A 53,791-nucleotide genomic window follows, 5' to 3' on the forward strand; every position below is an offset into this window, starting at 1 on the left:
TGCTGGCGCCGGTCGCTCAGTGGGCGGCGCTGCTGCCGGGCCAGGACGTCACGGCGACGGGCCTGCTGATGCCGCCGCGCGGCTCGGACCTGACCGCCGCAGTTCTGTCCGTGCGCGGCCCGCCGGGCGACCCCGGACCGGCGCCGTGGTGGCAGCGGACCGCGGCGGGGCTGCGCGCCGGACTCCACGACCTGTGCCAGGTCCTGCCGGACGAACCCGCCGGCCTGCTGCCGGGCCTGGTCCTGGGCGACACGAGCGGGTTGTCGCCGCGGGTCGAGCAGGAGTTCGTCACCGCCGGCCTCGCGCACCTGACGGCCGTCAGTGGGGGGAACCTCGCCGTGGCGTGCGGCGCGGTCTTGCTCCTGCTGCGCCTGCTTCGGGTCGGGCCGCGGACGTCGGCGGTCGCGGCCGGTGCGTGCCTGGCCGGGTTCCTCGTCCTGGTCGGCCCGGAGCCGAGCGTGCTGCGGGCGGGCGTGATGGCGGCGGTCGCGTTGCTGGCGTTGGCGCTGGGCCGGCGTGGCTCGGCACTCCCCGCGCTGGCGTTCGCGGTGTGCGTGCTGGTGGTGACGGATCCGGCGATGGCCACGGACTTCGGGTTCGCGCTGTCGGTGTTCGCCACGGCCGGGCTGGTCCTGGTCGCACCCCGCTGGGCCGCCGTGCTGGTGCGCCGCGGCATCCCGCCGGGGTTCGCCGAAGGGCTGGCGATCCCGTTGGCGGCGTTCCTGGTGACGGCGCCGGTCCTCGCGGGCATGGCGGGCACGGTGAGCCTGGTTTCGGTGCTCACCAACGTTCTCGCCGCACCCGTGGTGGCCCCGGCGACGGTGCTCGGCGTGCTGGCGACGGTGGTCGGCCCGTGGTGGCCGGGTGCCGGGAAGGTCCTGGTGCACCTGGCCGACCCGGAAGCGCGGTGGCTGATCACGGTGGCGCGGCACGGCTCCCGGGCACCCGGCGCGGTCGTCGCCTGGCCTGGCGGCTGGACGGGTGGGCTGCTGGCCGCCGCGGTGCTCGTGGTGCTGGTGCTGGCCGCCCGGCACCGACGGCTGCGGCTGGTCATGGCGATGTTGGTCGTCGGCGCGTTGCTGGTGTTCGTGCCGGTCCGGGTGCTCGCACCGGCGTGGCCCCCACGCGACTGGGCGATGGTCGAGTGCGACGTCGGCCAGGGCGACGCGGTCGTGCTGGCGACGGCTGAGCCCGGACGGGCCATCGTCGTGGACACCGGGCCCGAGCCCGGGCCGGTGGACGAGTGCCTGCACCGGCTGGCCGTCGAGCGGATCCCGTTGCTGGTGCTGAGCCACCTGCACGCGGACCACATCGGCGGGCTCTCGTCGGTCTTCGAGGGCCGGTCGGTCGGCGCGGTCGCCGTCGGCCCGGGGCGGGCGCCGGACTGGGCGTGGCGCCAAGTCGCGGCCGAGGCCGCGAAACAGGACGTGCCGTTGGTGGAGCTGAACCCGGGGGAGCGGATGAACTGGCCCGGCTTGACGCTCGACGTACTCGGCCCGCCTTATGTACCGGCCCGCGTGGCGGGCCCGCAGGACGGCACGACGATCAACAACAGTTCGGTGGTCCTGCGAGCGCAAACCCCGGCCGGGCGAGTGCTCCTGACCGGCGACGTCGAAGTGGCGGCCCAATCGGACTTGCTGGCCGACGTCGGTGATCTGAAAGCGGAGGTGTTGAAGGTGCCACACCACGGTTCGCGCTACTCGTTGCCGACTTTCCTCGCGGCGGTGGCGCCGAGGGTGGCGTTGGTCAGTGTGGGCGCGGGCAACACATACGGCCACCCCAGCAAGACCACAATGGACAGTCTGACGGCGTTGGGAGCCCTGGTGACCCGAACCGACGTGGACGGCGACACCGCGGTGGTCACCGGAACGGCGATAGTCCGCCGAGGCGAGCCACGAGCCCCGCCTCGCCGGTGAGCGGGTCACTTCACGGCGGGGTTCCGGCCGCTTTCGGCGGCCTGGCGGTCGCGTTCGAAGGTGATCCGGCGGCGAGCCCACTGTTGCCCGCCCTCGTCGGCCAGGGTCTCCACCCGTGCGACCAGCACCCGAACCGCGTCCGTGCCTTCGTACGGCGGTGCGGAATGGAGGAACAACGCGGCTTCACGCTCGATCGCGTAACCGATCTGGCTGTGCTCCACCCAGTTCTGGTGCATGCCGAAGGTGGTCCGGATCCCGGTCGCGACCAGGACGACGGCGCCGAGGGCGGCGATGACGACCGAGTCGAGGTGGGCGGCGGCGGCCACCGGGATCGCGGCGGAACCGGTGAGGGCGACGACTTCCACCACGCCGTACCTCAGCCGGTCTCGCCGGGCGCCCTTCTTGTACCACCGCCACTTCGCGACGACGGTCGTCGGCAAGGCCTGGCCGTCGCGTTCGGCGGTGACCATCCAGTGCTTGCCGAGATTCCGCATTTCCGAACCTCCTGGACCGAGCCGGCACGTGGGGTGCCGACCCTATCGGTCCGGGGAAACGCGAAAGGAGGTACTCGCCGGGGGAAGCCGCTCGGCTGCCCCCGGCGTGGACGTCAGTAGCCGAGCGCCTCGTTCACGGCCTCGGCGGACGCCGGCACGGTCGCCTTCGGGCCGATGTGGTTCTCGACCGCGTCGAGGGTCTTGAGGCCGTCGCCGGTGATCAGGAGGACCGTCTCGGCGTCCGGGTCGAGCTTGCCCGTCTCGACCAGCTTCTTCGCCGTCGCCACGGTGACCCCGCCGGCGGTCTCGGTGAAGATGCCCTCGGTGCGGGCCAGCAGCCGGATGCCTTCGACGACCTCTTCGTCGGTGACGTCCTCGATCGCGCCGCCGGTGCGGTTGACGATGTCGAGGACGTACGGGCCGTCGGCCGGGTTGCCGATCGCCAGCGAGCGGGCGATCGTGTCCGGCTTCACCGGCTGGACCACGTCCTGGCCGGCGCGGAACGCGGCCGACACCGGCGAGCAGCCGGTCGCCTGCGCGCCGAACACCTTGTACGGGCTGGCGTCCACGAGACCGAGCTGGCCCAGCTCGCGGAAACCCTTGTCCACCTTCGTCAGCTGCGAACCGGAGGCGATCGGCACGACGATCTGCGGCGGGATGCGCCAGCCGAGCTGCTCGGCGACCTCGTAGGCGAGCGTCTTCGAGCCTTCGGAGTAGTACGGCCGGACGTTCACGTTCACGAACGCCCACTTCGGGTGCTCACCGGCCAGCTCGGTGGCGAGGCGGTTGACGTCGTCGTAGTTGCCGTCGACGGCGATCAGGTCGCCGTCGTACACCGCGGTGGTGAGGATCTTGGCGCGCTCGAGGGTCTTGGGGATCAGCACGACCGACCGCCAGCCGGCGCGGGCCGCGGCGGCGGCCGTCGCGTTGGCCAGGTTGCCGGTCGACGGACACGCGAGCACCTCGAACCCGAACTCGCGGGCCGCGGCCAGCGCGACGGCGACGACGCGGTCCTTGAACGAGTGCGTCGGGTTGCCGGTGTCGTCCTTGACCCACACGCGCTTGAGGCCGAGTTCCTTGGCGAGGCGGTCGGCGCGGATCAGCCGGGTCGCGCCGGGCTCGGTGTTGGGGATCTCTTCGACGTTGGACGGAACCGGGAGGAGCTTCTTGTAGCGCCAGATGTTCTTGGGGCCGGCCTCGATGTCTTCGCGGCGGACGCGGCCGAAGTCGTAGGCGACCTCGAGCGGCGAGAAGTCCTCGGCGGAGACGAACTCCGGGGCGAGCGGCTGCCGGTGACCCTCTTCCTTCGACACCAGTTCGACGGCGGGACCGAGATCCGGGGTCTTCGTGGTGGAGGTCGTGCCGAGGGTTGCGGTCATCGCGAGGTTCCTTTCCTCATCTGCCCCGCCGAAGCGGGCCGGAATTGGCACCGTGGTCGTCAGCTACCCCGCGATCGCGGGATGACAGGCTGTACGCCGGTTGCCGGGGCTTCGTCGGGCCGTTCCCTCTGCCCCTCTGGATGAGCGGTATTCGGTTGTCGGTGCGCGCGAACGAGCGCGCCGCCTCGAGGACACCGTACGACATGGCGCTCACGCTGTGCCATGCCGGCCGCCCGACATCACCGGAGAGGGCGCACGACACCGCAAGTGAGAGGATCCTCGGGTGACCGCGCAAGCCACCGCCCCCGCCCCGCTGCACCTGGTGCTGGGCGAGGAAGAACTGCTGATCGAGCGGGCCGTCCGCGAGACGCTCGCCGCCGCCCGCGCGATCGACGCGACGGCCGAGCTGACCCGCGTCCGGGTGTCCGAACTCACAGCCCCCGAGCTGGCCGAACTCGTCAGCCCGTCGCTGTTCAGCGAGGGCCGCGTGATCGTCCTGGAGTCGGCGCAGGACATCTCGCAGGAGCTGGCCGACGCCGTCGCGTCGTACCTGAAGGACCCCGCGGACGGCATCGTGCTGGTCGTCGTGCACACCGGCGGCGGCCGCAGCAAGGCGGGCAAGTCGCTCCCCGCGGCGCTGAAGAAGGCCGGCGCCGAGGTCACGGAGTGCCCGAAGCTGACCAAGCCGGCCGAGCGCGAGCAGTTCGTGCGGCACGAGATCCGCCGCGCGGGCGGCAAGATCGACCCGGCGGGGGTCGCCGCGTTGATCGACGCGGTGGGCTCCGACCTGCGAGAACTCTCGTCGGCGGCGAGCCAGCTGGTGGCGGACACGGGCGGCACGGTCGACGCCGACGCGGTCCGCCGCTACCACCGTGGCCGCGCCGACGTGACGGGCTTCGCGGTCGCGGAGAAGGCGGTGAGCGGCGACCGCTCGGCGGCGCTGGAGTCGCTGCGCTGGGCGATGCAGCTGGGCGTTCCGCACGTCCTGGTGGCGGACGCCCTGGCCGACGCGGTCCGCACGATCGCCCGGGTCTCGGGCGCGGGCCGCGGCAACCCGAACCAGATGGCCGGCGAGCTGGGCATGCCGCCGTGGAAGATCCGCAAGGCCCAGGGGCAGTCGCGGGGCTGGAACCAGGACGGCCTCGCCACGGCGATGCGCGTGGTGGCGAGGCTGAACGCCGAGGTCAAGGGCGTGGCGGCGGACCCGGGTTACGCACTGGAGCGAGCAGTCCTGGAGGTGGCGGCCGCCAAGGGCGACCGCTGACCCCGGGGCAGGTGGAGCGGCGGCCGGCGGCGGTGACCTGAGCCGCGGCGAGGGCGGCCGCCACGAGAGCCTGCGCGCGGCCGCTGCGGCTTCCGCGGCACCGGCTGGATTCGCGCTCAACGCCGCGGCGGGCGGACCACCCGCCGCCAGTGGCGCGTTCACCAGCACTCCCTCGCGGCCGAGCGAAGGCACCCCGGACACGAAGAAGGCCCCGGCCGAAGCCGGGGCCTTCTCGGAAATCAACCAGCTCAGAGCGCGTTGACGCGCTTGGCCAGCGCCGACTTCTTGTTGGCGGCCTGGTTGGCGTGGATGACGCCCTTCGAGACGGCCTTGTCCAGCTTCTGGGCGGCGTCGCGCTGCAGCTCGACGGCCTTGGCCTTGTCGCCGGCCTCCGCGGCTTCGCGGACCTTGCGGATCGCGGTCTTCACCGAGGACCGGATCGCCTGGTTGCGCTGACGCGCCTTCTCGTTCGTCGTGATGCGCTTGATCTGCGACTTGATGTTGGCCATAGGGCAACTCCTGTTTCACTCGGTGAGATCGCCGCCGCGCTGAAGTGGCCCCACTCGAGGAGCGGGTTTCCTCCATGACGGAATGCCGCACGGGCAGCGAGCGACCACTCTAACAGCCGGGCCGCGGGCGTCCGGAGCCGGGAGTACGGTGGGTGACGGCAGTGCCTAGGGTTCCGTCGCCGGTCCGCCGCACCCGCTCGACACAACCAGGACCGGTGGGCCTGGTCCGAGCGGCACCATCGGCGGGCCCGGACGGCCGGTCGTTCATCTGACGGGGCAAAAGCCTGGAGGACCCGGTTTTCGCGCGCGCGAAAACCCGTAAGGGGTCCCGTGAACACCACCGCTTTGTCCCTCGTCCTCGTCGCCGCCGTCGTGCACGCGGCCTGGAACCTCGCCGCCAAGCGGATCTCCTCCGGTGGCACCCAGTTCGTCTGGCTCTACTACACCGTCGGCGCCGTCGTGCTGCTGCCGATCACCGTCGTGCAGCTCGTCGTCGAAGCCGACCGTCCACAGTGGAGCTGGCTGCTCGCCGCGGTCGTCACGTCCCTGCTGCACATCGCCTACGGCATCGTCCTGCAGCGCGGGTACCGCGTCGGAGACCTGTCCGTCGTCTACCCGGTCGCGCGGGGCACCGGCCCGCTGCTGTCGGTGCTGGCCGCCGTCCTGGTGCTCGGCGAACGGCCCGGGTGGCTCGGCCTGCTCGGCGCGTTCCTGGTCGTGGCCGGCGTGCTGGTGATCAGCACCGGCCGCAAGGCGGAAGACCCCCAAGCGGTGAAGGCCGGGATCTTCTACGGCCTGCTGACCGGCGCCGTCATTGCCGGCTACACCCTCTGGGACGCGCACTCGGTGACCGGCCTCCGCGTGCCCCCGGTCGTCTACTTCGGCCTCGGCTCGATCCTGCAGAGCCTGATGCTCGTGCCCGGCGCCCTGGCCGGGCGCGCCGAGGTCGGCCGCGTCTGGCGCGTGCACCGCCGGGAGGTGCTGCTCGTCGGGCTGCTGTCGCCGGTCGCCTACATCCTCGTGCTGTTCGCCCTCACGATGGCGCCGGTCAGCCTGGTCGCGCCGGCGCGCGAGCTGAGCATCGTGCTCGGCGGCGTCGCCGCGTGGCTGGTGCTGGGCGAGCGCGACGCCGTCCGGCGGCTCGCCGGGTCGGTGATCGTGCTCTCCGGCATCGCCGCGATTGCGGCCGCCTGAGCGCGTCCGGTAGGGATGGTCGGATGGAAGTCCTGAAGAGCAGGCTGATCGTCCGCCCTCGTGACGTCGACGCGACGACGGCGTTCTACCGCGACACCCTCGGCCTGGCCGTGGAGCGCGAGTTCCCCGGCGGCACCGTGTTCTTCCTCGGCCACGGCTCCCTGGAGGTCTCCGGCCGGGGCGAGACGGGGTCGTCGCCCGACCTGGTGCTCTGGCTGCAGGTCCGGGACCTCGCCGGCACGCTGGCCGGCCTGAAGGAGAGAGGCCTGGAACCGGTGCGGGACGCCCGGCGCGAGCCCTGGGGCCTCGACGAGGCCTGGATCGCCGACCCGGACGGCACGCGCATCGTGCTGGTCGAGGTGCCCGCGGGCCACCCGATCCGCAAGGACACCCGCTAGGCGGGTTTGACGGCCCGCAGCTGCGCGGCGAGCGCGGCGAAACCGGGCGGGTCCCACGTCCAGGTCTGCAGGTCGGCGAAGCCCGCTTCGGCGGCTTCGTCGGCCAGGACGTGCCTGCTCACGGGCAGCCACTTCTCGTGCGCGGACAGCAGCAGCCGCCCGCCGGGGCGCAGCACCCGCAGCAGCTCGGCGAACCCGGCCGCGCGGTCGTCCCACAGCATGACGTTGTTCACGCTCAGCACGACGTCGACGGACGCGTCGGGCTCGCCGGTGTGCGCCGCCGACCCTTCGCGCAGCTCCACGCGGTCGCCGCAGCGTTCCTGGCAGAGCCCGAGCATCTCGGGGGAGGGGTCGACGCCGATGGCGCGGCCGGCCAGCCGCGCGGCGGCGTCCAGGCCGACGCCGGGCCCGGGCCCGACGACCAGGACGGTCTCGTCCGGCTCGATCCGGGCCAGGTCGACGACGCGCTGTTCGGTGGCGGCGTTGCCGCGGGCCATGACCCAGCCGCCGAGGCGGCCGAGCGCGCCGGAGGGGTGACCGAACGTCCGGTCGAGGACGCGGGCGAAGCCGCTGGTCTCCGGCTGGGGAGGGGGTGCCGGCTGGTGCGGAGTGCTCATACTTCGAGGGCACCACGGATCGAAAGAGCCCGCATCGGGGATGACCCCCACTGGCACCCGGAGGGGCATGGGAGCATAGAGGTGGCCATCCCCGACTTTCCGAGGACTCATTCGAGTGACAGCGCTCAACAAGTTCGCCGACACCACCTTCACGCCTCCGGAGCTCATCCGGAACTTCTGCATCATCGCGCACATCGACCACGGCAAGTCCACCCTGGCCGACCGCATGCTGCAGCTCACCGGCGTCGTGGAAGAGCGGGCCATGCGCGCTCAGTACCTCGACCGGATGGACATCGAACGCGAGCGCGGGATCACGATCAAGGCGCAGAACGTCCGGCTGCCCTGGAAGGTCGACGGCCAGGACCACGTCCTGCACATGATCGACACCCCCGGCCACGTCGACTTCACCTACGAGGTGTCCCGGGCGCTGGAGGCGTGCGAAGGCGCGATCCTGCTGGTCGACGCCGCGCAGGGGATCGAGGCCCAGACGCTGGCCAACCTGTACCTCGCGCTGGAGAACAACCTCCAGATCATCCCGGTGCTCAACAAGATCGACCTGCCCTCGGCCGACCCCGACAAGTACGCGGGTGAGCTCGCCCACATCATCGGCTGCGAGCCGGAGGACGTCCTGCGGGTCTCGGCCAAGACCGGCATGGGCGTCGGCGAGCTGCTCGACGAGGTCGTGAAGACGGTCCCGGCGCCGCAGGGCGACGCCGACGCGCCGGCGCGGGCGATGATCTTCGACTCGGTCTACGACACCTACCGCGGCGTCGTCACCTACATCCGGGTCGTCGACGGCAAGATCACGCCGCGCGAGAAGATCAAGATGATGTCGACCGGCGCCACGCACGAGCTGCTCGAGGTCGGCATCATCTCGCCGGAGCCCAAGCCCAGCAAGGGGCTCGGCGTCGGCGAGGTCGGCTACCTGATCACCGGCGTGAAGGACGTCCGGCAGTCGAAGGTCGGCGACACCGTGACGTCCGAGCGCCACGGCGCGAAGGAAGCGCTCGCGGGTTACCGCGAGCCGAAGCCGATGGTCTACTCCGGGCTGTACCCGGTGGACGGCTCCGACTACCCCGAGCTGCGCGAGGCGCTGGACAAGCTCCAGCTCAACGACGCCGCGCTCGACTACGAGCCGGAGACGTCGGTGGCGCTGGGCTTCGGCTTCCGCTGCGGCTTCCTCGGCCTGCTGCACCTGGAGATCACACGCGACCGGCTCGAGCGCGAGTTCGGCCTCGACCTGATCTCGACGGCGCCGAACGTCATCTACCGCGTGGTGCTCGAAGACCGCAGCGAGGTGGTCGTGACGAACCCGTCGGACTGGCCGACCGGGCTGAAGATCGCCGAGGTGCACGAGCCGGTGTCGAAGGTCAGCATCCTCGCGCCGTCGGAGTTCGTCGGCACGATCATGGAGCTGTGCCAGACGAAGCGCGGCACGCTGCTGGGCATGGACTACCTGTCCGAGGACCGCGTCGAACTGCGTTACAACATCCCGCTGGCGGAAATCATCTTTGATTTCTTCGACACGCTGAAGTCGCGTACGCGCGGCTACGCGTCTCTCGATTACGAAGAGGCGGGCGACCAGATCGCGGATCTGGTCAAGGTGGACATCCTGCTGCAGGGCGAAACCGTGGACGCGTTTTCCGCGATCGTCCACAAGGACGCGGCGTACGGCTACGGCAACCGGATGGCGACCCGGCTGCGCGAGCTGATCCCGCGCCAGCAGTTCGAGGTCCCGATCCAGGCGGCGGTCGGCTCGCGGATCATCGCCCGCGAAACGATCCGCGCGATCCGCAAGGACGTGCTGGCGAAGTGCTACGGCGGTGACATTTCGCGGAAGCGCAAGCTGCTGGAGAAGCAGAAGGAAGGCAAGAAGCGGATGAAGACCGTCGGCCGGGTCGAGGTTCCGCAGGAAGCCTTCGTCGCCGCACTGTCCACTGAGGACTCGGGTAAGAACAAGAAGTAACTGTTCCACTGATGTGACACCGGCGCCCATATTCACGCCACCGCGTGAATATGGGCGCCGAACTCGTGTTCGACGTGGTTTCTGTCGGTGGTCTCTGGTTTCCTCTGGTGCGAAGAGCGAAAGGAGAGCACCATGACGGTCATGGCAGACATCGAGCATCCCGCCGATTCGGGCCCCCTGACGGTGCACGACCTCGAGGGGATGCCGGACGATGGCCGACGCCGTGAACTCATCGACGGGGTGCTCATCGTGAGCCCCGCGCCGGGAAGAAGACACCAGAAGATCGTGGTGAGACTCTGGAGAGTTCTCGACGACGTGTGCCCGCCCGAGTACGACGTACTCGTCGCGCCATTCGCGGTGCATCAGGGCGACGACACCGAGCTGCAGCCGGACGTCCTCGTCGGCCGGGACGAAGACTTCACCGAGAAGGATCTCCCAGCGCCGCCGGTGCTGGCGGTCGAAGTATTGTCGCCCAGCACGGCGATCTACGACCTGAACCTCAAGAAAGCGGTCTACGAGCGGTTCGGCACGGACAGCTACTGGGTGATCGACCCGGCGGAGCCGGCGCTGACGGTGTTCGAGCTGGACGAAGACGGGCACTACCAGCAGGTGGCCAAGGCCGCAGGTGAGGAACCGCTCGAAGTCGAGCGGCCGTTCCCGGTGCGGATCGTGCCGAAGGAGCTGCTGGGCCGGCTCGGCTGACCGGTGTCAGTACTCCCGGAGGCGGGGGGCGCGGAGCTGGGCGTGCAACTGACGGTGGCGCAGCTCCTTGCGCAGCCGCTCGACCACCGCGTCGAACAGGGCCGGGTCGAGGATCGCCGTCTGCTCGAACTGGCGTCGCTGCGGCGGTGCGGGGGTGAGCCGGCCGCGGGGCGCGTACCGCTGCACCGAACTCTCGATGCCCCCGCCCGTGACCAGGTCGAGCCAGAGCGCGTCGCGCAGGTGACCGTCGCCGAAGCGGGCCGAGCGGCGGACCGTCACGTCGGCTATCTGGGACCACGGCACCATCCGCGTGCTCAGCGTGCCCGCCGGCAGGCGGAGGCCCTCGTCGCCGACGGTGAGGTCGCGGAGGCTCGCGAAGCCGCGCTTCAGCTCGCGGGCCCGGGACACCCGGAACGCCGCGAGCGCGACGAGCACGGACGCCGCGTACGCGCCGCCGATCAGCCACGGCGACAGCCCGCGCAGCAGGCCGAGGGCGAGCGCCGCCCCGAAGCCGGCGTCGGCGACGACGAGGAGGCCGATCAGGATCTTGACCGGCGTCGTCACGCGGGGTGGGAACTCGGGCAACGGGTCGACTCCTCGGGCCGGGCTGGTCAGGGGTTGCCGATTATCCGGTCCGCCGTCACGAAGACCGCGACCCGCCGCTCTTCGGCCATCACGCGGTCGTACTCGTCCCAGTCGTCGTGCGTCCCGGTCGCGGCGATGAAGACGTCGCGCAGGAGCTTCGGCAGGCCCGCGGGGTCGAAGGCGGGGTCGGGGTCGTCCGGCCCGATGAGGTGGGTGGCGCCGGTGACGGAAACCCAGTTCCACCCGCGCCGGAAGGTGACGGTGGCGTGCCCGGCCCGCCGCAGCAGCAAGAGCTTGTGCGCCCGCCCGACGGCGACGTAGGCGACGCCGGGAGCGCCGGTCACCGGGTCGTCGAACACGCCGGCGTTGACGACGGAGGAGTGGACGGTGCCATCACCCCGCGTAGTGGCAACGGTGGCCAGGCCGTTCTCCCGCAGCGACAGCGCGCGCACCTGCTCCAGATCAACGCTCATGCCGCAATCTAACCCGCCGGACGAACCGGGTGTTCCGGATTCACCGGTTGAGGTCCGCCGATCACCGTCCGTACTTAGGGGCGCCGCCAAGGAGTGGCCGGCGCCGCCCTGGTCACGAACGTCAGGGAGCGAGCAGCCCCGTGGTCACCACTTGCAGTGGGACCCAGTTGGCGCCAGGTGCGGTTTGCCAAGTGTTGTAGAGCAGCCCGTCAGCGCCCCTCGCGAACGCGACCAGGCCGCCGGTCGAACCCGTCTCGACGTCGGGGACGCCGGACGGAGTGAGGCCACCGCCGCCGATGACGGTCCAAGGCTGCCAGGCGCTACCAGGCGCGGTCTGCCAGCTTGTGAGCAGCACCCCGTTGGAGTTGACCGCGTAAGCGGAGAACCGGCCGTCGGACTCCCGGTGGATGGCGGGTGAGCCCGCGAGACTGCCGCCACCGGCGACGATCTGCAGTGGAACCCACGTCGAGCCGGGTGAGGGGCTGCCAGGCGTTGTACAGCTGTCCGTCTGTACCGCGGGCGAACAGCACCAAGCCGCCCGTCGACGCAACATCCACTACGGCTTTGCCCGCCAAGGGGGTGCCGCCCGCAATGACCGCCCAGGGCTGCCACGCACTGCCGGGTGCCGATTGCCAGGTGCTGATCAGGATGCCGTTGGAGTTGATCGCATAGGCGGAGAAACGCCCGTCCGGCTCGCGGTGGATCGCGGGTGTTCCGGTGAGGCTCCCGCCGGGGGTGACCACCTGCAGTGCAACCCAAGACGACCCCGCAGAGGGCTGCCACGTGTTGTAGAGCTGGCCATCGACTCCCCTGACGAACACCACGAGTCCGCCGGTAGACGCGCGCTCGACGATCGGGATGCCGGTGACGCCGCTGCCGCCGATCACGGTCCAAGGCTGCCAGGCACTGCCAGGAGATGTCTGCCACGTCGTCAGCAGAGTCCCGGACGTATTGACCGCGTAGGCGGAAAAGCGTCCGTCAGCTTCACGATAGATGGCAGGCGGAGCGGAAAGCCCGCCCCCGGAGGTGACCGGCTGGAAGGGAGTCCAGGACGAGCCCGGGGCGGATTGCCAAGCGTTGTAGAGTTGCTGGTCGTTGCCCCGGCCGAATACGACGAACCCGCCCGTCAAGGTCTGCGCGGCCGGCTGCATCGATTCGTGCGTGGGCACGGCCGGCGGAGCCGAGATGATGTCCTTGAAGTGGATGTATCCGCTGACGGCGTTTGCTGCGATGGTCCGTTCGCCGTACGTCCCCGTCAGGGAATGGTTGTACTCCTCGACCGTTATCGTGCCACCCGAGTTGACGGACTCGACCCAGGCGTCGTGTCCGTCGGCCCACCAAGCGACTGATCCGGCCGCCGGAGTCGGGTTCACGACGTAGCCTCGAGCTTGGGCGTCCGGCCCCCAGCCGGACGCGTTGTCGTGGAACGGCATTTCGAACCCATTGCGCGAGTGCAGACGCCATGCCACGAAACTCGTGCACTCCCTGTTGTACATCCCCCATGAATCGATCATCGAATCCATCGACGCGTTCCGCCAGGTGGCTGGGTAGTCGTCAGCCCCGGCCTCCGCGGACGCGCCGATCGACAACGTCGTCGCAGTCATGATCACCGTCGCTGACGCTCGTGCGGCCCAGAGCCGCAGCTTCGAGGAGCGCGGTGTGAAGGATCTGACCATGGTGTACCTGCTTTCAGGCCCGGTATCCCAGGACTTCTCCTGGGGAACCGCAACGCACGATGAGTCGCGCCTGGTTTGCCGCACGCACGCAAACTCCGGGATTTCCACCGTTCGGCTCAGTGGTGCGGTGCTTGTCGGTGCGACGGCTCCGCCGAACGACTGATTTCCCGCAGCACTGTCACATTCCAGCCGGCCCGGGGCGATACAGACCCGGTCGAATCGACCGCAAGGAGTCTGATGAGGGATAAGAAATCCAGCCGGACCCGGACGTTTCAGCGCGGGCTCATCGTGGTGCTCGTCGGGATCACCACGGCGCTCGGTATTCCGGCTGTCGCGGTGGCGGGTACGGATGACTACCCCGCTCAGTGGCGCAGCGCCACGCAGGATGCGCTTCTGGATTCGTGGGGTTACTACAACCGCGAGTGCACGAGCTTCGTCGCTTGGCGCCTACACGCGCGAAACACCTTCGAGATGCCTCGAGCGATCGGGGACGCGGGGACGTGGGGTGCGTGGTTCGCGCAACGCGGATACGTCGTGAACAGTGCTCCGGCCGCCGGCGCGATCGCCGAATCGGCGGGCCACGTCGCATGGGTGGAAGCGGTGAACGGCGACGGAACCGTCACAGTGGAGGAATACAACCAGAACTTCCAGGGCGCCTATGGCGAGCGGACGGTCTCGGCCTCGACCTTCCACTACATCCACGTGCAGGACATCACCGCTTCGCAGGGCGGCGGCAGTGTCGGGACAAGCGAGTACTTGGGACGCGACTACCTCACACCCGACCAGCGCCTGTATCCCAACCAGTACCTCACCTCGACCGACGGGCGCCACGTCCTGATCCTGCAGGGTGACGGCAACCTGGTGCTGTACGGACCGGGCTACCACGCACTCTGGTCCACCGGCACCAGTGGCCGATCGGTGCATTCCCTGCTCATGCAGGGCGACGGGAATCTGGTGTTGTACGGCACGGGTGGTCAAGGCGCGTTGTGGGCCAGCAACACCGCCGGCCGGGGTAGCTCGACGCTAAGGCTCCAGGATGACGGGAACACAGTCGTGTACACGAGCAGCGGCGCCAGTTGGAGCACGGGCACCGCGAGCGGAGCGGCTGGGTTGACCGGCGTGCAGACCGATCGGCTCGCCGCTGATGCGAGGTTGTACCCGGGCCAGTTCCTGCGTTCCACCGACGGTCGCTATCGCCTCGCGCTGCAGAGCGATGGGAATTTGGTGCTCTACTCCCCGGGCTACCGGGCGTTGTGGGCCTCCGGGACGGCCGGTAGGTCGGCGCACTCCCTCTTGATGCAGGCAGACGCGAACCTGGTGCTGTACGGCACGGGCAGCCAGGGGGCGCTGTGGTCGTCCAACCGCACCGGCGTCGGCACCTTCGCGTTCACCCTGCAGAGCGACGGGAACGGGGTCGTCTACGGACCGTCGGGCGCATTGTGGACCACGGGAACAGGAGGACTCACCTGACCGGTGGAGTTCCTGGGTGGGGCCGGGCCCGCGAGAGCAGGCCCGGCCGTCATCTCAGCAGGCGCCGTTGTCGGTCCACACTCCCCACTCGCCCGTCGTCCCAGGCTCCTCGCCCTGCGTCCACCACTTCGCCGTCCACTTGTGGCCGTTGTGGGACACCACGTTCCCGCTCGTGTACACCTGCGAAGCGCTCCACTCCGGGTCCGCGCACGTCCCCGGCTGCGTCGTCCCGCCCGTGTCCCACGAAACCTGCGACGACCGGTAGAAGTTGATCCCCTGGGCCACCCACCGCGGGGCCTGCGCGCCCAAGCGGGTGCGGAACGCCGTCCAGTCGTGGGTCGACCACGGGGACCAGCCCAGCTCCGCGTGCGCCGCCAAGCGGGGGAACGCCAAGTAGTCGATGTCCGACGGCGTGACCACCGTTTCGCTCCACAGCGGCGATTCCACCCCGCGGACCGCCGCCTCGCCGACGCCCGACAAGTACGCTCCCGGGTTCCAGCCGTACGCGTCCTGGACCTCGATGTAGCCCGCCCACGACAGGCCGATCGGCGTCGAGCTGTTGTACTTCATGTCCAGGTACGCCTTGTTCGCCGGCGACAGGATCACCTTGCTGCCGCGGGAAACCGCCGTCGACACGCCCGAGTCCGAGGTCGAAGTCCCCCAGAACTGCGGGGTTGCCGAAGCCGGCAGCGTGGCCTTCGCGATGTCGTGCCAGCCCACCACCGACTTGCCCGTCGCCGCCACCAGGGGAAGCACCTTGTTCACGAACGTCAGGTAGTCGGCCGCCGAGGTGGACGATGCTTCGTCGCCGCCGATGTGGATGTACGGGCCCGGCGTCAGGGCCGCCAGCTCGCGCAGCACGTCCGCGATGAACGTGTACGTGATGTCCTTCGAGATGCACAGCGAGCTGTAGCCGACCGCCGTGTCCGTGCGCAGTGCCGGGGCCACCCCGTTGCAGTTCAGCTCCGCGTACGACGCCAGCGCCGCGTTCACGTGCCCCGGCATGTCGATCTCCGGGATCACCGTGATGTGCCGCGAAGCCGCGTAGTTCACGATGTCCGTGTACTGCGCCTTCGTGTAGTAGCCGCCCGCGCCGCCGCCGACCTGGGTGCTGCCGCCGTACGTCGTCAGGCGGGGCCAGCTGTCGATCTGGATGCGCCAGCCCTGGTCGTCGGCCAGGTGCAGGTGCAAGTTGTTGATCTTGTACTGGGCGAGCTCGTCGATGAACCGCTTCACCGTCGACACCGGGTGGAAGTGCCGGGCGACGTCGAGCATCGCGCCCCGATAGCCGAACCGGGGGTAGTCCACGATCGTCGCGCCCGGGATGCTCCACGGGCCGGCCTGGGCCGTGGGGCTTTCCACCCGGCCGGGCAGCATCTGCCGCAGCGTCTGGACGCCGGCGAAGAGCCCGTCGGCCGTCTGTGCGCGCACGGTCACCGAGGACGCCGTCGACACCAGCTGGTAGCCCTGGGTGCCGACGGACGCGGGCGCGCCGCTGAGCAGCAGCGCGATGCTGTCCGCGGGCACGGACGCCGGAGCGTCGGACACCGGCAGCGCGAAGCCGGTCGACGGCCGCAGCACCCCGGCCAGGTAGGTGCCGACGTCCTTGGCCGGCGCCGACCCCGCTTCGGTGACGATCTTCGTCGTCGACACCAGCGGGAAGGTGACTCCGGCCGCGGGGGTCACCGACGCCGGCACGGGCACGATCGACTGCAGCGCGGGGGTCGCCGCCGCGGCCGGGGTGAGCTGGGCGGCGGCGGTACTGGCCCCGACCAGGGCCAGCACGGCGAGGGCGCGACCGGCGCGTCGCGCGAAGGGTGTCTTCACCGGGGACCTCCTGGCGGGAAGGGCACGACATCGCCGTCGCGCCTGCCCGGATCGTCGCACCTCTGCCGACGATGGTCTAGACCAAACTGGGTGGTTAAGCTCGCGCGGTGACGCAGGAGTCCGTGCCGGGGTCGCCGTTCGCGCTGCTTTCGGGCGCCGAGACGGCCGCCTGGTACGCCTACATGAAGGTGCACCTCCGCCTGGAGTACGAGCTGAACCGGCAGCTGCGCGCCGACAGCGGGATCTCGCTCGCCGACTACCACGTGCTGGTCGCGCTGACGAGCGCGTCCGGCGGCCGGATGCGGGTCACCGACCTGGCGATCCGCATCGGCTGGGAGCGCAGCCGGCTGTCCCACCACCTGAAGCGGATGCGCGAACGCGGCCTGGTCACGACCGGCGTCAGTCCCGAAGATCGGCGCGCCACCGAAGTGGCGCTGACCGGCGACGGCTGGGAGGCGTTGCGCCAGGCCGCGCCGGACCACGTCGGCTTCGTGCGCAAAGCGTTCCTGGACGCGCTCGAACCCGGCGAGAAAGCCCAGCTGGCGGCCCTGCTGGAGCGTGTCTACGACGCGCTCGTCGAGCACGGCACACTGCCGCGCCCGGACGACCACCCCTGACACTTACGTGACATGTCACGTAAGATGGCGTCAGACCTCAGGAGGGTGCGACATGGCGACGGTGGCCGAACTTATGCGGGCGAACCTGCTCGACGTCTTCAACGAGCGCGACGACGAGCGGCGGGCGAAGGCGATCGAGGCGACCTACGCGGCCGACGTCGTGTTCGCGGATCCCGAAGGGACCGTGACCGGCCGCGATGCCCTGAACGCCAAGGCGAAGGGCCTGCTGGAGCAGTCCCCGGGCTTCGTGTTCGCCCCCGCGGGCCCGGTGCTCGTCAACCACGACCTGGGCCACCTCGCCTGGGAGCTCGGCCCGGAAGGCGCGCCGCCGGTCGTGCGGGGGATCGACGTCGCCCTCGTCGAGGACGGCCGCATCACGAAGCTCTACACGATGTTGCTGCCCGCCTGAGTACTACGCTCGGTGGCATGTTCGACGAGCTGACGTTCCCGGTCATCGCCGCGCCGATGGCGGGCGGCCCGACCACGCCCGAGCTGGTCGCCGCGGTCACCGAGGCCGGCGGCTTCGGCTTCCTGAGCGCCGGCATGCTCACGCCCTCGGCGCTCGCCACACAGATCGACCGCGTCCGGGAGCTGACCGGTCACCCCTTCGGCGTCAACCTCTTCGTCCCGCAGCCGAACACCGGCGCCGACGTCTCCGCGCACCGCGAACGACTCGAAGCCTTCGCTCGCGAGTACGACGTCGAGCTGGGCGAACCGAAGTGGGACGACGACGCGTACCCCGCGAAGCTGGACGTCGTGCTCGAGAAGCGCGTTTCCATGGTGTCGTTCACCTTCGGGCCGCCGACGCCGTCGGACGTGGTGCGCCTCAAGGAGGCCGGCAGCAAGGTCGTCGTCACCGTGACCACGCCGGAGGCCGCGCAGCGGGCCGCGGACCTCGGTGCCGACGCTCTCGTCGTGCAGGGCTTCGAAGCCGGCGGGCACCGGAGCCTGTTCTCCGACGACGCCCACCTGCCCGGCGGCGGCGCCGAGTACGGCGTCCTCGCGCTGCTGCGCCTGGTCGCCGCCCGCGTCGACCTGCCGTTGATCGCCGCCGGTGGCCTGGTGCACGGCGCGGACGTCGCCGCCGTGCTCGCCGCCGGGGCCGCCGCGGCCCAGCTGGGCACGATCTTCCTGCGCGCGGACGAGGCCGGGACGTCCGAAGCGCACCGCAAGGCCCTCGCGGTCGCCGAGCGCGAGACGGCGTTCACCCGCGCCTTCAGCGGACGCCCGGCGCGCGGGCTGGTCAACAAGTTCATGGACGCGCTGTCCGAGGGCGCCCCCGCGGCGTACCCGCAGCTCAACAACCTCGCGGGCCCGGTGCGCAAGGCGGCGGCGAAGGCGGGTGACCCGGAAGCGATCTCGCTGTGGGCGGGCCAGACCTACCCGCTCGCCTACGACGCGTCGGCCGCCGTGATTCTCGAGCGGCTGAAGGTCGAGGCGCGCGACGCCGCCGCGCGCCTCGACCGGATCCGCTAGCGCTCGCGGTTCAGGAGCGAGTGCCGCCGGCTGTAGAGGAAGTAGATCACCATGCCGATGGCGAACCAGACCGCGAACCGGATCCAGGTCGCCGGCTGCAGGAACGTGATCAGCCAGATCGAGAACACGACGCCGATCGCCGGGACCACCGGCATGCCCGGCGTCTTGAACGTCCGCGGCAGGTCCGGCTGCTTGTAGCGCAGCACGATCACCGCGACGCAGACCACGACGAACGCCAGCAGGATGCCGATGTTCGTCAGCTCCGCGGCCTCGCCGATCGGGAGCACGCCGGCGATGATCGCCGACGCGCCGCCGAGGATCCACGTCATCCGGCTGGGCACCTGGCGCTTCGGGTTCGTCTTGCCGAACCACGGCGGGAGCAGGCCGTCGCGGCTCATCGAGTAGCCGACGCGGGTGGCGCCCATCAGGAACGTGAACAGCACGGTGAGGATGCCGACGATGGCGCCGATCGCGATCACGGTGGCCAGCCCGGAGAGGCCGACCGACTTGAACGCCGTCGAGAAGCCGCTCTTCGGGTCGATCTCGGTGTACTTCTGCATGCCGGTCAGCACCAGGCACGCCAGGACGTACAGCACCATCGAGATGGCCAGCGAGTAGAGGATCGCCTTCGGCATGTGCCGTTGCGCGTCCTTGGACTCCTCGGCCGCGGTGCTCATGGCGTCATAACCGAAGACGGCGAAGAACACCGTCGCCGCGCCGGTTACCGCGCCGCCGAAGCCGGCCGGGGCGAACGGCGTGTAGTTGCCGGTCTTGACGTAGAAGAAGCCGACCAGGATGACCACCAGCACGATCAGGACCTTGATCCCGACCATCGCCGTCTCGAACCGGGCGGCGCTGCGGATGCCGCGGTTGAGCAGGTACGCGATCAGCAGGCACAGCAGCGCGGCGAAGAGGTCGACCTTGTGGCCCGGCCCGGTGCCGGGCGCGCCGAGCATCCACGCGGGCAGGTCGAGGCCGAGCTGGCCGAGCAGGAAGCTGAAGTAGCCGGAGATGCCGATCGCCACCACCGACACGATCGCGGTGTACTCCAGCAGCAGGTCCCAGCCGATGAACCAGCCGACGACCTCGCCGAGCACCGCGTAGCCGTAGGTGTAGGCCGAGCCGGCCTTCGGGATCAGGCCCGCGAACTCGGCGTAGGAGAACGCGGCCGCGGCGCTCGCGACGCCGGCGATGAGGAACGAGATCAGCACGGCCGGGCCCACGCCGGGGATGCCCGCCGAGTCGTCGCCGTGGGCGACGCTGCCGGCGAGGGCGAAGATCCCGGCGCCGATGATGCCGCCGATGCCGATGGCGGTCAGCTGCCACAAGCCCAGGGTGCGGTTCAGGCCACCACTTTCCGAGGTGTCCTGGATCTGGTCGATCGGCTTGCGCCGGAAGATGCCGGAGCTGGAGCCCAGGCCTGGAGCGGACATCATCGTCTCCCGAACGTCGCGGTGGTCGGGCCCGGGTCGCGGACCCAAGGCCGGAACCTACCGCCAACCGCGTGTGAAGACAGCGTGAGCCGCTCAGCCCGCCGCGGTGTCCTCGCTCACGGCCGCAGTCGCCGTCGCCGCGGCGCGCTTGGCCTGGGTGGTCCGGACCGCGCCCGCCGCGAAGTAGGTGAGCAGCTCGGCGATCTCGACCGGGTCGTCCAGCTGCGGGCAGTGCCCCCAGTCCTCGCGGACGAGCAGCCTGCTGTGCGGCACCAGTGTGTGCAGCTGCCGGCCGGACGCCGCGGTGACGAGCTTGTCCTTGCCGCACGCGACGACCAGCAGCGGCACCTTCACCGACTCGAGCCGGTAGGCGTCCGCGAGCTCCGCGACCAGCTGCCGGGCCTGCTCGAGGCGGCTCTTGGTCGAGCGGTAGTCGGGGAACAGCGCGGTGAAGCGCTGCACCTGCACGGCGTCGGCGACGCTCGAGTCGGCGTACAGCAGCCGCGGGACGACCTGCTCGGCGACCTTGCGCACCAGGAACCCCGGGACCGGGACCGGCAGCGCCGAGTACAACCGCAGCGGCAGCGGGTAGCGCGCGACCGCGCGGATCAGCCACGAGTCGACGAACCCGGGCGCGGCGATCGACACGACGCCCGAGATCGGCAGCCGGCTGTTCTGGGCCGCGCGCAGGCTCATCGTGCCGCCGAGGGAGTTCCCGGCCAGCACGACCGAGCCGAGCACGGCCTGCTCGCGGACGACGGCGGTGGTGAACGCGTCGAGCTGGGGCAGCATCGGGCCGGGCCGCAGCGGCTGCGCGTCGCCGAACCCGGGCAGATCGACCGCGACCGCCGGGATCCCGGCGGCCGCGAGCTGCTTCAGGGCGGGGCGCCAGGTGTCGGCGCTGTCGCAGTAGCCGTGCAGCAGCACCAGCCGCGGCGCGGCGGGCTTGACGTGCGGCGCGGCCGCCCGGCGACGCAGGGAACGACGGGGGAGTTCCGGGTCCGGAGCGGCTTCGCCGACCTCCAGGACGCGGGTGCGGACACCGGCGTAGCGCCGGAAGGAGACCCGGATCGGGTCCGGGTCGCTGCTGGACCGGCCGCCCGGTCCAGCCGAGGCGGGCCGCTTCGTTGCGGTCATACCTCAAGATTACCTTGCGACCATTGGGTTTTGGTCGAATTCAGGTGCTAACGACCAGGTCTCGAACTGAGTACGTTAGAGATTCACCGGATGCCGAGCCGGGCGGAACAAGTCGATCCGCCCAGCTCAGCGGCGGTCTAGCGGGTGAAGACGATCTTGCCGGCGGTGTCGCCGTCGAGCATCGCCTGGAACCCCTTAGGGGCCTCGGCGAAGGGCAGTTCGGCGCCGATCTGCGGCCGCACCCCGGTCAGGTCGAGGTAGGCGAGCAGATCGGCGAGCTCGTCGCGGGTGCCCATGGTCGAGCCGGCGACGCGCAGCTGGAGGAAGAAGACGCGCTGCAGCTCCGCGTTCGCGTCCGGGCCGCTGGTCGAGCCGGAGACGACGATGATCCCGCCCGGCTTGAGCGATTTGACCGAGTGTGACCAGGTCGCCTTGCCGACGGTCTCGAAGACGGCGTCGACGCGCTCGGGCAGCCGCGCGCCCGACTCGAACGTCTGGTGCGCGCCGAGGCTGGAAGCGAGCGCGCGCTTCTCCTCGGAGCGGCCGGTCACCCAGACCCGGAACCCGGCCGCGCGGCCGAGCTGCACCAGCGCCGTCGAGACGCCGCCGGAGGCGCCCTGCACGAGCATCGTCTGGCCCGGCCGCAGCCCGGACTTCACGAAGAGCATCCGGTAGGCGGTCAGCCAGGCCGTGCCCATGGTCGCGGCCTCGGCGAAGCTGAGCGCCTCGGGCTTCGGGACGACGTTGCGGGCCGGGACGACCACCTGGTCGGCGAAGGTGCCCTGGTGCTTCTCGGTGAGCAGCGTGCGCTTCGGGTCGAGGGTGTCGTCACCCTGCCAGCCCGGCGCGTTGATCACGGAGTGGACGACGACCTCGGAGCCGTCGTCGAGGGTGCCCGCGCCGTCGCAGCCGAGGATCATCGGGAACTGCTCGGGCTTGATGCCGACCCCGCGCAGGGTCCAGAGGTCGTGCATGTTGAGGCTGGCCGCCTTGACGTGCACGCGGACCCAGCCGTCCGGCACTTCGGGTTCGGGTCGCTCGCCCACGACGAGCGAGTCCAGTGGGCTTTCGGCGTTGGGTTCCTGCGCGTACACGGCGAACATGCTTCGCAACGTACCTCCCCGGAAGCGCGGGGGCAGCAGGGCGCGCGTAGGCTCACACCGTGTTCAACGGGCTTGCCGACTGGTGGGACGGGGTCGAGCTGTGGCTCGCCCAAGCGTGGTTCCCGGTCCAGTTCGTGCTGGTCATGGTGGTCGTCGTACCGCTGTGCCTGGCCGCCGCGTGGGTGCTCGACAAGCTCGTCGGGCTCTTCGCCCGCAGGCTCGCTCCGGGGCGTGACGACGACCGTTCCGACACCCCGTCCTAGGCTGGCGCACCATGTTCAACCGAAGGCGGATCACCGCCGCGCTGATCGGGCTCCTCGTGCTGGTGCTGGGGGGCTGGCTGGTCAAGGACGTCGTCAGCGACGGCTCCCCGGCGGCACCCTCGCCCAGCTCCTCGGCGAGCGCGCCGGCCAAGGGCGGGGCGGCCGTGCCGGGGGCCGACTCCGGGCTGCCGGTCAAGGCGCTCTCGACCCTGCCCCCGCAGGCTTCCGACACGTGGAAGCTGATCGAAAAGGGCGGCCCGTACCCGTACCCGCGCAACGACGACGTCGTGTTCGAGAACCGCGAGAAGCGGTTGCCCGGCAAGAAGTCCGGCTACTACCACGAGTACACCGTGAAGACGCCGGGCAGCGCCGACCGCGGCGCGCGGCGGCTGATCACGGGGCAGGCGCACGAGCTGTACTACACCGGCGACCACTACGCGTCGTTCGTCGTCGTGGACCCGGCCCGATGAGCGCCTCGGAGCAGGCGAAGGCCGCCGCGGAAGAGGCCTTCGCGCGGGGCGCGTACCCGCACCTGGTGAACTCGCACCCGACCGTGGACAAGGCCAGCACGCTGAGCGCGTTCGCCGAGGCACTGTCCTTTCCGGACTACTTCGGCCACAACCTCGACGCGCTGTACGACTGCCTGACCGACCTGTCCTGGCTGCCTCCGGGGGAGCACGTGCTGATCTGGCCGGGCTCGGAAGCGTTGCGCAAGGCCGAACCCAAGACGTACCTGGCGATCCGCAGCGTGCTGTCGGACGCGCAGCGCGCGCTCGGGCCGAGCGGCCGCAGCGCCGGCTCGTGGCGGCTCACGGTCGTGCTGCCGGACGCCTGAGGCGCTTGACGGTCCGGATCACGGGTGCGCTTTCGAGCGTCTGCACGCCGCGGATCCCGGCGATGCGGTCGGTGAGGTAGCGGTAGAAATCGCGGGCATCGCGGCAGTTCACCATCGCCGTGAGGTTCGTGCTGCCGGTCGTCGCGACGGCGAACGACGTCTCCGGGTGGCTCGCCAGCGCCGCCCCCGCCTCGGCCAGGTGCGCCGGTGACACCGTCAGCCACAGCCGCGTCTCGGAGTGGAAGCCGAGCCCGGCCGGCGAAAGGTCGAGGTGGTAGGTCAGCGTGCCGTGGCGGCGCAGCACCTCCATCCGGCGCCGCACCGTCGAGTCGGCCCAGCCGGTGACCTTGGCCAGGGTCGTGTAGCTCGCGCGCCCGTCGTGGGCGAGTGCGTCGAGCAGGGGTCGGTCTGCCGGCTCGGGCGGAACACCGGCGCCCTCGGGTGGCGGCGGCCGCAGTCGCGCGATCTGGCCGGGGGACAGGCAGTGCAGGCCGCCCCAGCTGTCCGGGAGTGCGAACGTGTGCAGCAGTTCGTGCGCCGAAACAGCCGTGACGCGGCTCGCGCGCGGCAGCTTGCGCAGCAGGAGGTCGTCCCGCCCGGCCGAGCCGGGCGCGTGCACGGTGCAGGAGATCTCGGTGCCGCCGGAGAGCAGGTGCACCCACGAGACGTCGGCGCGGTCGGCCAGCGCGTCCGCGACGGTGGCCCCGGCGTCCGGGGTCGTGCGCAGGCGCAGGGTCCAGCTCGTGTAGCCGGCTTCGCCGCCGTTGACCGCGCCGGTGACGCGCAGGACGCCGGCGGTCCGCAGCCGCCGGTAGCGCCGGGCGACGGTGTTTTCGGAGACGCCGAGGACCTCGCCGAGCGTGCGCATCGGCGCTCGGCCGTCGAGCTGCAGCCCGTGGAGCAGGCCGCGGTCGACGTCGTCGAGGGTGACGGTTTCCATGCATGGACGATAGCTGCTGACGGTATCCGGCCGATTTGTCGATTTGTCTGGTGATGATCGGCGCCGCGACCGCACCCTTCGGGGCACACGAAGGGAGTTTCGATGCGCAAGTGGTGGCCGCTCGTCGCGGTCTGTGCGGGGTCGTTCTTATTTCTGCTGGACACGACCGTCGTGACGGTGGCATTGCCCCGGATCGGCGCCGACCTGTCGGCTTCGGTGGGTCAGCTGCAGTGGGTGCCGAACGTCTACACGCTCGTCCTGGCGGTGCTGATGCTCGCCGTCGGTTCGATCGCGGACCGCTGGGGGCTGCGGCGGGTGTTCCTCACGGGATTGGCGGTGTTCGGCCTGGCGTCGCTGGCTTGCGGGCTCGCCGGGGACATCGGGACGCTGATCGCGGCGCGCGGGGTGCAGGCCGTCGGCGGCGCGGCGTTGGCTGTGACCGGGTTCGCGTTGCTGGCCGCCTGTTACGAGGGGCGTGCGCGGGGCATGGCGATCAGCGTGTTCTTCGCGGTGAACGGGCTCGGCGCCGCCGCGGGTCCGGTGGTGGGCGGCGTGCTGACCGAGTACTTCGGCTGGGCGGCGATCTTCTTCGTCAACGTGCCGTTGGCGTTGGCGACGGCTGGGTTCGCGGCGCGGGCGTTGCCACCGGACACCCCCGTCCGGCGCGGCCGGTTCGACGTCGCGGGCGCGGTGTGGTTCGCGGTCTTCGCCGCGAGCCTGGTGCACGGGCTGACCCCGGGCGGCTCGGTGGCGGCGCTCGGGGTTTCGGTGATCGCGTTGGCGGGGTTCGTGGTCGTGGAACGGCGTCGCGCGGAACCGTTGCTGGAGCTGGGATTGTTCCGCGACGGCCGGTTCACGGCGCTGGTCGCGTGCGCGGCGGCGTCGACGTTGACCTTCGCGGCGCTGGTGTACGTGTCGCTGTGGCTGGGTCTTTCGCTTTCGCCGGTCGCGGCCGGGCTCGCGATGGCACCGCTGGCCGTGGCGTCGTTCTTGACGTCGACGATGCTCGGGAAGGTCCTGCACCGGTTCCCGCCGCGGGTCCTGCTGGGCGCCGGTGTCGTGCTGGGCGCGCTCGGCTGCCTGGTCCTGCTGGTGGCCGGGATCCCGATCGGTCTGGCCGTGACCGGGGTGGGCGTGGGGATCGCGGGCCCGGCGACGGGCGCCGCGATCGCGGCCGCGGCGCCGCCGGGACGGGCCGGGATGGCCGCCGGGATCCTCACGACGACCCGCCAGTTCGGGCAGACGCTGGGCGTCGCGGTGCTCGGGATCGCTTACCAGGCCGGGGGTTTGACACCGGTGTACGTCGTCGCCGCGGCGTGCGGCGGGGTGACGGGCCTGCTCGCGCTGGTTCCGCGCAAGCAGGCCGTCGCCACCGGCTAGTCCTGCGGGACCCAGTTCGGCTTGCGCTTCTGGGCGAAGGCCAGGATGCCCTCCTGGCCTTCCTCGCTCGCGAAGAACTTGGCCGACAGCCCCAGCATTTCCTCGAAGCCGTCCGAGGGCGTGGCCGGGCGGGGGCGGCTCAGGAGCGCCTTCGTCTCGGCCAATGCCTTCGGTCCGCCCGCTGCCAGCGCCTTCACGAACCGCGCGACTTCGGCGTCCAAGTCGGACGTCGCCGAGTTCAGCAGGCCGATCTCCACCGCGCGGCGGGCGTCGAACGTGTCGCCCGTGAGGAACAGTTCGTGCGCCGCGCGCGGGTTCAGCCGCGGCAGGACCGTCAAGGAGATCACCGCCGGGACCACGCCGATGCGGACCTCCGAGAAGGCGAACGTCGCTTCCGGCACCGCCACGGCGATGTCGCACGCGGCGACCATGCCGATGCCGCCGGCGCGCGCGGGGCCGGCCAGCCGCGCGACGACCGGCTTCGGGCTCGTCCACAGCTGTTCGAGGATCTTCGGGAACTCGTTCACGCCCTGGTCGCCCGCGCCGGCGCCGCGGGCCTCCTTGAGGTCCATCCCGGCGCAGAACACCGGACCCGTGTGGGTGAGCACGATGACCCGCACGGCGTCGTCCGAAGCGGCGTTGGCGAGCGCTTCCGAGAGCTCGCGGCGCAGCTGGGCCGAGAGCGCGTTGCGGTTGTGCGGGGAGTCCAGGGTGATCGTGGCGGTGCCGCCCACCACGTCGTAGTGCACCAGTTCGTCAGCCATGCCGACACCCTTGCACATCCGTGGCGCGCGGCCGGTGTTACGCGGGGCACAGCCAGCCGGGGTCACCCTCGCGAACACCGGAGTCCGGCGAGAAGTGCCGCTTGAGCGTGAACGCCTCGGGCGTGGGGCCGTGAACGCGCAGGTGCTCGATCTTCTCCTCGGCCTCCGCGGTCGTCGGCCGGTGCCCGGCGGGGACCCACCAAAGCACGGTCATCGCCTCGCGGACGTGGTGGAACCACTCGCGCCGCCGCTTCATCACGGCCACGTGCGCGCCCGAGAACACGAAGTCCGCCAGCGCTTCCACCGACGTCCACACGGACATGTTGACCAGGATCCCGGACGTCCCGCGCACGTCCCATTCGAACGCGCGGATCGACGTGGCGTCGCCATCCTCGGTCTGCAGGCGCCACACGAACCCCGGCGCCTGGTCGGCGAGGGCGTTCACGGGCTCCAGTGCGTCGACGAAGTCCTGGAAGGACACGTCGTCGAGCGGTGCCTTCATCCGGCTGATGTTGACCTGAGCGAGTTCGAAGTTCCCCATGCGGCCACCCTACGGGCGCGAGCCCGCAGGGTGGCCGGGAAAGTCAGCCGATGGTCGTCGTGGTGAAGACCGGGCTGGGGTTGGGGAAGCAGGCCGTCGGCGCGGTGATGTCGCCGATGATCGTGCTCGCCACCGCCTTGAATGTCAGGCCCGGGTCGCTGTAGCTCGTGCCGGACAGCTTCGTCTCGATCGTGCCCGACTGGCCCGCGGTCAGGTGCGCGGTGACGGTCGGCAGCTCGAAGGTGGCGCCGCCGGCGATCGGGCCCGGGAAGCTCAGCGTCGCGACGCCGTTCGCGACCGCGATGGTGGGCGCCGTCGAGCCGAGCCCGGAGCCGCCGGTCAGGTCCGCGCCGACGTAGGTGGAGTTGGCCGGGATCGGGAACTTGAGCGCGAAGGTGTTGATGTTCTTGACCTTGTTCCCGCTGACGTCGCTCGGCACGGTGTTCGGCGCGGGATCGATGACGACGTCGAACGCCCCACCGGGCGCGACCGTCGCGGGCGCGGTGACATCGGTGTCCTGGTTCAGCGACACCTGCTGCGGCCCGACGATCGGGGCATCGGCCTGGCAGTCGAAGGTGACGGTGGTGGCCGCCTGAGCCGGCGCGGCGAGCGCGACGGGAAGGGCGGCGGCCGCGACCAGAACACCCAGCTTGGAAAAGTGAAGAGCTTTCATCTGTATCCACCTACCTGCGGTTTCAAGAGGGGAGGGAGAAAGCTGCGCAGCGATTAGATAGTTACCGGCAAGTTAACTAGCGCGTCAAGGATTTACCGTTCCCATGCGCGCAGGGTGACACTAAATGTGAATAAGACTCGCCTTTTGGCGGTGTCGCCGGAGATCAGGCGTACTGGCGGAGCAGTCCGCTCACCGCGGTGGCGTACCGGCTGATGACGACGTCGGCGACGCGGGGGTCGTCGGCGAGGGGCTCCGCGATGAAAGCCCCCGGATCCGCCTCACGGGCCAGCCGCGCGATGCGGTCCGGCAGCAACCCCGGCGCCAGGAACCACGACGCCACGACGAGGTGCCGCACCCCGCGCGACCGCAACCGGTCGGCGGCCGCCGGGATGTCCGGCTGGGTGGCCGAAGCGAACGCCTCGCTCACCGGGATGCCCAGCCGCTCTTCCCAGCGCGCCGCCAGGGAAGCGACCACCGCGTTCGCCGAGGCGTTGGACGAGCCGACCGCGCTCAGCAGCACGCCCGTCCCGCGCCGGTGCGGTGCGGATACCAGCCGGTCCAGGGCTACCTTCTCCAGCGCCGGGTCCGCGCCCAGCACGTCCGACACCTCGATGCGGAACCCCGGGCACTCGGAAACGACCTGGTCGACCAATGCCGGCAGGTCGACTCGCGCGTGGAACGCGCTGCCCAGCAGCAACGGCACCACGACCGCGGTCCGGTGGCCGGCGGCGTACAGCTCCCGCAGCACGTCCGTGACGAGCGGTGCCGAAAGGTCCAAAAAGGACTCGTGGACCGGCAGACCCGGTGCCTGCGCGCGTACGACATCGACGAGGGCCCGCACGGTCGCCGCCGAGCGGGGGTCGCGACTGCCGTGCGCGACGGCGACCAGGGGTGGCGTCACGAGAAGCGCTCACCCACCAGGCCGGCGGCCAGCGTGTCGCCGTCCTTCGGGTCGATCACGAGGAACGCGCCCGTGCGCGGGCTGACGCCGTAGTCGTCGACGCCCAGCTCCTCGGCCAGCCGCAGCGTCACGCGGCCGATGTCGTTGAGCTCCAGCGACGCGGGTGAGTCCACGCTCGACAGCGTCTGCTCGTCGAACCGCGCGTGCAACTCGCCGACCAGCGCCTGGACCGTGCGGGTGCCGTGCTTGACCAGTACGCGCGCGCCTTCCTTCAGCGGCTTCGACGACAGCCAGCACAGCGTGCCGGTGATCTCGTCGGTGATCCGCGGCGGTGCCTCGGCGGCCGCGATCAGGTCGCCGCGGGAGATGTCGATGTCGTCGGCGAGCAGCAGCGTCACCGACGTCCCGGCGCCGGCCTCGGCCAACGGGCCGTCCGCGGTGTCGATGCGCTCGACGCGGCTGCGGATGCCTTGCGGCAGCACGACGATCTCGTCACCGGGACGGACCGTGCCCGCGGCGATCTGGCCCGCGTAGCCGCGGTAGTCCGGGTACTCGGCCGTGCGCGGGCGGATCACGTACTGCACCGGGAACCGCAGCGCCGAGTCGTGCGGGTCGGGCGCGACCGGCACGTCCTCCAAGTGCTCCAGCAGGCTCGGGCCGGAGTACCACGGCGTCCGCTCCGAGCGCGTCGCGACGTTGTCGCCTTCCAGCGCGGACACGGGGATCGCGAGCACCGAACCGCGCGCGTAGCCCAGCGAGAGCGCGTGCGCGGCGAACTCCTCGGCGATCACGGTGAACGTCGCTTCGTCGTAGTCGACCAGGTCGATCTTGTTCACCGCCAGCACCAGCTGCGGCACGCCCAGCAGGGCCAGCACGGCCGCGTGCCGCCGCGTCTGCTCGATCACGCCCTTGCGCGCGTCGACCAGCAGCACCGCCAGCTGCGCGGTGGACGCGCCGGTCACCGTGTTGCGCGTGTACTGCACGTGCCCCGGCGTGTCGGCCAGCACGAACGACCGCTTGGGCGTGGCGAAGTACCGGTACGCGACGTCGATGGTGATGCCCTGCTCGCGCTCCGAGCGCAGGCCGTCGACGAGCAGCGAAAGGTCCGGAGTGGACAGTCCCTTGTCGACGGACGCGCGCGTGACGGCGTCGAGCTGGTCGGCGAGCACCGACTTCGTGTCGTAGAGCAGCCGGCCGACCAAAGTGGACTTGCCGTCGTCGACGCTGCCGGCGGTGGCCAAGCGAAGAAGCGAGCTCATCAGAAGTACCCCTCACGCTTGCGGTCTTCCATGGCCGCCTCGGACATCCGGTCGTCGGCGCGGGTGGCGCCCCGCTCGGTCAGCCGCGAGGCCGACACCTCGGCGATGACGTCCTCGACGGTGGTGGCGGTGGATTCGATCGCCCCGGTGCACGACCCGTCGCCGACGGTCCGGTAGCGGACGGTCAGCTCGCGCACCTCTTCACCCGGACGCGGGCCGCCCCACGGACCTTCGGCCAGCAGCATCCCGTCGCGCAGGTAGACCTCGCGCCGGTGCGCGTAGTAGATCGACGGCAGCTCGACCTTCTCGCGGGCGATGTAGTTCCAGACGTCGGCCTCGGTCCAGTTGGACAGCGGGAAGACGCGGACCTGCTCGCCCGGGCGGTGCCGGCCGTTGTACAGGTTCCAGAGCTCGGGCCGTTGACGCCGCGGCTCCCACTGCCCGAAAGCGTTGCGGAGGCTGAAGATCCGCTCCTTGGCCCGGGCGCGCTCCTCGTCGCGGCGGCCGCCGCCGAACACCGCGTCGAACTTGTTCTCGGAGATGGTGTCCAAGAGCGGCGTGGTCTGCAGCGGGTTGCGCATCCCGTCGGCGCGCTCTTCCAGGCGCCCGTCGTCGATCCAGTCCTGGACCTTCGCGACGACCAGGCGCAGGCCGTGGCGCTCGACGACGCGGTCGCGGAACTCGATGACCTCGTCGAAGTTGTGCCCGGTGTCGACGTGCAGCAGCGGGAACGGCACCGGCGCCGGCCAGAAGGCCTTGATCGCCAGGTGCAGCAGCAGCGTCGAGTCCTTGCCGCCGGAGAACAGGATCACCGGCCGGTCGAACTCGCCCGCCACCTCCCGGAAGATGTGGATGGCTTCGGACTCCAAAGCCGCGAGGTTGTCCTGTGCCGCATCGGTCGCGGGCTCCAAGGTCGTCATGCGTCCCTTCCCTCAGCCGTGCAGTCCGCACTCGGTCTTGCTCTGACCCGCCCACCGGCCGCTGCGCGGGTCCTGCCCCGGCTCCACGCGAGCGGTGCAGGGCGCGCAGCCGATCGACAGGTAGCCGATCGAGACCAGCGGGTTCTCGAGGATCCCGTGCTCGCGGATGTAGCCGTTGAACTCGTCGTCGGTCCACGCCGCGATCGGGTTGACCTTCACCAGGCCGTTGCGGTCGTCCCAGGTGACGATCGGGGTGTTCGCGCGGGTCGGCGCGTCGACCCGGCGAACGCCGGTGACCCACGCCGAGTAGTTCGCGAGGGTTTTGCGCAGCGGCACCACTTTGCGCAGGTTGCAGCACAGCGTCGGGTCGCGGTCGTGCAGCTTCGCGCCGTACTCGGCGTCCTGCTCGGCGACGCTCTGCTCGGCCTGGGCGTTGACGATCTTCACGTCCGGGTAGACGGTCTGGACGGCGTCGCGCGTGCCGATCGTCTCCGGGAAGTGGTACCCGGTCTCCAGGAACAGGATGTCCACATCGGACTTCACCTTGGTGGCGAGGTCGATCAGGACGGCGTCCTGCATGTTGGACGCGACGATGAAGTCGTCGCCGAACGTCTCGACGGTCCAGCGGATCGCCTCGTCGGCGGTCGCGTCGGCGAGTTCTTTCGACGCGCGCTCGGCGAGGGTCTTGTAGTCGGCAGTGGCGGTCATCGGGACACCTCCGGAAGGGACAGTCCGAGGAACTTGACCGAGAAAACCCGGCGACAGGCGGAACACAGCCAGCCGCCGTTCTCTTCCGGCCGCAGATCCTCGTCGCCGCAATAAGGGCAGTAGTACGGCGCCGCACGCTCTTCGGACGTCACTGGAGGGCACTTTCCTCGGCGCGCGCGGCCCACTGCGGGAACCGCTCGCCGGGTTCGCGCCCGGCGACGTAGTTGCGGACGACGCGCTCGACGTACCCGGTCAGCTCGCCCGAGGTCACCTTGTGGCCGCGCAGCTTCCGGCCGAACCCGGCGTCGAGGCCGAGCCCGCCGCCCAGGTGCACCTGGAAGCCCTCGACCTGGTTGCCGTCGGCGTCGGTGACGATCTGGCCCTTGAGGCCGATGTCCGCGGTCTGGATCCGCGCGCAGGAGTTGGGGCAGCCGTTGAGGTGCACGGTGACCGGCGTGTCGAGGCCGTCCTGGATGTCCGCGAGGGACTTCTCCAGGTCCGCGACGAGCTGCTGCGCGCGGGCCTTCGTCTCGACGATGGCCAGCTTGCAGAACTCCAGCCCGGTGCACGCCATCACGCTGCGCCGCCACGGCGACGGCTTCGTCTCCAGCCCCAGCTCGGCCAGCTCCGCCTGGAGCGTCCCGAGCTGCTCCTCCGGGACGTCGAGCACGACGAGCTTCTGCTGCGGGGTGAGCCGGACCCGGCCGGACCCGGCCCGCTCGGCGGCCTTGGCCACGGCGACCAGCGTGCCGCCGGAGACGCGGCCGGCGATCGGTGCCGCGCCCACGTAGAACTTGCCGTCGACCTGCGGGTGCACGCCGACGTGGTCGATCGGCACCGCCGGGTCGACCGGCGGCGGGCCGTCGATCAGCTCGCGCTTGAGGTATTCGTCCTGCAGCACCTGGCGGAACTTCTCCGCACCCCAGTCCTTGACCAGGAACTTGATCCGGGCCCGGGAGCGCAGCCGCCGGTAGCCGTAGTCGCGGAAGATCGAGATGACGCCTTCCCAGACGTCCGGGACCTCGTCCAGCGGCACCCAGGCGCCGAGGCGCTGGCCCAGCATCGGGTTGGTCGACAGCCCGCCGCCGACCCAGACGTCGAAGCCGGGGCCGTGTTCGGGGTGGTCGACGCCGACGAACGCGACGTCGTGGATCTCGTGCGCGACGTCGGGCTGGCCGGAGATCGCGGTCTTGAACTTGCGCGGCAGGTTCGCGAACTCCGGCTTGCCGATGTAGCGGCGCTTGATCTCCTCGATCGCCGGGGTGCCGTCGAGGACCTCGGCGGCCGCGATGCCGGCGACCGGCGAGCCGAGGATCACGCGCGGGCTGTCGCCGCAGGCCTCCATCGTGGTCATGCCGGCGTTCTCGAGCTTCTGCCAGATCGTCGGGACGTCCTCGATCCGGATCCAGTGGTACTGGATGTTCTGCCGGTCGGTGATGTCGGCGGTGTCGCGCGCGTAGGCCTGCGAGATCTCGCCGAGCACGGTGAGCTGCCCGGTGGTCAGCGCGCCGCCGTCGAGCCGGACGCGCAGCATGAAGTAGCGGTCGTCGAGCTCTTCGGGCTCCAGCGTCGCGGTGCGGCCGCCGTCGATCCCGGGCTTGCGCTGGGTGTAGAGACCGAACCAGCGGAACCGGCCGCGCAGGTCACCCGGGTCGATGGCGTCGAACCCGCGGTGGGCGTAGATGTTCTCGATCCGCGCCCGCACGTTGAGCGGGTGGTCGTCCTTCTTCGACCGCTCGTTCGGGTTCAGCGGCTCCCGGTAACCGAGCGCCCACTGCCCTTCACCGCGCTTCTGCTTGACGCGCGCGGGGCGGGCGGGGGTCTGGGGCGTGGCCATGGCGGCGTCCTCCGAGAGGCTTTCGTGGCAGCGGAGGACACCGGCTCGCGGGTGGCCTCCGGCGCCGGCTGTCCAGAATTCGTGGCAGGTGGTGGCGACGGCAGTCAGCGAACGGGTACGCAGAGGGCGCTGGCGACCCGCAGGAGGTCGACGTGGCGGCGCGCCACGAGGAGAACACCGGCATGAGTCACGGCGTCAGCGTGCCACGCGTCCAATATGTGGTCCAGGCCTGCCCGCATGGTGGGAGAAGGGTCACTCGCCTGGGAGAATGCGGTCGACCAGCAGCCGCACGACCTGCGCGTCCGAGTACTCGGAGAAGGCGTCGGGCAATGTCAACCGCTCGACGGTCAGGCCGGTCAGGGCCAGATAGAGCAGCAGGACGTCGTCGCGTCCGCCGGGCAGCCCGGCGGCTTCGTGGAAGCCGGCGCTGAGGTCGAAGCTCTCCCGCACGGTCGCGGTCAGCGCGGCCGCCAGGTCGGGCCGCCGGTTCGCCTCCAGGCGTAGTTCGAGCAGCGCGAGGTAGGAGCTGCGGCGGCTGGTCAGCCGGGTCATCAGGTCCCCGAGCAGCGCGGCGACCCGGCCGGTCGACGGCTCTTCGGCGCGCGGGTCGGCCAGCACCTCTTCCGGCGCCGACAGCCGGACGTGCACGCGTTCCCCGGCCTCGGCCAGCAGCCGGTCGCGGTCGCGGAAGTAGTTCGACGTCGTCCCCGGCGGCACGCCGGCCTCGGTGTCCACCGCCCGGTAGGTGAGTCCCCGCGCGCCGTCGCGGGCCAGTACCTCGATGGCCGCGTCGGTCAGGGCCGTCCGCCGTTCGGTGTTCTGCCGCACGGAAATCCTCCTTGCCCGATTCAAACCACTACGATTAGAGTACTACAAACATAGTGGTGTGAAGAGGGGATCCGAGGATGCAGGTCAAGGGTTTCGGGGCGGGGTACCTGGTCGACGACGTCGCCGCGACCACCCGCTTCTACGCGGACGTGATCGGGTTGCCGGTCACGGTCGAGCTGGACTGGTTCGCCAGCGTCAACGCCGGCGCGCCCGGCTACGAGATCAGCTTCGTCCGGCGCGGGCACGAGTCGGTGCCCGCGGGCTACCGGGCCGCGGACACGACCGGGCTGATGTTCGGGCTCGTCGTCGAGGACGCGGCCGCGGAGGCGAAGCGGCTCATCGAGGCGGGTGTGGAACTGGTCACGCCGGTCGTCGACGAGGTCTGGGGGCAGCGGCACTTCTACGTCGCCGATCCGAACGGCGTGCTGCTGGACGTCATCGAGATGATCCCGGTCGACCCGGAGTGGGCGGCGGCGAACACCCCGGCTCCGTAGGGGACAATCGGGGAATGCCCGATTCGTCGACCGACCTCACGCTGCCCGAAAGCGCGCTCAAGGGCGTCGGCAGCCGGCCGTTCGGGGTCTACGTGCACGTCCCGTTCTGCGCGACGCGCTGCGGCTACTGCGACTTCAACACCTACACCGCGGGCGAGCTCGACTCCGGCTCGTCGCCGCAGTCCTGGCTCGACGGGCTGCGGCGCGAGCTGGAGCTCGCCGCGAAGGTGCTGGTCGTGCCGCCCGCCGCCGACACCGTGTTCGTCGGCGGCGGCACGCCGTCTCTGCTGGGCGCCGAAGGGCTCGCCTCGGTGCTCGACGCCGTCCGCGACGTCTTCGGGCTCGCTCCGGGCGCCGAGGTGACGACGGAGTCCAACCCGGAGTCGACGTCGCCGGAGTTCTTCGCCGGCATCCGCGAAGCCGGCTACACGCGCGTCTCGCTCGGCATGCAGTCGGCCGCGCCGCACGTGCTCAAGATCCTCGACCGCGTGCACACGCCGGGCCGGCCGGGGCAGGCCGCGGCCGAGGCGCGCGCGGCCGGGTTCGACCACGTGAACCTCGATGTGATCTACGGCACGCCGGGCGAGCGTCCCGACGACCTGCTCGCCACGCTCGACGCCGTGCTGGCCGCCGGGGTCGACCACGTCTCGGCGTACGCGCTGATCGTCGAGGAGGGCACGGCACTGGCCCGCCGCGTCCGGCGCGGCGAGCTGCCCGCCCCGGACGACGACGTGCTGGCCGCGGACTACGAAATGATCGACGCGACGCTGTCGGCGGCCGGGTTGCGCTGGTACGAGGTGTCGAACTGGGCGGCGTCCGACGCCGCCCGCTGCCGCCACAACCTCGGCTACTGGCGCGGCGACGACTGGTGGGGCGCCGGGCCGGGCGCGCACAGCCACGTCGGCGGCGTCCGCTGGTGGAACGTCAAGCACCCGGCGCGCTACGCGGCGCTGCTCGCCGACGGCGACTCGCCCGCCGGCGGCCTCGAAGTGCTCACCGACGACGACCAGCACCTCGAGCGGATCATGCTTGAACTGCGCGTCGCGGAAGGACTTCCGCTGGACGTCCTCGACGAGCCAGGGCTCGCCGAAGCCCGCGCTGCCGCGGCCGAGGGCCTGCTCGATCCGTCCGCTTTGGACTCCCGCGGCCGCGCGGTGCTGACCGACCGCGGCCGGCTGCTGGCCGACGGCGTCGTCCGGCGCCTGGCGGGCTGACGGGAATTAAAACCGGGCGCCCGGTCGTTGCTTGTATCGAGCAACGACTTAGGAGGCCCCATGGCGCGCGCGATCAGGTTCGACGAGTACGGCGACGTGGAGGTCCTCCGGGTCGAGGACGTGCCGCGGCCGGCACCGGGACGGGGGCAGGTGCTCGTCGAGGTCCGCGCCGCCGGGATCAACCCTGGCGAGGCCGCGATCCGGCGGGGCTCCCTGCACGACCGCTTCCCGGCGACGTTCCCGTCCGGCCAGGGCAGTGACTTCGCGGGCGTCGTCGCGGAACTCGGCGAAGGCGTCGAGGAGATCGCCGTCGGCGACGAGGTGATCGGCTGGGTCGACACGCGGTCGAGCCACGCGGAGTACGTCGTGGCGGAGGCTTCGAACCTCACGCCGAAGCCGGACGGCGTCTCGTGGGAAGTCGCGGGCGCGCTGTTCGTCGCCGGCGTGACCGCGTACGCCGCGACCGCCGCGGTGTGCCCGCGCGAGGGCGAGACGGTCGTCGTTTCGGGCGCTGCCGGCGGGGTCGGCTCGCTGGCCGTCCAGCTGGCGCTGCTGTCCGGCGCCACGGTGATCGGCCTGGCCGGTCCCGCGAACCACGCGTGGCTGCACGAGCTGGGCGTCATCCCGGTGTCCTACGGCGACGGCGTGCTCGAGCGGATCAAGCAAGCGGCACCGGGCGGCGTGCACGCGTTCGTCGACACGTTCGGCTCCGGGTACGTCGATCTGGCGCTGCACCTGGGGATCCACCCGGGGCGGATCAACACGATCATCGACTTCGCGGCGGCGGAGAAGTACAACGTGAAGGCCGACGGCTCGTCGGCCGCGTCGTCGGCCGAGGTGCTGCGCGAGCTGAGCCTGCTGGTGGGCAAGGGATTGCTCGAGGTGCCGATCGCGGGCGTCTACCCGCTGGACGAGGTGCGCGAGGCCTACCGCGACCTGGAGCGGCGGCACACTCGCGGCAAGATCGTCCTGCGGCCCTAGTTCCTCGCCGCCAGGACCTTCAGTCCGGCGAGGTAGACGTCGAGGGCGAACTCCAAGCGTTCGGTCGCCGTCTCGCCGGACAGGAACTCGCCGATCCGCAGCATGTTCGGGAACGCGTCGGCGGGCAGTGAGCGCATGTACGCGACCATCTGCTCGCCGCGCTTCGCGGCCTCGGCTTCGTCGATTTCGCCCCAGGTCCAGCTGCTCGCTTCGTAGGCGTACGCCTTCGCGTAGAGCGCGAGGGCGTCACCCGCGAAGGCCGCTTGCTTCAGCGTCAGGCCGCCCGCGCGCAGCAGCGCCAGCATCGCCTCGCCCTGCCGCAGCGAGCTCGGCGTGACCGGCACCGCGATGTCCCACGCCACGCGGGCGATCCCGGGGTGCGCGACCATCACCCGGATCTGGCCGCGGACCAGCTCCTTGACCTGCTCGTCCCAGCGCGCCGGGTCCGGGTCGGGGATTGGCGCTTCGGCGAGCACGGCGTCGAGCATCAGCTCCGCCAGCTCGTCCTTGTTGGCCACGTGCGCGTAGAGCGACGCCGGCCCCGTCTCCAGCTCCTGCGCGACCCGTCGCATGGTGACCGCGTCCAGGCCTTCCTTCGCCAGGATTTCCAGCGCCGTCTTCACGACGAGGTCCTGGGAGAGCGCGGGTTTCGCGGCGCGGCGGCGTGGAGCGCTGCGCCACGGCGGTGGGGGAACGGTCACGCGAACACTGTACTTGACGCGAACAGTGTTCGTATGTAGAACGGTGTTCGTAGGACGAACAGCGTTCGTAAGGGGACCTCATGACTACTGCGGAGACCGAAGTCCGGGCCGTGCTCGGGCGGCTCACCGAAGCCTGGAACGACGGCGACGCGACCGCGTACGGCCGGCTCTTCACCGAAGACGCGGACTACGTGACGTTCTTCGGGCTGAACTTCCCGGGCCGGGAGGCGATCGAAAGCTCCCACCGCGCCCTCTTCGAGGGGCCGCTGAAGGGCTCCAAGCTGACCGGGCAGCTCGGCGCGTCGGCGAAGGTGCGGTTCGTCCGCCCCGACGTCGCCGTGGTCGTCGCCGGCGGCGGCTCGTCGGTCACCGGCGCGGACACCACCGACGAAGGCCGCGAGTCGACGGTCAGCTTCGTGCTCGTCGAGGAAGACGGCGAATGGCTGATCACGGCGTTCCAGAACACGCGCGTGTCGGATCCGCGCGGGTGAAAACGCTTGCGGAGGCGTCGGGAGTCGTCGCGCGCCCGCCCGCGGAGGTGTTCGAGGCGCTGCGGCGCCGCGTGACCGGGGGCAGCTACCCGATGCGGACGGAGATCGACCGCGAGCACGGCTTCCTCGCGGTCCAGGGCGGCTGGTGGTACCGCGCCGAATATCGCGTCACGCCCGATCCGGGCGGCGCGCGCGTCGAGCACCGCGTGGTCAACGCGGCCACCTGGGGACGTTGGGGGGTCCCGCTCGCCAATCGGTTCTTCCTCGGCTTCCGGGCGAAAACGGCTGCCGGTTTTGCCCGGATGCTCGAAGAACTGGGGCGACCCGATGGCCACGAGCCCGAACCTGCGCGTACGGTTGCTTAGGTAAGCCTTAGTAGCTGAGCGAGGAGTTGGCCGATGGCCGAAGCACCCCGGCGGTCCGGACGGCCCGCGGTGAAACTGCGCGTGCTGCGCACCGAGCGGCTGACCCCGCACATGATCCGGATCGTCGCGGGCGGCGACGGAATCGCCGATTTCACGCCCAACGCGTTCACCGACGCCTACGTGAAGGTGCTGTTCAAGGTGCCGGGCGTCGAGTACCCCGAGCCGTTCGACGTCCAGGAGTGCCGGGCGACGCTGCCGCGGGAGCACTGGCCGCGGATGCGCTCGTACACGGTCCGGGCGTTCGACCCGCAGGCCGGCGAGCTGGTCCTCGACTTCGTCCACCACGGCGACGAGGGCATCGCCGGCCCGTGGGCGGCGTCGGCCCGGGTGGGGGACGAGCTGCTGCTGTCCGGCCCCGGCGGTGCGTACGCGCCGGGCGACGAGGCGGACTGGCACCTGCTGGCCGGCGACGAAAGCGCGCTGCCGGCGATCGCGGCGTCGCTCGAGGCGCTCCCGGCGGGCGTCCCGGCGCACGCCGTGATCCTGGTCGAGAACGCCGACGAGGAGCAGGCGCTGGTCACGAAGGCCGACGCGCAGATCACGTGGCTGCACCGCTCGGCCGGCGGCGACGTCGCCGCGGCGGTGCGTGAGCTGCCGTGGCGCGACGGCGTCGTCCAGGCGTTCGTGCACGGCGAGGCGGGGTTCGTCCGCGACCTGCGGCGCTACCTGCTCGACGAGCGCGGGGTGCGGCGCGAGCTGCTGTCCATCTCCGGGTACTGGCGCGTCGGCAAGGACGACGAAGCCTGGCGCGAAGAGAAGGCGGCCGAACGGGCCCGCGAGAAGTAACCTCGCCGCATGGCGAACCTCAAGGTGGACGTCGACCCGGCCGAAGCCGGGTTCGACGCGGACCGGCTGTCCCGCATCGACGCGCACTTCGACCGGTACGTCGAGGACGGACGGCTACCGGGCTGGCTCGCGGTGGTGAGCCGGCACGGCCGGATCGTGCACGTCGGCAGCGGCGGGTACAGCGACGTCGAAGCCGGCAAGCCCGTGGAGACCGACACGCTGTGGCGGATCTTCTCGATGACGAAGCCGATCACGTCGGTCGCGGCGATGATGCTCGCCGAAGAGGGCCTGCTGGAACTGGACGACCCGATTTCGCGGTGGCTGCCGGAGTTCGCGTCGCCGCGGGTGTACGTCAAGGGGTCGGCGTTGTCGCCCCTGACCGAGCCGGCCCGCTCGCCGATCCGCGTGTGGCACCTGCTGACGCACACGGCGGGCCTGACGTACGGCTTCCACCACGGCCACCCGGTGGACGCGATCTACCGCTCGGCGGGGTTCGAGTGGGGGACGCCGCCGGGCCTGGACCTCGCGGCGTGTTCCGAGCGGTGGGCGTCGTTGCCGCTGGTGTTCCAGCCGGGAGCGGAGTGGAACTACTCGGTGGCGACGGACGTCCTGGGGCGGCTCGTCGAGGTGGTTTCGGGGCAGCCCCTGGACGAGTTCTTCGCGTCGCGGATCTTCACGCCGTTGGGCATGACGGACACGGGTTTCGTGGCTTCGTCTCCTTCTCGGCTGGCTGCGTTGTACGTGCCCTCGGCGGACGGGCTGGTGCGCAACGACGCGTTCGGCCGGCTGGGGACATCCCGCCCGGACTGCCTGTCCGGAGGCGGCGGGTTGGTGTCGTCGGCCGCGGATTATTGGCGGTTCACGGAGATGCTGCTGCGCGGCGGAGCGCTGGACGACGTCCGCCTGCTGTCCCCGCGAACGGTGTCGCTGATGGCGTCGAACCACCTGCCGGGTCACGTGGACCTGGAGGAGTACGGGCGGCCGTTGTTCGCGGAGATGCCGTTCGACGGCCACGGGTTCGGGCTGGGGTTCTCGGTGCTGGAGGACCCGGTGAAGGCCCGGACGTTGTCATCGGCGGGGGAGTTCGCCTGGGGCGGGGCGGCTTCGACCGCGTTCTGGGTGGATCCGGATGAGGATTTGACGGTCGGGTTTTACACACAACTGTTGCCGTCGAGCACTTACCGGCTGCGGTCCCAGCTGAGGCAGCTGGTTTACCAGGCGCTGGTGGACTGAGCGGGTTCCGGCGGCCGCACGGTGGTGAGGTACCTCGCCACCGTGCTCCGCAGGTGGTCCGCGTGCTGGTAGATGTCCTCGACCGTCGTGATCGGCAGCCGGGTCTCGACCTTGTTCTCGTCGAACACGCCGAGGTACTTCTTCGACCGGTTGAACCACAGCCGGGCGATCGGCTTGCGGTTGTTGTCGTCCAGGAGGACGCCGAAGTAGGTCTGGGTGTCCCGCGCGGCGATCCGGGCGGCGGGCACCTCGGCACACACGATCGCGCGGACGATCCGGAAGCCCTCGAGCTCCTCCTCGGTCGTGACCACGCGCTCGGCATCGTCCGCCTCGACGGCCGGCTGGGGCTGCGGCTGCTCGGGTTGCGCGGTGTTGCCGCCCGAGACGCTGACGTAGGAGTCGGGTCCGCCGAGCGCGTTCTTCAGGCGGTCGTTGACCTGCTCGTTCAGGAACTGGCCCGCCGCCTTGGCCACCAGTGGGCCGAACTGCTCGCGGACCTTCTGCGTGAACGGCCCTTCGTACACCCGCGTGGTCAGGAACTTGACCCACTCGTCTTCGGGTTCCTTGAACTGGGCGGCGAGGATGCGCTTCAGCTGCCCGATGTACTTGAGCTCACCGGCGGCGCTGATGACCGAGTCGAGGTCGAACGACTCCTTCGTCAGCTTGGCCAGTTCGGGCAGCAGGGTGTCGTCGATGTCGGCGAAGTCCAGCACGAGGAACGGCTTGGCGTCCATCCGGTTCGGCGCGTCGAGGTCGGTGTAGAACTCGTACACCTGGCCGTTCGTCAGCACGGCGATCCGGGCGTTCGTGACGGCGAAGTAGCGGAACAGCTGGGAGGCGTGCTCGAGCCGGAGCGGGTCGTTGATCTTCTTGGCTTCGACGAGCACCTGCACCTGGCCGTCGTGCACGATCGCGTAGTCGATCTTCTCGCCCCGCTTCGTTCCGACGTCGGCGGTGAACTCGGGGATCACCTCGGCCGGGTTGAACACGTCGTAACCGAGGACCGTGCTGATGAACGGCATCACGAAGGCGTTCTTGGTCGCCTCTTCGGTCTCGATGGCGTCCTTGTGCTTGCGGATCTTCAGAGCGAGGGCTTGCGCGCGCTCGGCGATGTCCATGCCGGTGCCGTTCTGTGCGGGGAACGAGGTGCGCGGCCAGGATCGGTGCGGCCGGTCTGTTACGGATTCGGCTTGAAAAAGGAAAAACTCCGCTCAGCCCTCGCGGCCCCGGGCGGAGCCTCCGGGTGGTCGCGCAGCTGGACCTCCGCCTCCGCCACTCCCTCCGCGATCACCCGCCGGCCCCGGGCGTAGTCCAGCAGCTCCGCCACCGGGCGGTTGTCCGCCGAGTACACCGCCGTGAACCTCTCGAACCCGCGCTCCAGCGCTGCCAGCCCCAGCATGTGCAGCAGCGCCGATGCCAACCCCACCCGGCGCCACGCCGGGGCCACCGCTATCGCCACCTCCGCCATCCGCCGGCCCGTTGCCTCGTAGCGGGCGACCGCCACTCCCGGACCCTCCGGGGAACGGGCCACCAGGGCGAACCGGCGCTCGTAGTCCAGCACCGTCAGCCGCTCCAACAGGCGGGGTGTCACCCTCGGCGCCGAACCGCAGAAGCGGCGGCGGAGCGTCTCCGGGTCGGCCGTGCGGATCGCTTCGCCCAGCTCCGGCGCATCCTGCGGGGTCAGCGGACGGACGCGGACCCGACGGCCGTCGCGTAGGAGGAGCGTGCGGTCGAATCCCTTCGGCGGTTCCGTCACCGGCCCACCCTAGCGGCCGCCCGATCGGGCAGGGCCGGTTCGCCGAAATCGAGTACGTTGGCAGCAAAGGGTTTCCGGGGAGGCGGCCATGCGGCGGATCGGGATCGTCGGAGCGGGGCAGGCGGGACTCGTCCTCGGCATCGGCCTGCGGCAACGCGGTTACGACGTCACGGTGTTCGCCGAACGCCCCGCGGAAGACGTCCGCGCGGGGCGGCTCGTCTCCAACCAGTGCCTCTTCCACCCCGCCCTCGAACGCGAACGCGCGCTGGGCATCGACTTCTGGGAAGCCCCGCCCATCCGCGAAGTCGCCTTCGCCGCGGCGGGCGAAGGCGCCGAGCCCGCCATTTCCTGGCGCGTCGGCCTCGACCGGCCGGCCCAGTCGGTCGACCAGCGCGTCAAGGTCGCCGGCTGGATGACCGAGTTCGAGCGCCTCGGCGGTGACCTGCGCGTCCGCCGCGTCACAGCGGACGATCTCGACGAATGCGCCCGCGAGTTCGAGCTGCTCATCGTCGCGGCCGGGCGCGGGCCGCAGTTCGAGGCGCTCTTCCCGCGCGACGACGACCGCTCGCCCTACCGCGAACCGCAGCGGGCGATCGGCATCCTCTACGTCGCCGGCCCGCTCGACGCCGTGCCCGGCCTGACCTTCGGCATGGCGCCGGTCGGGGAGTTCTTCCTGCTGCCCGTGCTTTCGGTCCACGGTCCCGTGCACGGCATCGGCTTCTTCGGCCTGCCCGGCGGCCCGATGGACGTCTGGGACGACGTCGCCGACGTCGACCAGCACTACGAGACCGCCCGGAAGCTGCTGCGAACGCATTACCCCTGGCAGGCGACGCTGCTGGACAACGCGCGTCCCGTGGCGCCCACCGAGATGCTGCACGGCCGGATCACGCCGATCGTGCGGCACCCCGTGGGCACGCTGCCGTCCGGGGCGAAGGTCCTCGCGATGGGCGACACCGCGGTGACCAACGACCCGGTCGGCGGCCAGGGCGCCAACATGGCCGCCCGCGCGGCCCGCGCGTACCAGGAGGCCATCGTCGACCGCGGCGACCGGCCGTTCGACGAGGAGTTCATGCACGACGCCTTCGCCCGCTACTGGCAGCACGCCCGCCACGCGACGCGCTTCAACAACGACCTCCTGGCCCCGCCGCCGGACCACGTCCTCGCGACGTTGGATGCCGCCCAGCGCGTTCCCGAGGTGGCGCACCGGTTCGCGCACCTCTTCGAGAACCCGGCCGACTACGAAGGCTGGCTGGGCGACTCCGAAGCGGCGATGGCCTACCTCCAGTCGAAGGGCCCTCGGTCCGGCGCGCAGACCGCACCCCGGGAGGGCACCGAACCGGCGGCGAAGTAACGGTCGAGCGCCGCGTCCACGCACGCGCTCTTGCCGCGCGACCCGTGGCCGTACGTGTCGAGGGTCAGCAGGTGGGCGTTGCCCAGCAGCTTTTCGGTCCGCTGGGCGCCGGCGTACGGCGTTTCCAGGTCGCCCTGGCGGTTGGCGAGCAGCAGGATCGGCGCTGTTGCCCGGTTCCACGGGCCCGCATACCGGCCGGGATCCGAGACGTCCCAGGTGGCGCAGGGGAGCGTCTTGTAGACGTCGTAGGGTCCGAAGCCGCGCCCGACCCGGTCGGCGCGTTGGGCGTAGTCCCACCACATGGCCGGATCGCGTGGGTTCGCCGCATCCGAGCACAGGGTCGCGCCGCCGCCCAGCAGGGAGTCGACGTCCGGCGGCCCGCCGTTTTCCGCCGGTGCGCGGTCGGCCGGATCCGCCAGTGCCTGCAGGAACGCAGCCAGCTGCGGCGCGGCCTGCGCGTCCGTGAGGTAGTTGTGGATCCGGGCGATCGCGCTCTGGTAGGTGACGGTCACCTGCTTGCCCGCGGTGTCCGCCACCATGATGGGGCCGGCTTCGAGCCGGTCCAGGATCGCGTCGTAGTCGAAGGCGCAGCGTGCCGCGCAGGCGTCCAAAAAGGACTGAAGGGCCCGCGGCCCGTCTTCGTAGCCGCGCAGCCGGTAGCTCATCGGACCCGGGCCGGTCGCCCAGCGCGCCGGGTCGTCGAGGGCGTCGAGTGCGAGCGAGCCGACCCGGCCGGGGAACAGGTTGGCGTAGGTCTCGCCGAGGTAGGTGCCGTACGACTTCCCGTAGTACCGCAGCTTCGGCTCGCCGAACGCCGCCCGCAGCCGGTCGAGGTCGCGGGCGATCGTGCCGGTCGAGAGGTGGTTCGCCAGCGGGCCTGCGTTCTGTTCGCACAGGTCTGTCACGGTACGGGTATCGGCGATCTGCCGTTGCTCCGCCGAGCGGGTCAGCGGAAACGTGCCGAGTGCGCGTTGGAGTACTTCGAGCTGCGACGGGTCGGTGAAGCAGTGGATCTTCGAGCTGGCGCCGACGCCGCGCGGGTCGAACCCGACGATGTCGTAGCGCGCGTGCAGGAACGGCGTCAACGCGGGCGCGTACCGCCCGGACGAGCCCGGCCCGCCGGGGTTGTAGAAGATGGTACCCAGCTTGTGGGCCTGGTCGGCTGCAGGCAACCTGCCGATGGCGATGGAAACGCTGCCCGCCGAAGGGTCCTGATAGGACAGTGGGACGTCGAGGTGGCCGCACTGGTACCCGGCGGCGCAGGAGTCTTCCCAGACGATTCCGGCGGGGCTCGCCGCGGCCGCTGGCGCGAGGGCGCCCACCGTGAGAGCGGCGGCCCCCAGAGCCAGCGCAGCACGGAGTTTCGGAGAGTTCATGGCCCCGATCGTCCCGCCGCCGGGACCGGGGGCGCGCTGGTGCGCACCCCCGGAACCGGGGTGGGGCGGGCCCTACGCGGTGAGCTTGGGGATGATCTGCGACCCGTAGGACGCCAGCGTCGCCTCGCGGTCGTCGTGCATCAAGTACAGCGAGAACTGGTCCACGCCCAGTTCCGCCAGCTCCTGCAACCGCTCCACGTGCGCCGATGCCGGGCCCAGCAGGCAGAAGCGGTCGACGATCTCGTCCGGGACGAACTCCGTCGACGGGTTGCCCGCCTTGCCGTGGTGGCTGTAGTCGTACCCCTCGCGCTCGCGGATGTAGTCCGTCAGCTCGCGCGGCACCGCACCCGACGAGCCGTACCGCGCGACCAGGTCGGCGACGTGGTTGCCGACCATCCCGCCGAACCAGCGCAGCTGCTCGCGCTGGTGGGGCAGGTCGTCGCCGACATACGCCGGGGCCGCGACGCAGATCGTGATGCCACCCGGGTCGCGCCCGGCCGCCCGGGCGGCGTCGCGCACCGCGCCGATCGTCCAGCGCGCGATCGCCGGGTCCGCGCACTGCAGGATGAAGCCGTCGGCGTGCTCGCCGACCGTCTGCAGCGCCTTCGGCCCGTACCCGGCCATCCACATCTCGAGCCGCCCGTTGCGGATCCACGGGATCTGCACGGTCTTCTCGTTCATCTCCACCGCGCGGCCCTCGGCGAGGTCCTTGACCACGCGCATGCAGTCGCGCACAGTGGCCAAAGTGGACGGTGGCTTGCCGACGACCCGGTGCGCGGAGTCGCCGCGGCCGATGCCGCAGACCGTCCGGTTGCCGTACATGTCGTTGAGCGTCGCGAACGTCGACGCCATCACCGACCAGTCGCGCGTCCCGGGGCTGGTCACCATCGGCCCGACGACCAGCGACGACGTCGCCGCGAGGATCGCCGAGTAGATGACGAACGGCTCCTGCCACAGCACGCAGGAGTCGAACGTCCAGCCGTAGCGGAACCCGGCGTCCTCGGCGTCCTTCATCAGCCGCACGACGTCCCGCGCGGGCGGGTCCGTCTGCAGCACGATCCCGAAGTCCATGCTCACCTCAGTTCAGGTACTGGTTCAGCGAGCGCGACAGGAACTTGCCGTGCGACGTGCTTCCCGAGAAACCGGAAGGCGACACGACGACGCGCCCACGCGACAGCACCGTGTGCACCCGGCCGGTGATCTCGAACCCCTCGTACGCCGAGTAGTCGACGTTCATGTGGTGCGTCTCGGCCGAGAGCGTCTGCTTGGCCGAGGGGTCGTAGATCACGATGTCCGCGTCCGAACCCGCCGCGATGACGCCCTTGCGCGGGTACAGCCCGAACATCCGCGCCGGCGTCGCCGAGCACGTCTCGACCCAGCGGCCGAGCGTCAGCTCACCGGCGACGACGCCCTGGTGCAGCAGGTCCATCCGGTGCTCGACGCCCGGCATCCCGTTCGGGATGGCCCGGAAGTCGCCACGCCCCAGCTCCTTCTGGTCCTTGAAGCAGAAGGGGCAGTGGTCGGTGGACACCACGGACAGGTCGTTCGTCCGCAGCCCGCGCCACAGGTCGGCCTGGTGCGACTTCTCCCGCAGCGGTGGTGAAGCGACGTACTTCGCGCCCTCGAAGTCCGGCTTCGCCAAGTCCTCAATGGACAGGTACAGGTACTGCGGGCACGTCTCCGCGAAGACGTTCTGGCCGTCGTTACGCGCCTCCGCCACCGCCGCGAGCGCTTGCGACGCCGACAGGTGCACGATGTACAACGGCGAGCCGGTGACCTTCGCGAGCTGGATCGCCCGCGACGTTGCCTCTCCTTCCAGTTCCGGCGGCCGGGTCAGGCCGTGTTGCACGGGGTCCGTGTTACCGGCCGCCACCGCCTGCGCCGCCAGCTGGTCGATCGCGATGCCGTTTTCCGCGTGCATCATGATCGTAGCGCCGATTTCCCGCGCTTTCTGCATCGCCAGCAGGATTTCCCCGTCCGTGGAGTAGAACACTCCCGGGTACGCCATGAACATCTTGAAGCTGCCGACCCCGCCGTCGACGCAGGCTTCCATCTCCTTCAACGACTGGTCGTTGACGTCGGAGACGATCATGTGGAAGCCGTAGTCGATCGCGCAGTTGCCGTCGGCCTTGGCGTGCCATTTGTCCAAAGTGGACAGCAGCGACGTGCCCTTGGCCTGCACGGCGAAGTCGATGATCGTCGTTGTGCCGCCCCACGCCGCCGCCGTCGTCCCCGTCGAGAACGTGTCGACCGAGTGGGTGCCGCCGAACGGCATCTCCATGTGCGTGTGCGCGTCGATGCCGCCGGGCAGCACGTACTTGCCGGTGGCGTCGATCGTCTCGTCGCCGGTCAGTGTCCCGGGCGCCCCGACGGCGGCGATGGTCTCGCCGTCGACGAGGACGTCCGCCAGGAGCGCGCCGGACGGCGAGACGACCTGGCCACCCGTGATGAGCGTGGTCATCAGGCCTCCGCGAGGGGGCCGTAGGTGTCCGGACGGCGGTCGCGGTAGAACGCCCAGGTGTTCCGGACCTCCTCGAGCAGCGACAGGTCGAGGTCGCGCACCACCACCTCGTCGTCGGTGTCCGAGGCGGCGTCGCCGACCAGTTGCCCGCGCGGGTCGACGAAGTACGTCTGGCCGTAGAAGTCGTTGTCGCCCAGAGGTTCCACGCCCACGCGGTTGATCGCGCCGACGAAGTACTCGTTCGCCACCGCTGCCGCCGGCTGCTCCAGCTTCCACAGGTACTGCGACAGGCTGCGGCTGGTCGCCGACGGGTTGAACACGATCTTCGCCCCGGCCAGGCCGAGTGCGCGCCAGCCCTCCGGGAAGTGCCGCTCGTAGCAGATGTAGACGCCGATGCGGCCGACGGCGGTGTCGAACACCGGGTAGCCGAGGTTGCCGGGACGGAAGTAGAACTTCTCCCAGAACCCCTTGACCTGGGGGATGTGGTTCTTGCGGTACTTGCCGAGGTACGTGCCGTCGGCGTCGATCACCGCGGCGGTGTTGTAGTAGACGCCGGGCTGCTCGACCTCGTACATCGGCACGATCAGCACGACGCCGTGGCGCTCGGCCACCTCCTGCATGAGCTTCGTGGTGGGCCCGTCGGGGATGGCCTCGGTGTAGGAGTAGTAGTCGGCGTCCTGCACCTGGCAGAAGTACGGCCCGTAGAACAGTTCCTGCAGGCAGACGACCTGGGCGCCCTGCGAAGCGGCGGTGCCGATGTGGTCGACCGCCGCCCTGATCATGGACTCCTTGTCACCCGTCCACCGCTGCTGGATCAGGCCGGCTCGAACCACGCTCACTGATTTCCTCCTTCGTTGTGGACAAGGGCATGGAGAAGGCGGCGAAGACGACGAACGCGCCGACGAAGCCGACCACCCAGTTGTAGTCGTAAAGCGGCTTGAGGAACGGGATCAGCCCGTCCGCCGGGAACGGCCCGCCATAGGCGCCACCGACCGCGAGGACGGCTCCCACCAGCGTGGCGACCAGCGCCCGCCAGTTCCAACCGCCGCTGAACCAATACACCCCATCGGGTGTGTAGAGGTCCTTCAGCCGCAGCTTCGTGCGGTTGATGACCCAGTAGCCGGCGACGAGCACCCCGGCGACCGCGCCGAGCAGGCCGCCGTAGAAGCCGAGCCAGGCGAAGATGTAGATGTTCGGGTCGGAGTACAGCCGCCACGGCTGGATGAGGACGCCGATGACGCCGGTGATGCCGCCGCCGATCGCGAACGTGATCTTCTTCGGGAACGCGTTCGAGAAGTCGTAGGACGGGCTGACGACGTTGGCCGCGAGGTTCGCCGAGATCGTGGCCAGCACCAGGGCGACCAGCGCGACGACGACCACGGCCGGGCTGGTGAACTTGTCGGCCAGCTTCGCCGGGTCCCAGATGTCCTCGCCGTAGAGCACGTGCCCGCCGGACGTCGTCAGGATGGCCACGATCGCGATGAACGTCATCGTCGTCGGCAGGCCGAGGACCTGGCCGCGGACCTGCTTGCGCTGGCTGCCGCCGAAGCGGGTGAAGTCCGGCATGTTGAGCGACAGCGTCGACCAGAACGCGATCATCGCCATCAGCGACGGCGCGAACACCTTCCAGAAGTCCGGGCCCCAGCCGAGCTTGCCGCCGTCGGACAGGATCGGGCCGAGCCCGCCCGCCTTGACCAGCACGTACCCGAGCATGATCAGGAAGCCGACGGACACCAGCGGCGCCGTCCAGTTCTCGAACCGGCGGACCGCCTCCATGCCGCGCCAGATGATGAGCATCTGGCCGATCCAGAAGACCACGAAGGACAGCCAGAGCGTCCAGTGCTGCCCGGCGATCACGGTCGAGTCGCGCCACCACGAGCCGAGCAGGCGCCCGAGGATGACGTAGATGGCCTCGCCGCCGACCCACGTCTGGATGCCGAACCAGCCGCACGCGATGAACGCGCGCAGCAGCGCGGCCAGGTTCGCGCCGCGCAGGCCGTAGAACGCGCGGGCGAACACCGGGAACGGGATGCCGTACTTCGTGCCGGCGTGGCTGTTGAGCAGCATCGGAACCAGCACGATCAGGTTGCCGATCGTGATCGTGATCAGCGCCTGCACCCAGTTCATGCCGAGCGCGATGAGCGACGCGGCCAGGGCGTAGCTGGGGATATTGTGCGCCATCCCCATCCAGAGCGCGAAGTAGTTGTAGGTGGTCCAGGTCCGTTTTTCGACGGGGACGGGGGCCAGCTCTTCGTTGAAGAACCGGCTGCCTTCGAGAGACCCGACGTCAGCGGGGTCGAGCTCGACCCGGCCGTCGTCGTGCACGCGCTGGTCTGCGGGTGTCGGCGCCATTGCGGAATCCTGCGCGCCTGCTCAGCGCCGGGGCAACGGCAGTCTGTTCACTCTTCGCTGATCAGGAGTGCAGTCTGTCGATTGCGCGAACGGGCTCCCGAGTGCATGACCTGCGTCACACATCTGGGCGCAACGAACCGGCAAAGCGGGTGAAACGTCTGCACAAGATCTCCACACTTCACGCGAACCGTCTCCACCGGGGGTGCATAGGGTCGTGGCCATGGAACTGGGTGGGCGGCGGGTGCTGGTCGTCGAGGACGACGTCACGATCGCCGCGTCGATCGCGGCCCGGCTGCGGGCCGAGGGGTTCACGGTGGACGTCGCCCACGACGGGCCGGCGGCGGTCGAGGCGGACACGGCTTCCGAGCCGGACCTGGTCGTGCTGGACGTGATGCTCCCGGGGTTCGACGGCCTGGAGGTCTGCCGCCGGATCCAGGGGCGGCGCCCGGTGCCGGTGCTCATGCTGACCGCGCGCGCCGACGAGACGGACATGCTGGTCGGGTTGGGCGTCGGCGCCGACGACTACCTCACGAAGCCGTTCTCGATGCGGGTGCTGACGGCGCGGGTGCACGCGCTGCTGCGGCGGGTGGAGCGCTCGTCGGCCGGTGCTTCCGGCGCCCGGATCGTGCTGGGCGACCTCGAGATCGACGTCGACCAGCGGCGCGTCGCGCGGGCGGGCGTCGCGGCGCAGCTGACGCCGATCGAGTTCGACCTGCTGGTGCACTTCGCGCGGCGGCCGCGGGTGGTGCAGCCGCGGGAAAGGCTGCTGTCGGAGGTGTGGGACTGGGACGTCCACGGCATGTCCGCGGGCACCCGCGCGGTGGACAGCCACATCAAGGCGCTGCGGCGGAAGCTCGGCGCGGACCTCATCCGGACCGTGCACGGCGTCGGCTACGCGTTGGAGGCGGGATCGTGAACCTCGTGCCCCGGCCGCTCGACCGGATCCGGTCGATCAAGCTGAAGCTGGCGATCCTGATGGTGGCGTCCGGCGGGATCGCGTTCGCGTTCTTCAACTGGCAGATCGGTTGGCTGCCGCCGAGGACGACGATCACCGCGATGGTGCTGGCACTGGTGTTGTCGCAGGTGCTGGCCCACGGGATGACGCGGCCGTTGCGGGAGATGACGGCGGCGGCGCGCGCGATGGCGAAGGGCGACTACACGCGCCGGATCCGCGCGACCACGCGGGACGAGGTGGGCTCGCTGGCGTCCGCGTTCAACCAGATGGCGGGCGACCTCGGGGACGCGGACCGGCAGCGGCGCGAGCTGATCGCGAACGTGTCCCACGAGCTGCGGACGCCGATCACGGCGTTGAGCGGGGTGCTGGAGAACCTGGTCGACGGGGTCGAAGATCCGGATCCCGCGACGTTGAAGACGGCGCTGCAGCAGACCGAGCGCCTGGCGACGCTGGTGGACGAGCTCCTGGACCTTTCGCGCCTCGACGCGGGCGCGATCCCGCTGCACAAGACGTCGTTCCCGCTTTCGTCGTTGCTTTCGGAGGCGGTCTCCGAGGCGGCTTTGGTGCGCGGGGTGACGTTCTCGGTGTCGGTCTCGCCGCCGGACGCTGTGGTGACGGCGGACCGGGGCCGGCTGTTCCAGGTGGTGGCGAACCTGCTGGAGAACGCGGCCCGCCACGGCCCGGCGGGTGGCTCGGTCGAGGTGCTGGCGGAGGTCCGGCCGGGCGAAGTGCGCATCGACGTGTGCGACGAGGGGCCGGGCATCGCGCCGGCGGACCGGGTGCGGGTGTTCGAGCGGTTCACGCGGGGGGAGCGCTTGACCGGCGGGGGGACCGGGCTGGGGTTGGCGATCGCCCGGTGGGCGGTCGAGCTGCACGGGGGCACGATCGAGGCCGTGGGGGCCGGGAGCCGGATCCGGGTGACGCTTCCGACGGGGTAGCCCCGGGGCGCTGACTTGAACGGGTCGTTCCTGAGCTTCCGACGGTGGGCGCGGCGGGTATGAGGCGGCCGGTCCCGGCACTCGGCACGGTGACGGCTCGGGTCGGCCATGATCATTTGCGAATGCGAACGAGAGTTGGGGACGATGCCGAAGAGCAAGATCGGTCAGCCGGGCGCGGAGAAGGGCGTACCGCGGGGCAAGCGGCCGGCGGGAGGCGATCACGGGGGTGGCCGGGCTGCCGATGGCTCGCGGGCCGGGGGAGTTGCCGCGCACGGCGTCGCGTCGGGTGGCCGGGCTGCCGATGGCTCGCCGGCCGCCGGAGTCGCGGCGGGTGGTGGGGTTGCCGTTGCCGCTCCTCCCGTCCTCCTCCGGCAGCTGCCGCCGCCGAAATCCGCCGTGATCCCGCTGCCGCCGGCCGTTCTTCCGGCCGCCGGTCTCGCCGGGATCGGCGCGGCTCTCGTGCTGCCCGTCGACCGGCCCGGGGTCGGGTGGTTGCTCGCCGGGCTGGCCGTCACCGCGGCCGTCTTCTTCGCCGATCGGCGGTCGTCGCCCGGTGCCGGGTCCTTCACCTGGGCCAACGCCGGGTGGGCCTTGCTCGCCCTCGCCCTGCTCGGGATGGGGACCGTGCGGGCGTCCGGGTGGCTGTTCGTCCTCTGCGTGCTCGGCGCCGCCGTCACGGGATCGCTGGCCGTCGTGGGGAAGCGGACCGTCAACTCGGTCTTGTACGACATGCTCGCCGTCCCGCTCGAAGCGTTGCGTGCGGTTCCGTGGGCCGGCCGCGGGGTGGGACGGTTCGCCGCCCGCCGCGACGGCGTCGCCCGGCGGATCGCCCTTGCTGTGCTTGCCGCGGCTGCGCTCGTCGCCGTCTTCGTTCCGCTGCTGGCCAGTGCCGATGTCGCCTTCGCCGCCGTGGTCAGCGCTGTCGTTCCCGATCTCAGTGTCGACGTGCTCGTGCGGTGGTGCTGCGTCTTCACTGTCGTCGCGTTGCTCGTCGCCGGGGCCTGCTACTTCCTCGCCTCGCCACCGCATTGCGCGACCGAAGAGCGTCCACACCGGACTCGGTACGGTCTGGAATGGACGGTCCCGCTCACCGTTCTCATCGTGCTGTTCAGCGTTTTCGTCGGCGTCCGGCTGGTCGTGCTGTTCGGGGGCACCGAGTACGTCCTGCGCACGAGCAACCTGACGTCCGCCGAGTACGCGCGCGGCGGCTTCTGGCAGCTGTGCACCGTCACCGTGCTGACCCTGGGCATCGTCGCCGCGGCGCTGCGGTGGGCGCCGAACGTCGCCAAGACCGACCGGCTCCGGCAGCGCGTCCTGCTCGGGGCGCTGAGCGGGCTCAGCCTGGTGCTCGTCGGGTCGGCGTTGAGTCGCATGTGGACGTACCAGGAGGCGTACGGGTTCACCGTCCTGCGGCTGCTCGTCGAGGTCTGCGAACTGTGGTTCGGCGCGGTGTTCGTGCTGGTGTGCGCGTCGCTGGTGAAGCTCCGCTCGACGTGGCTGCCCCGCGCGGCGATCGGCACCGCCGCCGCCGCGCTGCTGGTCCTCGCTGTTCTCGACCCCGAACGGCTGATCGCCGACGCCAACCTCGACCGCGCGGCCGCCGGCAAGCCCCTGGACCACGGCTACCTGGCCGGCTTCTCGACGGACGTGGTCCCGGTGGTGTCGGCCCGGCTGCCGGAGCCGCTGCGGACGTGCGTCCTGCGCCAGGTCCTCGCGGGCGACACCCCGGACGGCTGGCCGGCGTGGAACCTGAGCCGCGCGAGCGCCCGCGAGGTGACGCTCGGTTCCTGCTGAACCACCGGAGCGCGCGGTGCGTAGTTAAAAGCAATGCGCGGAAGCCACCGGGCCGTCGTGGGGGCGCCCCGGCGGCTTCCGCGCGCCAACCCGGGCCACGAAGGCCTCCCACGATCGGGTGGTGACGGAGAGCGTGCCGCCGGCAGGATCCTTGCTGTCGCGGATCTGCGACAGGCCGGCGAGGCGCACCTCGACGCATTCGTGCTCTCCGCTGTAGGACGACTTCCGCCAGCTCAATTCAGGCCTCCAGTTCGGCGAGCACCCCCTGGATGAGCCGCTCGGACTCGGACTCGCTCAGTGCCAGGGCCGACAGGCTTTCGGCGGCCGAGCGGTAGTCGGCCACGTGTTCGCGATGGTAGAGATAACCGTTGCCGCGGTACAGCTCCAGGTAAACGATG

The 53,791-nt window shown here is 70.7% G+C and carries 59 protein-coding genes and 1 riboswitch (2 of these 60 cut by a window edge); of the genes, 26 read left to right on the forward strand and 33 right to left on the reverse strand.

What is annotated here, in order from left to right; all coding sequences use genetic code 11:
- Nucleotides 1–1,916 carry the 3' portion of a ComEC/Rec2 family competence protein gene (locus tag ACIRSS_RS39805; RefSeq protein WP_400904493.1) on the forward strand. It extends 457 nt beyond the left edge of the window, so 1,916 of the gene's 2,373 nt are visible here — the last part of the coding sequence; the start codon falls outside the window, past its left edge; the stop codon is at nt 1,914–1,916.
- 5 nt (nt 1,917–1,921) lie between these two features.
- Here the strand turns inward: ACIRSS_RS39805 and ACIRSS_RS39810 are convergent, their stop codons facing one another.
- Both ACIRSS_RS39810 and thrC read right to left on the reverse strand, forming a co-directional pair.
- Nucleotides 1,922–2,410: a DUF4231 domain-containing protein gene (locus ACIRSS_RS39810; RefSeq protein WP_400904495.1), complete on the reverse strand. Its 489-nt coding sequence runs from the start codon at nt 2,408–2,410 to the stop codon at nt 1,922–1,924.
- Between the two features lie 113 nt (nt 2,411–2,523).
- Nucleotides 2,524–3,789 carry a threonine synthase gene (thrC, locus tag ACIRSS_RS39815; RefSeq protein ID WP_400904497.1) on the reverse strand — a complete coding sequence of 422 codons (1,266 nt, stop codon included), beginning with the start codon at nt 3,787–3,789 and terminating at the stop codon, nt 2,524–2,526.
- 13 nt (nt 3,790–3,802) lie between these two features.
- Nucleotides 3,803–3,936: riboswitch (SAM riboswitch) on the reverse strand.
- Between the two features lie 136 nt (nt 3,937–4,072).
- Here thrC and holA point away from each other — a divergent pair.
- A complete protein-coding gene (gene holA / locus ACIRSS_RS39820) occupies nt 4,073–5,053 on the forward strand; it encodes a DNA polymerase III subunit delta (RefSeq protein ID WP_400904499.1) in 981 nt (326 codons plus the stop codon).
- A gap of 248 nt (nt 5,054–5,301) precedes the next feature.
- Here holA and rpsT read toward each other — a convergent pair whose 3' ends face one another.
- Nucleotides 5,302–5,562, reverse strand: a complete 261-nt coding sequence (gene rpsT, locus ACIRSS_RS39825) for a 30S ribosomal protein S20 (RefSeq protein WP_013228460.1) — start codon at nt 5,560–5,562, stop codon at nt 5,302–5,304.
- Nucleotides 5,563–5,892: 330 nt separating this feature from the next.
- On the opposite strand from rpsT, the gene ACIRSS_RS39830 reads away from it, so the two are divergent.
- On the forward strand, nt 5,893–6,756 hold the full coding sequence (locus ACIRSS_RS39830) for a DMT family transporter (RefSeq protein ID WP_400904501.1): 864 nt from the start codon (nt 5,893–5,895) through the stop codon (nt 6,754–6,756).
- Nucleotides 6,757–6,779: 23 nt separating this feature from the next.
- On the forward strand, nt 6,780–7,154 hold the full coding sequence (locus ACIRSS_RS39835; RefSeq protein WP_400904503.1) for a VOC family protein: 375 nt from the start codon (nt 6,780–6,782) through the stop codon (nt 7,152–7,154).
- On the opposite strand, the gene ACIRSS_RS39840 is transcribed toward ACIRSS_RS39835, so the two are convergent.
- A complete protein-coding gene (locus ACIRSS_RS39840) occupies nt 7,151–7,771 on the reverse strand; it encodes a class I SAM-dependent methyltransferase (protein ID WP_400904504.1) in 621 nt (206 codons plus the stop codon). The two genes, ACIRSS_RS39835 and ACIRSS_RS39840, sit on opposite strands and share 4 nt — an antisense overlap.
- Before the next feature lie 115 nt (nt 7,772–7,886).
- On the opposite strand from ACIRSS_RS39840, the gene lepA reads away from it, so the two are divergent.
- Nucleotides 7,887–9,737, forward strand: a complete 1,851-nt coding sequence (lepA, locus tag ACIRSS_RS39845) for a translation elongation factor 4 (protein WP_086678397.1) — start codon at nt 7,887–7,889, stop codon at nt 9,735–9,737.
- Between the two features lie 132 nt (nt 9,738–9,869).
- Complete coding sequence (locus ACIRSS_RS39850) at nt 9,870–10,439, forward strand: Uma2 family endonuclease (protein ID WP_400904507.1); 570 nt, start codon at nt 9,870–9,872, stop codon at nt 10,437–10,439.
- 6 nt (nt 10,440–10,445) lie between these two features.
- Here the strand turns inward: ACIRSS_RS39850 and ACIRSS_RS39855 are convergent, their stop codons facing one another.
- The 3 genes from ACIRSS_RS39855 to ACIRSS_RS39865 all read right to left on the reverse strand — a co-directional run bounded on the left by ACIRSS_RS39855 (nt 10,446) and on the right by ACIRSS_RS39865 (nt 13,101).
- The gene (locus tag ACIRSS_RS39855; RefSeq protein WP_400904508.1) at nt 10,446–11,024 is read right to left on the reverse strand and encodes a PH domain-containing protein; all 579 of its coding nucleotides are present in this window, start codon (nt 11,022–11,024) and stop codon (nt 10,446–10,448) included.
- Nucleotides 11,025–11,050: 26 nt separating this feature from the next.
- Nucleotides 11,051–11,497, reverse strand: coding sequence for a pyridoxamine 5'-phosphate oxidase family protein (locus ACIRSS_RS39860; RefSeq protein WP_400904510.1), 447 nt, complete (start codon nt 11,495–11,497; stop codon nt 11,051–11,053).
- A gap of 320 nt (nt 11,498–11,817) precedes the next feature.
- Nucleotides 11,818–13,101, reverse strand: a complete 1,284-nt coding sequence (locus ACIRSS_RS39865; RefSeq protein ID WP_400904512.1) for a CHAP domain-containing protein — start codon at nt 13,099–13,101, stop codon at nt 11,818–11,820.
- Between ACIRSS_RS39865 and ACIRSS_RS39870 the strand changes: the two genes are divergently transcribed.
- Both ACIRSS_RS39870 and ACIRSS_RS39875 read left to right on the forward strand, forming a co-directional pair.
- Nucleotides 13,100–13,336, forward strand: a complete 237-nt coding sequence (locus tag ACIRSS_RS39870; protein WP_400904513.1) for a hypothetical protein — start codon at nt 13,100–13,102, stop codon at nt 13,334–13,336. The genes ACIRSS_RS39865 and ACIRSS_RS39870 overlap by 2 nt on opposite strands.
- 74 nt (nt 13,337–13,410) lie before the next feature.
- Nucleotides 13,411–14,643 carry a CHAP domain-containing protein gene (locus ACIRSS_RS39875; protein WP_400904515.1) on the forward strand — a complete coding sequence of 411 codons (1,233 nt, stop codon included), beginning with the start codon at nt 13,411–13,413 and terminating at the stop codon, nt 14,641–14,643.
- Between the two features lie 54 nt (nt 14,644–14,697).
- On the opposite strand, the gene ACIRSS_RS39880 is transcribed toward ACIRSS_RS39875, so the two are convergent.
- A complete protein-coding gene (locus ACIRSS_RS39880; protein ID WP_400904517.1) occupies nt 14,698–16,470 on the reverse strand; it encodes a family 20 glycosylhydrolase in 1,773 nt (590 codons plus the stop codon).
- Between the two features lie 107 nt (nt 16,471–16,577).
- Between ACIRSS_RS39880 and ACIRSS_RS39885 the strand changes: the two genes are divergently transcribed.
- From ACIRSS_RS39885 to ACIRSS_RS39895, 3 genes are read left to right on the forward strand one after another with little or no spacing between them, the layout of a single operon-like run.
- Nucleotides 16,578–17,087, forward strand: a complete 510-nt coding sequence (locus ACIRSS_RS39885; RefSeq protein WP_400904518.1) for a MarR family winged helix-turn-helix transcriptional regulator — start codon at nt 16,578–16,580, stop codon at nt 17,085–17,087.
- A 52-nt stretch (nt 17,088–17,139) separates the two neighbouring features.
- Nucleotides 17,140–17,496, forward strand: a complete 357-nt coding sequence (locus tag ACIRSS_RS39890; RefSeq protein ID WP_400904520.1) for a nuclear transport factor 2 family protein — start codon at nt 17,140–17,142, stop codon at nt 17,494–17,496.
- 17 nt (nt 17,497–17,513) lie between these two features.
- On the forward strand, nt 17,514–18,563 hold the full coding sequence (locus ACIRSS_RS39895) for an NAD(P)H-dependent flavin oxidoreductase (RefSeq protein ID WP_400904522.1): 1,050 nt from the start codon (nt 17,514–17,516) through the stop codon (nt 18,561–18,563).
- Here the strand turns inward: ACIRSS_RS39895 and ACIRSS_RS39900 are convergent.
- The 3 genes from ACIRSS_RS39900 to ACIRSS_RS39910 form a co-directional block, all read right to left on the reverse strand.
- Entirely contained in the window at nt 18,560–19,996 is a 1,437-nt protein-coding gene (locus ACIRSS_RS39900) for an amino acid permease (protein ID WP_400904524.1), read from the reverse strand. The two genes, ACIRSS_RS39895 and ACIRSS_RS39900, sit on opposite strands and share 4 nt — an antisense overlap.
- Nucleotides 19,997–20,089: 93 nt before the next feature.
- Nucleotides 20,090–21,133 (reverse strand): alpha/beta fold hydrolase, encoded by a 1,044-nt coding sequence (locus ACIRSS_RS39905; protein WP_400904526.1) that lies wholly within the window; start codon nt 21,131–21,133, stop codon nt 20,090–20,092.
- A 137-nt stretch (nt 21,134–21,270) separates the two neighbouring features.
- Nucleotides 21,271–22,236 carry a zinc-binding alcohol dehydrogenase family protein gene (locus ACIRSS_RS39910; protein WP_400904528.1) on the reverse strand — a complete coding sequence of 322 codons (966 nt, stop codon included), beginning with the start codon at nt 22,234–22,236 and terminating at the stop codon, nt 21,271–21,273.
- A 59-nt stretch (nt 22,237–22,295) separates the two neighbouring features.
- Between ACIRSS_RS39910 and ACIRSS_RS39915 the strand changes: the two genes are divergently transcribed.
- From ACIRSS_RS39915 to ACIRSS_RS39925, 3 genes are read left to right on the forward strand one after another with little or no spacing between them, the layout of a single operon-like run.
- Nucleotides 22,296–22,499, forward strand: a complete 204-nt coding sequence (locus ACIRSS_RS39915) for a hypothetical protein (protein WP_086676857.1) — start codon at nt 22,296–22,298, stop codon at nt 22,497–22,499.
- Between the two features lie 11 nt (nt 22,500–22,510).
- Nucleotides 22,511–22,969: a ribonuclease domain-containing protein gene (locus ACIRSS_RS39920; protein WP_400904530.1), complete on the forward strand. Its 459-nt coding sequence runs from the start codon at nt 22,511–22,513 to the stop codon at nt 22,967–22,969.
- Nucleotides 22,966–23,334, forward strand: a complete 369-nt coding sequence (locus ACIRSS_RS39925) for a barstar family protein (RefSeq protein ID WP_400904532.1) — start codon at nt 22,966–22,968, stop codon at nt 23,332–23,334. The genes ACIRSS_RS39920 and ACIRSS_RS39925 overlap by 4 nt, the downstream gene beginning before the upstream one ends.
- On the opposite strand, the gene ACIRSS_RS39930 is transcribed toward ACIRSS_RS39925, so the two are convergent.
- Complete coding sequence (locus ACIRSS_RS39930) at nt 23,309–24,274, reverse strand: Lrp/AsnC family transcriptional regulator (protein ID WP_400904534.1); 966 nt, start codon at nt 24,272–24,274, stop codon at nt 23,309–23,311. The two genes, ACIRSS_RS39925 and ACIRSS_RS39930, sit on opposite strands and share 26 nt — an antisense overlap.
- Nucleotides 24,275–24,376: 102 nt before the next feature.
- Here ACIRSS_RS39930 and ACIRSS_RS39935 point away from each other — a divergent pair, with 102 nt between their 5' ends.
- Entirely contained in the window at nt 24,377–25,654 is a 1,278-nt protein-coding gene (locus tag ACIRSS_RS39935) for an MFS transporter (RefSeq protein WP_400904536.1), read from the forward strand.
- Here ACIRSS_RS39935 and ACIRSS_RS39940 read toward each other — a convergent pair.
- The 11 genes from ACIRSS_RS39940 to ACIRSS_RS39990 form a co-directional block, all read right to left on the reverse strand.
- Complete coding sequence (locus ACIRSS_RS39940; RefSeq protein ID WP_400904538.1) at nt 25,651–26,418, reverse strand: enoyl-CoA hydratase family protein; 768 nt, start codon at nt 26,416–26,418, stop codon at nt 25,651–25,653. The genes ACIRSS_RS39935 and ACIRSS_RS39940 overlap by 4 nt on opposite strands.
- Before the next feature lie 37 nt (nt 26,419–26,455).
- Nucleotides 26,456–26,959, reverse strand: a complete 504-nt coding sequence (locus ACIRSS_RS39945; protein ID WP_400904540.1) for a DUF3291 domain-containing protein — start codon at nt 26,957–26,959, stop codon at nt 26,456–26,458.
- 43 nt (nt 26,960–27,002) lie between these two features.
- Nucleotides 27,003–27,632: a cyclase gene (locus tag ACIRSS_RS39950; RefSeq protein ID WP_400904541.1), complete on the reverse strand. Its 630-nt coding sequence runs from the start codon at nt 27,630–27,632 to the stop codon at nt 27,003–27,005.
- A gap of 163 nt (nt 27,633–27,795) precedes the next feature.
- A complete protein-coding gene (locus ACIRSS_RS39955; protein WP_400904543.1) occupies nt 27,796–28,533 on the reverse strand; it encodes a sirohydrochlorin chelatase in 738 nt (245 codons plus the stop codon).
- On the reverse strand, nt 28,530–29,792 hold the full coding sequence (locus ACIRSS_RS39960; RefSeq protein WP_400904545.1) for a sulfate adenylyltransferase subunit 1: 1,263 nt from the start codon (nt 29,790–29,792) through the stop codon (nt 28,530–28,532). The genes ACIRSS_RS39955 and ACIRSS_RS39960 overlap by 4 nt, the downstream gene beginning before the upstream one ends.
- Nucleotides 29,792–30,712: a sulfate adenylyltransferase subunit CysD gene (gene cysD / locus ACIRSS_RS39965; protein WP_400904547.1), complete on the reverse strand. Its 921-nt coding sequence runs from the start codon at nt 30,710–30,712 to the stop codon at nt 29,792–29,794. Before cysD ends, ACIRSS_RS39960 begins: the two co-directional genes overlap by 1 nt.
- Before the next feature lie 12 nt (nt 30,713–30,724).
- Entirely contained in the window at nt 30,725–31,420 is a 696-nt protein-coding gene (locus tag ACIRSS_RS39970; protein WP_400904549.1) for a phosphoadenylyl-sulfate reductase, read from the reverse strand.
- Nucleotides 31,417–31,572: an Insertion element protein gene (locus ACIRSS_RS39975; RefSeq protein WP_400904551.1), complete on the reverse strand. Its 156-nt coding sequence runs from the start codon at nt 31,570–31,572 to the stop codon at nt 31,417–31,419. Before ACIRSS_RS39975 ends, ACIRSS_RS39970 begins: the two co-directional genes overlap by 4 nt.
- Nucleotides 31,569–33,257: a nitrite/sulfite reductase gene (locus ACIRSS_RS39980; RefSeq protein ID WP_400904552.1), complete on the reverse strand. Its 1,689-nt coding sequence runs from the start codon at nt 33,255–33,257 to the stop codon at nt 31,569–31,571. Before ACIRSS_RS39980 ends, ACIRSS_RS39975 begins: the two co-directional genes overlap by 4 nt.
- Nucleotides 33,258–33,361: 104 nt before the next feature.
- Nucleotides 33,362–33,496 (reverse strand): putative leader peptide, encoded by a 135-nt coding sequence (locus ACIRSS_RS39985; RefSeq protein WP_400904553.1) that lies wholly within the window; start codon nt 33,494–33,496, stop codon nt 33,362–33,364.
- 13 nt (nt 33,497–33,509) lie between these two features.
- On the reverse strand, nt 33,510–34,085 hold the full coding sequence (locus tag ACIRSS_RS39990; protein ID WP_400904554.1) for a TetR/AcrR family transcriptional regulator: 576 nt from the start codon (nt 34,083–34,085) through the stop codon (nt 33,510–33,512).
- Nucleotides 34,086–34,162: 77 nt separating this feature from the next.
- Between ACIRSS_RS39990 and ACIRSS_RS39995 the strand changes: the two genes are divergently transcribed.
- Genes ACIRSS_RS39995 through ACIRSS_RS40005 form a run of 3 tightly spaced genes read left to right on the forward strand, consistent with a single transcriptional unit; the run spans nt 34,163 to nt 36,774 of the window.
- Nucleotides 34,163–34,579, forward strand: a complete 417-nt coding sequence (locus ACIRSS_RS39995; RefSeq protein WP_400904556.1) for a VOC family protein — start codon at nt 34,163–34,165, stop codon at nt 34,577–34,579.
- Nucleotides 34,580–34,593: 14 nt separating this feature from the next.
- Nucleotides 34,594–35,793, forward strand: a complete 1,200-nt coding sequence (gene hemW, locus ACIRSS_RS40000) for a radical SAM family heme chaperone HemW (protein WP_400904558.1) — start codon at nt 34,594–34,596, stop codon at nt 35,791–35,793.
- Between the two features lie 60 nt (nt 35,794–35,853).
- The gene (locus ACIRSS_RS40005; protein WP_400904561.1) at nt 35,854–36,774 is read left to right on the forward strand and encodes an NADP-dependent oxidoreductase; all 921 of its coding nucleotides are present in this window, start codon (nt 35,854–35,856) and stop codon (nt 36,772–36,774) included.
- On the opposite strand, the gene ACIRSS_RS40010 is transcribed toward ACIRSS_RS40005, so the two are convergent.
- Nucleotides 36,771–37,475 (reverse strand): TetR/AcrR family transcriptional regulator, encoded by a 705-nt coding sequence (locus ACIRSS_RS40010; protein ID WP_400904563.1) that lies wholly within the window; start codon nt 37,473–37,475, stop codon nt 36,771–36,773. The two genes, ACIRSS_RS40005 and ACIRSS_RS40010, sit on opposite strands and share 4 nt — an antisense overlap.
- An 80-nt stretch (nt 37,476–37,555) precedes the next feature.
- Between ACIRSS_RS40010 and ACIRSS_RS40015 the strand changes: the two genes are divergently transcribed.
- The 4 genes from ACIRSS_RS40015 to ACIRSS_RS40030 are packed head-to-tail and all read left to right on the forward strand — an operon-like array spanning nt 37,556 to nt 40,410.
- The gene (locus ACIRSS_RS40015) at nt 37,556–37,966 is read left to right on the forward strand and encodes an SgcJ/EcaC family oxidoreductase (protein ID WP_400904565.1); all 411 of its coding nucleotides are present in this window, start codon (nt 37,556–37,558) and stop codon (nt 37,964–37,966) included.
- Complete coding sequence (locus ACIRSS_RS40020) at nt 37,915–38,331, forward strand: hypothetical protein (RefSeq protein ID WP_400904567.1); 417 nt, start codon at nt 37,915–37,917, stop codon at nt 38,329–38,331. The genes ACIRSS_RS40015 and ACIRSS_RS40020 overlap by 52 nt, the downstream gene beginning before the upstream one ends.
- A 33-nt stretch (nt 38,332–38,364) precedes the next feature.
- Nucleotides 38,365–39,177 carry a siderophore-interacting protein gene (locus tag ACIRSS_RS40025; protein WP_400904569.1) on the forward strand — a complete coding sequence of 271 codons (813 nt, stop codon included), beginning with the start codon at nt 38,365–38,367 and terminating at the stop codon, nt 39,175–39,177.
- Nucleotides 39,178–39,186: 9 nt separating this feature from the next.
- Nucleotides 39,187–40,410, forward strand: coding sequence for a serine hydrolase domain-containing protein (locus ACIRSS_RS40030; RefSeq protein ID WP_400904571.1), 1,224 nt, complete (start codon nt 39,187–39,189; stop codon nt 40,408–40,410).
- Here the strand turns inward: ACIRSS_RS40030 and ACIRSS_RS40035 are convergent.
- Together ACIRSS_RS40035 and ACIRSS_RS40040 are read right to left on the reverse strand one after the other, a co-directional pair.
- Nucleotides 40,389–41,528: a type I restriction endonuclease gene (locus ACIRSS_RS40035; protein WP_400904573.1), complete on the reverse strand. Its 1,140-nt coding sequence runs from the start codon at nt 41,526–41,528 to the stop codon at nt 40,389–40,391. The two genes, ACIRSS_RS40030 and ACIRSS_RS40035, sit on opposite strands and share 22 nt — an antisense overlap.
- A gap of 59 nt (nt 41,529–41,587) precedes the next feature.
- Nucleotides 41,588–42,166, reverse strand: a complete 579-nt coding sequence (locus tag ACIRSS_RS40040; RefSeq protein WP_400904575.1) for a GNAT family N-acetyltransferase — start codon at nt 42,164–42,166, stop codon at nt 41,588–41,590.
- Between the two features lie 88 nt (nt 42,167–42,254).
- Here ACIRSS_RS40040 and ACIRSS_RS40045 point away from each other — a divergent pair, with 88 nt between their 5' ends.
- Nucleotides 42,255–43,517 carry a styrene monooxygenase/indole monooxygenase family protein gene (locus tag ACIRSS_RS40045; RefSeq protein ID WP_400904577.1) on the forward strand — a complete coding sequence of 421 codons (1,263 nt, stop codon included), beginning with the start codon at nt 42,255–42,257 and terminating at the stop codon, nt 43,515–43,517.
- Here the strand turns inward: ACIRSS_RS40045 and ACIRSS_RS40050 are convergent.
- The 5 genes from ACIRSS_RS40050 to ACIRSS_RS40070 form a co-directional block, all read right to left on the reverse strand.
- Nucleotides 43,442–44,893, reverse strand: a complete 1,452-nt coding sequence (locus ACIRSS_RS40050; protein ID WP_400904579.1) for an alpha/beta hydrolase — start codon at nt 44,891–44,893, stop codon at nt 43,442–43,444. The genes ACIRSS_RS40045 and ACIRSS_RS40050 overlap by 76 nt on opposite strands.
- 72 nt (nt 44,894–44,965) lie before the next feature.
- Entirely contained in the window at nt 44,966–45,964 is a 999-nt protein-coding gene (locus ACIRSS_RS40055) for a TIGR03842 family LLM class F420-dependent oxidoreductase (RefSeq protein WP_400904581.1), read from the reverse strand.
- A 7-nt stretch (nt 45,965–45,971) separates the two neighbouring features.
- Complete coding sequence (hydA, locus tag ACIRSS_RS40060; protein WP_400904587.1) at nt 45,972–47,354, reverse strand: dihydropyrimidinase; 1,383 nt, start codon at nt 47,352–47,354, stop codon at nt 45,972–45,974.
- On the reverse strand, nt 47,354–48,136 hold the full coding sequence (locus ACIRSS_RS40065; protein WP_400905873.1) for a nitrilase-related carbon-nitrogen hydrolase: 783 nt from the start codon (nt 48,134–48,136) through the stop codon (nt 47,354–47,356). The genes hydA and ACIRSS_RS40065 overlap by 1 nt, the downstream gene beginning before the upstream one ends.
- 10 nt (nt 48,137–48,146) lie before the next feature.
- Nucleotides 48,147–49,706 carry an NCS1 family nucleobase:cation symporter-1 gene (locus tag ACIRSS_RS40070; RefSeq protein ID WP_400904589.1) on the reverse strand — a complete coding sequence of 520 codons (1,560 nt, stop codon included), beginning with the start codon at nt 49,704–49,706 and terminating at the stop codon, nt 48,147–48,149.
- Nucleotides 49,707–49,947: 241 nt separating this feature from the next.
- Between ACIRSS_RS40070 and ACIRSS_RS40075 the strand changes: the two genes are divergently transcribed.
- From ACIRSS_RS40075 to ACIRSS_RS40085, 3 genes are all read left to right on the forward strand, one after another.
- A complete protein-coding gene (locus ACIRSS_RS40075; protein WP_400905876.1) occupies nt 49,948–50,622 on the forward strand; it encodes a response regulator transcription factor in 675 nt (224 codons plus the stop codon).
- Nucleotides 50,619–51,599: an ATP-binding protein gene (locus tag ACIRSS_RS40080; protein WP_400904591.1), complete on the forward strand. Its 981-nt coding sequence runs from the start codon at nt 50,619–50,621 to the stop codon at nt 51,597–51,599. Before ACIRSS_RS40075 ends, ACIRSS_RS40080 begins: the two co-directional genes overlap by 4 nt.
- A 375-nt stretch (nt 51,600–51,974) precedes the next feature.
- Nucleotides 51,975–53,393, forward strand: coding sequence for a DUF4153 domain-containing protein (locus ACIRSS_RS40085; RefSeq protein WP_400905879.1), 1,419 nt, complete (start codon nt 51,975–51,977; stop codon nt 53,391–53,393).
- Nucleotides 53,394–53,417: 24 nt separating this feature from the next.
- On the opposite strand, the gene ACIRSS_RS40090 is transcribed toward ACIRSS_RS40085, so the two are convergent.
- On the reverse strand, nt 53,418–53,630 hold the full coding sequence (locus ACIRSS_RS40090; protein WP_400904592.1) for a DUF397 domain-containing protein: 213 nt from the start codon (nt 53,628–53,630) through the stop codon (nt 53,418–53,420).
- Nucleotide 53,631: 1 nt separating this feature from the next.
- Nucleotides 53,632–53,791, reverse strand: partial view of a helix-turn-helix domain-containing protein gene (locus ACIRSS_RS40095; protein ID WP_400904593.1) — the 3' end only. 659 nt of this gene lie beyond the right edge of the window; only the last 160 of its 819 coding nucleotides appear in the window; its start codon lies beyond the right edge, outside the window — the gene reads right to left on this strand; its stop codon occupies nt 53,632–53,634.

The sequence above is a fragment of the Amycolatopsis sp. NPDC101161 genome (assembly GCF_044768185.1).
Lineage (GTDB): Bacteria > Actinomycetota > Actinomycetes > Mycobacteriales > Pseudonocardiaceae > Amycolatopsis.

Excerpts from the sequence above, each read along its gene's own strand:
- ACIRSS_RS39810 (WP_400904495.1), bottom strand. The coding sequence starts at position 2,410 with ATGCGGAATCTCGGCAAGCACTGGATGGTCACCGCCGAACGCGACGGC.
- thrC (WP_400904497.1), bottom strand. The coding sequence starts at position 3,789 with ATGACCGCAACCCTCGGCACGACCTCCACCACGAAGACCCCGGATCTC.
- rpsT (WP_013228460.1), bottom strand. The coding sequence starts at position 5,562 with ATGGCCAACATCAAGTCGCAGATCAAGCGCATCACGACGAACGAGAAG.
- ACIRSS_RS39835 (WP_400904503.1), top strand. The coding sequence starts at position 6,780 with ATGGAAGTCCTGAAGAGCAGGCTGATCGTCCGCCCTCGTGACGTCGAC.
- ACIRSS_RS39840 (WP_400904504.1), bottom strand. The coding sequence starts at position 7,771 with ATGAGCACTCCGCACCAGCCGGCACCCCCTCCCCAGCCGGAGACCAGC.
- ACIRSS_RS39850 (WP_400904507.1), top strand. The coding sequence starts at position 9,870 with ATGACGGTCATGGCAGACATCGAGCATCCCGCCGATTCGGGCCCCCTG.
- ACIRSS_RS39860 (WP_400904510.1), bottom strand. The coding sequence starts at position 11,497 with ATGAGCGTTGATCTGGAGCAGGTGCGCGCGCTGTCGCTGCGGGAGAAC.
- ACIRSS_RS39870 (WP_400904513.1), top strand. The coding sequence starts at position 13,100 with ATGATCACCGTCGCTGACGCTCGTGCGGCCCAGAGCCGCAGCTTCGAG.
- ACIRSS_RS39865 (WP_400904512.1), bottom strand. The coding sequence starts at position 13,101 with ATGACTGCGACGACGTTGTCGATCGGCGCGTCCGCGGAGGCCGGGGCT.
- ACIRSS_RS39875 (WP_400904515.1), top strand. The coding sequence starts at position 13,411 with ATGAGGGATAAGAAATCCAGCCGGACCCGGACGTTTCAGCGCGGGCTC.
- ACIRSS_RS39890 (WP_400904520.1), top strand. The coding sequence starts at position 17,140 with ATGGCGACGGTGGCCGAACTTATGCGGGCGAACCTGCTCGACGTCTTC.
- ACIRSS_RS39895 (WP_400904522.1), top strand. The coding sequence starts at position 17,514 with ATGTTCGACGAGCTGACGTTCCCGGTCATCGCCGCGCCGATGGCGGGC.
- ACIRSS_RS39900 (WP_400904524.1), bottom strand. The coding sequence starts at position 19,996 with ATGTCCGCTCCAGGCCTGGGCTCCAGCTCCGGCATCTTCCGGCGCAAG.
- ACIRSS_RS39905 (WP_400904526.1), bottom strand. The coding sequence starts at position 21,133 with ATGACCGCAACGAAGCGGCCCGCCTCGGCTGGACCGGGCGGCCGGTCC.
- ACIRSS_RS39910 (WP_400904528.1), bottom strand. The coding sequence starts at position 22,236 with ATGTTCGCCGTGTACGCGCAGGAACCCAACGCCGAAAGCCCACTGGAC.
- ACIRSS_RS39920 (WP_400904530.1), top strand. The coding sequence starts at position 22,511 with ATGTTCAACCGAAGGCGGATCACCGCCGCGCTGATCGGGCTCCTCGTG.
- ACIRSS_RS39925 (WP_400904532.1), top strand. The coding sequence starts at position 22,966 with ATGAGCGCCTCGGAGCAGGCGAAGGCCGCCGCGGAAGAGGCCTTCGCG.
- ACIRSS_RS39930 (WP_400904534.1), bottom strand. The coding sequence starts at position 24,274 with ATGGAAACCGTCACCCTCGACGACGTCGACCGCGGCCTGCTCCACGGG.
- ACIRSS_RS39935 (WP_400904536.1), top strand. The coding sequence starts at position 24,377 with ATGCGCAAGTGGTGGCCGCTCGTCGCGGTCTGTGCGGGGTCGTTCTTA.
- ACIRSS_RS39940 (WP_400904538.1), bottom strand. The coding sequence starts at position 26,418 with ATGGCTGACGAACTGGTGCACTACGACGTGGTGGGCGGCACCGCCACG.
- ACIRSS_RS39945 (WP_400904540.1), bottom strand. The coding sequence starts at position 26,959 with ATGGGGAACTTCGAACTCGCTCAGGTCAACATCAGCCGGATGAAGGCA.
- ACIRSS_RS39950 (WP_400904541.1), bottom strand. The coding sequence starts at position 27,632 with ATGAAAGCTCTTCACTTTTCCAAGCTGGGTGTTCTGGTCGCGGCCGCC.
- ACIRSS_RS39960 (WP_400904545.1), bottom strand. The coding sequence starts at position 29,792 with ATGAGCTCGCTTCTTCGCTTGGCCACCGCCGGCAGCGTCGACGACGGC.
- cysD (WP_400904547.1), bottom strand. The coding sequence starts at position 30,712 with ATGACGACCTTGGAGCCCGCGACCGATGCGGCACAGGACAACCTCGCG.
- ACIRSS_RS39970 (WP_400904549.1), bottom strand. The coding sequence starts at position 31,420 with ATGACCGCCACTGCCGACTACAAGACCCTCGCCGAGCGCGCGTCGAAA.
- ACIRSS_RS39980 (WP_400904552.1), bottom strand. The coding sequence starts at position 33,257 with ATGGCCACGCCCCAGACCCCCGCCCGCCCCGCGCGCGTCAAGCAGAAG.
- ACIRSS_RS39985 (WP_400904553.1), bottom strand. The coding sequence starts at position 33,496 with ATGCGGGCAGGCCTGGACCACATATTGGACGCGTGGCACGCTGACGCC.
- ACIRSS_RS39995 (WP_400904556.1), top strand. The coding sequence starts at position 34,163 with ATGCAGGTCAAGGGTTTCGGGGCGGGGTACCTGGTCGACGACGTCGCC.
- hemW (WP_400904558.1), top strand. The coding sequence starts at position 34,594 with ATGCCCGATTCGTCGACCGACCTCACGCTGCCCGAAAGCGCGCTCAAG.
- ACIRSS_RS40005 (WP_400904561.1), top strand. The coding sequence starts at position 35,854 with ATGGCGCGCGCGATCAGGTTCGACGAGTACGGCGACGTGGAGGTCCTC.
- ACIRSS_RS40015 (WP_400904565.1), top strand. The coding sequence starts at position 37,556 with ATGACTACTGCGGAGACCGAAGTCCGGGCCGTGCTCGGGCGGCTCACC.
- ACIRSS_RS40020 (WP_400904567.1), top strand. The coding sequence starts at position 37,915 with ATGGCTGATCACGGCGTTCCAGAACACGCGCGTGTCGGATCCGCGCGG.
- ACIRSS_RS40025 (WP_400904569.1), top strand. The coding sequence starts at position 38,365 with ATGGCCGAAGCACCCCGGCGGTCCGGACGGCCCGCGGTGAAACTGCGC.
- ACIRSS_RS40030 (WP_400904571.1), top strand. The coding sequence starts at position 39,187 with ATGGCGAACCTCAAGGTGGACGTCGACCCGGCCGAAGCCGGGTTCGAC.
- ACIRSS_RS40035 (WP_400904573.1), bottom strand. The coding sequence starts at position 41,528 with ATGGACATCGCCGAGCGCGCGCAAGCCCTCGCTCTGAAGATCCGCAAG.
- ACIRSS_RS40045 (WP_400904577.1), top strand. The coding sequence starts at position 42,255 with ATGCGGCGGATCGGGATCGTCGGAGCGGGGCAGGCGGGACTCGTCCTC.
- ACIRSS_RS40050 (WP_400904579.1), bottom strand. The coding sequence starts at position 44,893 with ATGAACTCTCCGAAACTCCGTGCTGCGCTGGCTCTGGGGGCCGCCGCT.
- ACIRSS_RS40055 (WP_400904581.1), bottom strand. The coding sequence starts at position 45,964 with ATGGACTTCGGGATCGTGCTGCAGACGGACCCGCCCGCGCGGGACGTC.
- hydA (WP_400904587.1), bottom strand. The coding sequence starts at position 47,354 with ATGACCACGCTCATCACGGGTGGCCAGGTCGTCTCGCCGTCCGGCGCG.
- ACIRSS_RS40065 (WP_400905873.1), bottom strand. The coding sequence starts at position 48,136 with ATGATCAGGGCGGCGGTCGACCACATCGGCACCGCCGCTTCGCAGGGC.
- ACIRSS_RS40070 (WP_400904589.1), bottom strand. The coding sequence starts at position 49,706 with ATGGCGCCGACACCCGCAGACCAGCGCGTGCACGACGACGGCCGGGTC.